Genomic DNA, 57,671 nt, shown 5'->3' with positions numbered 1-57,671 from the left:
CAATTTGCTGAAATTGACATTGCAACGCATCTGGATTATCAAGGGAAAGGGCTTGCCCGGTTAGTTGCAACTTACTTCATAGAACATTGCATACAACATGGAATTACGCCGTGCTGGGATTGTGATATGGATAATATTCCTTCGCAAAGGCTCGCTAGCAAGCTAGGTTTTGATCATCCAGTGGAATATGTTTTATATGTACGTAAGAAAGTAGAGGGGTAAAACATGAATGTCGAATTAACAAGATTCAAAGTAAAGCCAGGGAAAAGTTCCCGCGTTGATGAATGGATGAAGATGCTAAATAATCATATGAAAGACGTGCTTTTGACATTAAACGACGAGAAAATGTATGTAGAGACAATTTTCCGGGAAATAAGAGATGGAGAAGAATACTTATATTGGTACTCTGTGCAAGGGGAAGGCGGGACAGATGTCGAAGCTTCTCAGCATGAAATTGATAAAAAGCATTTGGAGTTTTGGTATGAATGTATTGATGAGGAAGTACCTGCCGCCCAAATGAAAACAGAAGTCGTTATGATTCAAGATGTTGTGAAAGAAGCGATGAAGTAATAGAATCATATTTTTTGGAAAAGCACATAAAAAAGATGTGCTTTTTATTATGAAAAAATTTTTTGAGGAAAGTTGTATACATTTCAAGCTCTCAAACGTTGATTATGTAGAAGGGAGAGCAGAATGAACTATGATACGTTTGAATCGTTAATATTAAAAAAGTTAAAAGCAGGAAAGGCAGAAGAATTACAAAAGTTAAATGGGGCACCATATATAAAAGCAGTTGTAAGAGGTGTAACAGTTGAGAAACAATAATCAACCACCTAATAATTAGAATAGTTAGAAAATTTATGTTATAATATGGGAAAAGGGGGCTGTTATGAAGCAAATACATGGAGCAATCTACATCTACATAACAATGTTTTTCATTGGAGCGTCTTATGGTTTAGGGCATTTATACTCGCACCCAATTTTAACTTTTTTGAGCGGCACATGTATGGCCATTGCGATTTGTGTACACCTTTTCTCCGTTTGGATTGTAAAGTTTCAATTGAATATTAGTGAAATGGAAGAAGGCACTTTTTGAGTTGCCTTCTTTCTTTAGTAGTACCTGTTTAGCTCTTTTAATAATATTTCAATTTGTTGCCCGGTTTCTTTTCCTATAGAAAGTGTTCGTAATCGGAAGAACAAGCTTCGTAAAAATGATTTTACATTTCCATATAACGTTTCGTAAGGCACGATAGATAATTCTTCTTTTTGAATTTTCATTTGTTCTACTAAAGAATGTAAGGAGCTAATGAGTTCTTTTTCATTTAAACCATTTTTCAGCATGGCAATGATAGGAGTGATTATTCGCTCATCTTCTTCGTATTTGTAATACATTGTATGTACATTTATCTTTTCTAACAAGATTTGTAGTATTTCAGGATAATGGAAGATTTCAAGTTTCGGGTTTATAACAAGTTCATCGAATGTATCTGAGACATGAGCGATGCTATGAGCCCAGCCTCGGTCATTAACATATCCGCGAAAATCATGTTCTTGGTTCATATATAAAATTAATTTGTCTTTCACATCTAATATGTCAGACGGTGATAAGAAGTTATGTTTTGTATCGGCGTTTATGATTAAAGCAATTAATAGTGTTGTAAATGATCGGGTGAACACAGCATCTTTATCTTCTGTAGTGATTTTATAAAATAAATATTGTTCGCTTATACTTTGTGATAATAAGTGCTGTAATTGAGTTTGTGTAATCTGGTCATGTATGATGAGGTGCCAAAAGGTTGTATAGATTAACTTGTCTCGTAAATAGCCGTCTGGGGTGCCGATATGTTGGAGCATTTTTGAAATTAAATTATCAATATCTATCGTGGAATCGATGACGTAATGATTCGCTTTTATTTCTTCTAATTGTTTTTGAAGTTGTTGCATGCAATCTCTCCTTTTTCATTTAGAAAATTCTGTATTTTCATATTATGATAGAAACAGAGAATATACAAGAAATACATACTTTGTATTAAGGATTTCAAAAAATATTAAAGATAAGATTAATTATTACAATTTCTAGAATGGGGCATGAGATGAAGAGAATTATATTGATGTTGTGTGTGTATGTTTTACTTCTTGTTTCTTTTACGATATTAACAGCATGTACACGTAATGAGCAAACTGAAAATGAGCCGCTGAACGTGCAACAACAAACAGAAACAAGTGCTATAGAAGGATACGTTATGGTGAAGAATCAGACTGTATATTTCATTAGGAATAAAACATTCGAAACGATAGAAGAATTGCAGGGTCATATAGATCAACGCCTACATATGAACATCCCAGCAGACATGGTTTTAAATTTTGACGATGAAAGTGCATATGAAAAGTTAAAATCAGGATATAAAATAAAAGTATGGTCTTCTCACATACTTGAAAGTTATCCAGGGAAAATGATTGTTAATAGGTTTGAAATTATAGAGAAAAATGATATTAAAAAAAGGTAGCAGAGTCGCTACCCTTTTTCTTATTTTACAAACTGTAATTCTTTCGGGAATTTCGTTAAAATTTCTGATCCGTCTTTTGTGATGTAGATATCATCTTCAATACGAACGCCGCCTACGTTTGGTACGTAAATACCTGGCTCGATTGTGAAGACCATACCTTCTCTTAATGGTGATTCGTTACCTGCTTTTACATCTGGATATTCGTGTACGCTAATACCAAGCCCGTGGCCTAAGCGGTGCGGGAAGAACTCTCCGTAACCTGCATCTGCGATAACAGAGCGAGCGGCATTGTCGATTTCGCCAAGTGTAACGCCTGGTTTACAAGCTTCAACTGCTTGTAATTGACCAGCTAGTACAGTGTTGTAAATGCGCGTTTGTTCCTCTGAAATATCGCCAAATGCGACTGTACGTGTAATGTCAGAGCAGTAACCGTCAATGATTACGCCTAAGTCAAATAGTACGAAGTCACCGCGTTTCATTTTGTTTGCTCCTGGAATACCGTGTGGCAATGCAGAATTTGCGCCAGCTAGTACCATTGTATCAAAGGACATTTTATGAATGCCTTTTTGCTTCATTTCATGCTCGATGATTGCTAGCACTTCTAATTCACTGCGATCTTCTTTAATTGCCTCTACACCAATTCCAACAGCGTAGTCTGCCATTTTAGCTGCTTCACGTAAAATAGAAAGTTCTTTTTCGTCTTTAATTAAACGAAGTTCGCGTACTTTCTCCTCTGCAGGTTTGAAAGAAGCCTTTGGGAATAATTTTGTTAATTCTTCATAGCGTTCTACATTTAAATGTTCTTTTTCAATTGCTACTGCAGTTGCATCAATGCCACGATCTTTCATTGCTTGTGCAATCATATCCCATGGCTTGTCTGTATCAGTAAATCCGATGATTTCGTGCGCCCAGCCAGCATTTCGAGCTTGTCCTTCTTCCATTTTAGGACAAATTAAAATTGGTTCTTTTTCTTGGAATACAAATAGACCGAGTAGTCTTTCGTGTGGTTCACAATGGAAGTTTGTCATATAGAAGACGTTTGGTGTGGAAGTTAAAAATGCAGCTTCCACGTTTTGTTCTTGTAGCCATTGCATTAAGTTTTCTAATCTAGTATTCATAGATTGGCACCTCCGAGATTTCAGTTACATGTATTACTTTACATCGGATGAAAGCGTTATGACAAGCAAATCGTTGTTTGAAAAGACAGGAAATTGTGAAATCATGTAGAATAAAAGGTGTGAATGTAAATAAGGGAGGAATATAAGAATGAAAGTATCGTATCACGGACATTCAGTTGTTAAAATCGAAACGAATGGAAAAGTTATTTTAATTGATCCATTTTTAACAGGTAATCCGAAAACAGATTTAAAGGCTGAAGAGGTAAAAGTAGATGCAATTATTTTATCGCACGGTCATGGTGATCATGTTGGTGATACAGTAGAGCTTGCGAAAAAAAATAACGCAGTTGTTGTGGCACCGTTTGAACTCGCGACATTTTTAGGATGGCAAGGTGTGAATACGCATCCAATGCATATCGGTGGTTCACATGTATTTGATTTTGGAAAAGTGAAATTTACACAAGCCTTTCATGGGTCTAGCTATATTGATGAAGAAAACAAGACTATTACATATACAGGAATGCCAGCTGGAATTTTATTTACGGCAGAAGAGAAAACGATTTATCATGCAGGGGATACAGCATTATTTTCTGATATGAAGTTAATTGGATCTCTTCATAACATTGATGTAGCATTTTTACCAATTGGTGATAATTTTACAATGGGGCCAGAGGATGCAGTTTTGGCCGCGGAATGGATTGGAGCCAAAATAGTTGTGCCGATGCACTACAATACGTTCCCAGTGATTGAACAAGATCCGCATCTTTTTGTACAAAAATTAACGAGTAGTACAGGAAAGGTATTAGAAGCTGGGGAAAGTATTACACTATAAAAAAAGAAACCCTTCATTTGAAAAGAAAAGTGAAGGGTTTTTTATGTGTGTAAAATCGGTTTGAAAGTATGTGCTTGTTTTGGTGTTTCTTTTGTTTCTAGTAATGTTTGTTCTGGTGCCTCATTTAATTCCATTGCAACCTTTTTTCCATCAACGAAAGCTAAAAATACAGCACCTACAACTTCTAATAATTTTTTCATTTTCATCCGCTCCTTTGTTTGATTTCTTGTCTTTATCATATATCTGAAATGAAAGACAAACTATCGAATAGGGTGACAACAGGATTACACTGTTGTAAGAATGTGACTGATGGAATGTAAGAGTTATTTTTGTTATAAAAAAAATAGTACAGGTGCATAAAAGTACAGTGTAACAGTTTCCGAAATATAGTATACTAAAAATACAACACATGAAGAATTTAGGGAAAAGAAAGTATGGTGAAACCATTTGGCTACCAAACATAATCAAATTTTAGAACATATTAATAGCCTGCCGATAGGGCATAAAATTTCTGTGCGTCAAATTGCCAAAGATTTGAGCGTAAGTGAAGGAACCGCTTATCGTGCGATTAAAGATGCAGAGAATAAAGGGTATGTTAGTACGATTGAACGTGTCGGAACAATCCGAATTGAACAAAAGAAAAAGGAAAATATTGAAAAGTTAACATATGCTGAAGTCGTCAATATCGTCGATGGCCAAGTGCTTGGCGGAAGAGAAGGGTTACATAAAACATTAAATAAATTCGTGATTGGTGCCATGAAATTAGAGGCGATGATGCGTTATACAGAAGCGGGGAACTTGTTGATTGTTGGTAACCGTACAAATGCGCATCAACTAGCGTTAGAAGCAGGTGCTGCCGTATTAATTACAGGTGGATTTGATACAGAAGAGCGTGTGAAAAAATTAGCAGATGAATTGAAGTTGCCGATTATTTCAAGTAGTTATGATACATTTACCGTGGCAACGCTCATTAACCGTGCAATTTATGATCAGCTTATAAAAAAAGAAATCGTGCTCGTTGAAGATATTTTAACGTCAATTGAAGAAACGTTATATTTAAAACCTACTGATAAAGTAGAGCAATGGCATGCGTATAATGAAGAAACGATGCATGGACGCTATCCAATTGTAGATGAAAATAAAAAAGTATTAGGGATTGTTACTTCAAAAGATATGATTGGTATTGCAAAAGATACACCAATTGAAAAAGTAATGACAAAGCAACCAATTACAGTAAATGGGAAAATGTCTGTTGCGGCGGCGGCCCGTATGATGGTATGGGAAGGGATTGAACTTCTCCCTGTTGTCGATGAAAACAATCGCTTGCAAGGAATTATTAGCCGTCAAGATGTACTTCAGGCAATGCAAATGATTCAACGTCAACCGCAAGTTGGAGAGACGATTGAAGATATCGTCACAAATCAATTTGTGACACCAAAAGAAGCAAAGCACGAACATAGTTATCAATTTTCTGTGACGCCACAAATGACGAGTTCATTTGGGACGTTATCGTACGGGGTATTTACAACCGTTGTTACAGAAGCAACCAATCGTGCCATTCGTGCGCAGAAAAAAAGCGATTCAATTGTTGAGAATTTAACAATCTACTTTGTAAAGCCAGTTCAAATTGACAATGTTGTTTCTGTACATCCAAAGGTGTTAGAAATCGGTCGTAAATTTGGAAAGGTGGATGTGGAAGTGCGTCACGGAGGAGAAGTTGTTGGGAAAGCACTGTTAATGGTGCAACTTATTGATCGATAAGAATGGAAAAGAGCTGAATGAAAAATCCTTTTTTAGATAGAGGGCGATTCATTCAGCTTTTTTTATGTATACAAATTGAAATAGAGATAAAAAAAACCACTCTTTTTAGGTTGGAAGAGAGGATCTAGCCATGCGTAGAAGCGGTCAGTACCTATTTTATCCCCATTGCGAGTGAGGACAGAAGGAGAAAATGAGAGGAGGTCTTCGTTAGTTTTCGAGGGCGTGAAGTAGGTGCTTAAAAATCAAGATATATAAATTGAAATAGAGACAAAAAACCCACTCTTTTTAGGTTGAAAGAGAGGATCCGCCGAAGTGTAGAAGCGGTCAGTACTTATTTCAGCCCTATGCCGAGTAAAACCAAAAGGGGAAAATGAGTGAGAGATCTTTTTCGATTGCATAGTCGTTACTAATATGTGGCAATATTAAGGAATAGATACAAATTCCCCTCATTTGGTAATTGGATTGTAGTATAATTGAATTATCAAATAATTTGGTGTGTAAAAGAGAAAGGGCGGTGCTTAATATGTCATCAGAGTTCCTCTTTTTTGGTGGTGTGGCATTGTTTTATTTTTTTCTGATGATACCAATTCAATATCTTTACATTGAAGGATTAAATGAACAAGAACAAAGAACAAGACGTTCTCAACAAGAACTGTATAAAAATATGTCTTTTGAGGAAGAGCAATTACATTTTCACGTGCAGGGAAACCCTTTTAATATCCCACCTGCGTTTGTTGCGTATATAATTTTGAAAATAAAGAATCACAAAAAAGCATCAGAATAAATGTCTGATGCTTTTGTGATTACATTGTTTTATAGGCTTCTGCTTCCTCTATTGCAAGAGGTGAGAAGTGTTTATATTGGCGGAATCCACTAAAAATGCTAGCACCGCCAAATAAGACAAATAGGATACCTACGATAATCCGTACGGTAGAAAGTTCTAAGAAAAATTGATTTGCACCAAATAATGCAACGAATACACCAAGCGCTAACTGAGACTTTCCAGCAAGCCAACCTTTTTCCATCGGACGAGTTGTACGGAAATATTTTGTTTTATAGAAGAGGTACAACATAAATGAGATAATAATACAAAAAACTAATACTGGCATGATATGATCCTCCGTTATTTTGTATGTAGGTAAATCTCAATAAAAACCCATCTTTTTAGGCGGAAGAGAGAATCCGCCGGAGCATAGAAGCGGTCAGTGCCTGTTTTTGCCCCATGCCGAGTGAAAACAAAGGTAGGGAATGAGTGGAAAATCCTTTTTGTTTTCATAGCCGAGACTGAGATGGTGGAAAAATAAACTGGATAAAACGGAAATAAAACCCCATCTTTTTAGGCGGAAGAGAGGATCCGCCGGAGCATAGAAGCGGTCAGTGCTTGCTTTGGCCCCATGCTAAGAGAAAATAAAGATGCATTATCGAAACTTTCACACTATTATTATAAAGCAATTCTTTCTATGTATAAATTGTTTTACGTTATAATGAAAAATAAAGTGAGACTTTTATAAAAAGGAGATTATACATATGCATGAACAAATTTTAGCAGCAATTAAAGAGTTTGATACGATTATTATTCATCGTCATGTGCGTCCAGACCCAGATGCATTAGGCTCTCAGTGTGGCCTTGGAACAATTCTTCAAGAATCGTTTCCAGAGAAAAAGATTTATATGGTTGGATATAGTGAACCTTCTTTATCGTATTTACGAGTAATGGATGAAATTGATGATGAGACTTACGAAAATGCACTTGTTATCGTTTGTGATACAGCGAATCAAGAACGCGTTTGTGATCAGCGTTATATGAAAGGGAAGAAGCTTATTAAAATTGATCATCATCCGAATGAAGATCCATACGGAGATATTACTTGGGTGGATACAACATCAAGTTCTACAAGTGAGCTTATTTATGAGTTTTATTCGTATGGGAAAGATAAAGGATTGAAGCTTACAAAAGAATCTGCGCGTCTGATTTTAGCTGGTATTGTTGGAGATACAGGGCGTTTCTTATTCCCAAATACATCGGCAAGAACGTTACGTTTTGCAGCAGAACTTGTTGAGATGGGAGTAGATTTCCCGGCGTTATATAACGAAATGTATAAAACGAAAGAGAAAATCGCGCGTTTAAATGGATTCATTTTACAAAACTTTACGATGGCAGAAGAAGGTGCAGCTTATATTAAGTTGACAAAAGAAGTACTAGAAGAGTTTGATGTACTTCCTTCAGAGGCATCTGGTGTTGTTGGAGCGCTTGGGAATATTGACGGATTAAAAGCTTGGGTTCTATTTTTAGAGGAAGGTGATGTCATCCGTGTTCGCCTTCGTTCAAAAGGGCCTGTTATTAATAAACTAGCAATGAAGTATAACGGCGGAGGTCATCCGATGGCTTCTGGTGCGAAAGCGTCGTCTTGGGAAGAAGCAGATCGTCTTTTCGCAGATTTATGTGAACTTTGTAAGTAAATGTAGTGCTACTTTTCTTTAATATGTTGACGAATATTGATTTAAATTAAGGTAGATCTGAACAAAAAAATCCTCTTATATATCAAAAGTACATGCCAGTAAATAGTTGTACATTACTTATGTAGGTATGTAATGATTCATCTGAAAGGGCTGCATTACGAAATAGTGGTGTGAATTAGGATGTGATGAATACAAAAGATGACTAAATTTAAAAATTTAGTCATCTTTTTGTATTTGGGACAGAGGAGCAGGAAGAATTCAAAAAATATCGAATGAGTATAGTTAGTAGTACGGTTTGCGTTAGGTGTGAATATTAGTTAAAGATACGTTAATTACATTCCTAGTTGGTAAAGAAAAAATCCATCAAATAATAGAAGGAGCAACCACTTATATGGAAAATACATTAAAGGTATCGTCAAAATCAAGTCCTAATTCAGTCGCGGGTGCAATTGCAGGGGTATTAAGAGCAAATGGAAATGTAGAAATTCAAGTGATTGGAGCTGGGGCTTTAAATCAAGCAATTAAAGCTATTGCGATTGCAAGAGGATTTGTAGCTCCTAGTGGTATTGACTTGGTTCTCATTCCAGCGTTTCAAGATATTTCTATCGATAATCAAGAAAGAACAGCTATCAAATTAATTGTAGGTCCTAGAAAAAATAGATTTTAGCAGCTTACCAAAATATGAAAAAATAGCCCTTCACCTGAGTAAAAGGAACCAGGTAAAGGGCTATTTTTCTTGTTTTATATTGATGCTGATTTCGAGCACGGTATCAAAAGAAATGGTATCAACTTTAAAGTGATATATTCGGTCATAGTGCGTGTATACCTTATTCTCAATTGCTTTTTTTAGCAGTTCTTTATTTTGTGCAATACTTTGTATGTTTTTTGTTAAGAGGTGTTGCAAGTCATTGTGAATGGAAGTTGTAATGTTTTCTAAAGTTAGTTTGTCTAAATCATATTTATTTCCATTTACAATTTTAATTTTAATTTCTTGAATTGTTAATAGTTGTTTGTTTTCTTTATTTAATTTTTCTTGATCTTCGAGGAGAACATGGAGTTTTTCTTTTTGCTGTTTAATAATTTGTTTTTGGGCAGCGATTGTACTTGCTTGCTCTTGCTGAAAAACGCCGTATATGTACAAAAAAATAAACCAGCTTAGAATACCGCCAACAGCAGCGCCTGCTAAAAATAAATACCATCTTTTTGCATTAGAGGCGTTAGGGACTCTCATACATGCTCCTGTGTAAGCCATTTAATAATAATAAGGCCGGTTTGCATGCCACCTGTTGCAAAAAATATGAGCAAAATTTGTTTTACAATATCTTTCATATCCCCTTCAAAAAAACTTCTTTCAAAGCTATAAAACGTATCAAAGGTTCCACCAATTGCTGCGACGAGCGCCCAAATTCGTAAGTTTTGTGCGAATTGATTAATTGAAGTAAGAGCAGGCTGTCCAATAAGAAAGGCACCAATTCCTCCAATTAAAGAGCCGCCAATTATAACTCCAAAGGCAATAAAGTAACTAATGATTAGAAGAGAGAAAAAAGTAATTTGTCTTACATCCATCGCCATTCCCCTTTCTCCTTCATATATATGGACAAAGTATAGGAAGTATGTTTTGATTTCCTCTTTCTTTATCACCTATAATGAAAGTAGTCAAATAGATAAAGAGAGGGTACAACAGTGAAGTTTGCGCATTTACAATGTCAAACCGTTTTTAGTTTGTTAAAAAGCGCTTGTAAAATTGATGAACTCGTCGTCCGGGCAAAAGAGCTTGGTTTTTCATCGCTTGCAATTACAGATGAAAATGTGATGTACGGGGTCATTCCGTTTTATAAAGCATGTAAGAAACATGGTATACAGCCCATTATCGGATTAACAGCGTCTATTTTTAGTGGAGAAGAAGAAGGGACCTATCCTCTTGTATTGCTAGCAGAAAATGAAATAGGTTATCAAAACTTATTGAAAATTTCTAGTGCCATTATGACGAAGTCGAAAGAGGGAATTCCGAAGAAGTGGCTTGCTCATTATGCGAAAGGGCTAGTTGCAATTTCACCAGGAAAAGATGGGGAAATTGAACAGTTATTATTACAAGGAAGAGATGAACTTGCTGAAGAGGTAGCTCGTGCATATCAAAATATGTTTGGAAGCTTTTATATGAGTTTGCAGCATCATGCGATTCAAGATGAGCTGTTCTTGCAAGAGAAACTGCCGCAATTTGCAAGTGAGATAGGTATTCCAATGGTTGCGACAAATGATGTCCGCTATGTGAATCAAAGCGATGCGCTTGTGCAGGAATGCTTGTTATCTGTCCAGGGCGGAACGAAGATGACGGATCCAGATAGACCAAGGCTCAAAACAGATCAGTACTATTTAAAGTCATCAGCTGAAATGGGAGCTTTATTTTCTCATGAAGAAGAAGCGCTTCAAAATACGGTTCGTATCGCTGAACGTTGCCACGTAGAAATTCCTTTCCAGGTCAATCAATTACCGAAGTTTCCTGTTCCATCTAATGAAACGTCAGATGCTTATTTGCGCCGTATTTGTGATGAAGGATTACAGAAGCGATATGCAGTGATTGAGACTGTACATAGGGAGCGTTTGAATCATGAACTTGCAGTTATTTCTCGCATGGGATTTAGTGATTATTTCCTTATTGTTTGGGATTTTATGAAATACGCACATGAACATGACATTTTAACAGGGCCAGGTCGTGGTTCAGCAGCGGGTTCGCTTGTTTCGTACGTGTTAGAAATTACAGATATTGATCCAATTGAGTATGATTTATTGTTTGAACGATTTTTAAATCCTGAACGTGTTACGCTTCCGGATATTGATATCGATTTTCCAGACATTAGACGTGATGAGATGATTCGTTATGTAAAAGATAAATATGGTCCGCTTCGTGTAGCTCAAATTGTTACGTTTGGAACGCTTGCGGCGAAAGCCGCGATTCGGGATATCGCCCGTGTAATGGGGCTTCCGCCAAGGGAAATTGACATATTTTCAAAACTGATTCCATCAAAGATTGGAATCACACTAAAAGAAGCCTATGAAGAATCTGTCCCGCTTCGTGAATTTGTACAAGGAAACCTTTTGCATGAACGTGTTTTTGAGATTGCAAAGCGCGTCGAAGGTATGCCGCGTCATACATCTATTCATGCGGCAGGAGTCATTATGAGCCAGGAGCCTTTAACGGGAAGTGTTGCGATTCAAGAAGGGCATAATGATGTATATGTAACGCAATATCCAGCAGAAGTATTAGAAGAACTTGGTTTATTGAAAATGGACTTCTTAGGTTTACGTAATTTAACATTGCTTGAAAATATTCTTGATTTTATTGTGACCAAAACAGGTAAACAAATTGATATACGAAATTTACCTCTTCAGGACGAAAAGACATTCCAGTTGCTTGGAAGAGGAGATACAACAGGTGTGTTCCAACTCGAATCTGGAGGTATGCGAAACGTATTACGTAGTTTAAAACCAAACGAGTTTGAAGATATTGTTGCTGTCAACGCCTTATATCGCCCAGGGCCAATGGAACAAATTCCAACCTTTATTGAATCGAAACATGGAAAGTGCCAAATTCAATATTTACATCCTGATTTGAAACCGATTTTAGAGAACACATATGGCGTAATTGTCTACCAGGAACAAATTATGCAGATTGCCTCGAGATTAGCTGGTTTTTCACTTGGAGAAGCTGACTTGCTCCGCCGTGCGGTAAGTAAGAAAAACCGTGAGATTTTAGATCAAGAACGAAAACATTTTGTACAAGGCTGTTTACGAAATGGATACGATGAAACAGCAGCGGAACAAATTTATGATTTAATTGTTAGGTTTGCGAACTATGGGTTTAACCGAAGCCATGCCGTAGCTTATAGTATGATTGGATATCAGCTTGCTTATTTAAAAGCAAATTATCCTTTAGAGTTTATGACGGCATTATTATCTAGTGCGATAGGAAATGAAGATAAGATTGTGCAGTATATACGCGAAACAAAGCGCAAAGGTTTTCGTGTTTTACCGCCATCTCTTCATAGAAGTAGTTACAATTTCCAAATAGAAGGGAATGCAATTCGCTACAGTTTGCTTTCGATTCGTAATATTGGGATGGCTACAGTAACTGCGGTGATTGAGGAAAGAGAAAGAAATCCATTTCAAGATTTATTTGAATTTTGTCTTCGTATGCCAGCAAAGTTTGTTACAGAGCGCAATTTAGAGGCGTTTATTTGGGCTGGCTGTTTCGATGATTTTCAAGTTTCGCGAACAACTTTGTTTAACAGTATGAAAGGTGCTTTAGAGTATGCAAGCCTTGCGCGCGAATTAGGGGAAGAAAGTGTCCCAAAATCCGTATATGTACAAGGAGAAGAGCTATCGTTTATTGAACAATTAAATAATGAGAAAGAAGCACTTGGCTTTTATTTATCCAGTTATCCAACGGCGCAGTATGCAAAGCTTGTAAAAGAGCTGGAAATTCCATCGATTGCGCAAGCGATGAGGCAAAAAAGAAAAGTACAGCGTGCCATTGTTTATATAACAGGTGTAAAAGTTATTCGGACAAAAAAAATGCAAAAAATGGCATTCATTACGTTTTGTGATCAAAATGATGAAATGGAAGCAGTCGTTTTTCCAGAGACGTACATTTATTTTTCAGAGAGATTGCAAGAAGGTGCCATTGTATTAGTGGAAGGGACGATTGAACAGCGAAATCATAAATTGCAATGGATTGTAAACGGCCTTTATTCATTAGAACAAATGGAAGTTTACAATGAAATGAAAGAAGCATCAATTTATGTGAAATTACCATCGCAATATGAAAAGAAGCTGTTAAATCAAGTTACAAAAATATTGTTTCACTATTCAGGTTTTGCGAAAGTACTAATTTATTATGAAAAGGAACATAAAATGGTACAATTATCTCGTAGTTTGTCAATCCATCCAAGTGAAGAGTGTCTAGGAGCACTTCGTGAAGTAGTCGGTCAGGAAAATGTCGTAGTGAAAATATAATGGACAATTTCCCTATAGTTCGATTATTATAGTAATAGTGTTCGTGGTCAGACCACTTGGAGAGAATGATAGCAGCAAGAATAATTTGAGGAGAGTGGATAGTTTGTCAACACTTCGTGAAGAAGCACTTCACATGCATAAAGTGCATCAAGGAAAATTAGAAACTGTATCAAAAGTAAAAGTAGAAAATGCAAAAGATTTAAGTCTTGCGTATTCTCCAGGGGTTGCAGAACCTTGTAAAGAAATCTATGACGATAAAAGTAAGGTATATGAATATACGATGAAGGGCAACATGGTAGCAGTTGTGACAGACGGAACAGCTGTACTTGGTCTGGGGAATATTGGACCAGAAGCATCTCTTCCAGTAATGGAAGGTAAAGCTGTATTATTCAAGAGCTTTGCTGGTGTAGATGCATTTCCAATTGCTTTAAATACAAATGATGTAGATAAAATTGTTGAAACTGTAAAATTAATGGAGCCAACATTTGGTGGTGTAAACTTAGAAGATATTGCAGCACCAAACTGCTTTATCATAGAAGAACGCTTGAAAAAAGAAACAAATATTCCTGTATTCCATGATGATCAACACGGAACAGCTATCGTAACAGTAGCAGGTCTTGTAAACGCGCTTAAGCTAGTTGGAAAGAAAATGACTGACATTAAAGTTGTAGCAAATGGCGCAGGTGCAGCAGGTATTGCAATTATTAAACTTTTATATCGCTATGGTGTACGCGACGTTATTATGTGTGACCGTAAAGGTGCGATTTATGAAGGTCGCCCGGTCGGTATGAATCCGGTGAAAGATGAAGTAGCAAAATATACGAATAAAAATCGTGTAGAAGGTTCATTAGCTGATGTTGTACAAGGTGCGGACGTATTCATTGGTGTATCTGCAGAAGGTGCATTAACGGAAGAAATGGTTCGTACAATGAATGACGGTGCAATTATTTTTGCAATGGCAAATCCGGTTCCAGAAATTATGCCGGAAATTGCAAAAGCAGCAGGCGCAGCTGTTGTGGGAACTGGTCGCTCTGACTTCCCGAACCAAGTAAATAATGTACTAGCATTCCCTGGTATTTTCCGTGGTGCACTTGATGTACATGCGACGCAAATTAATGAAGAGATGAAGATGGCAGCTGTAGAAGCGATCGCTGAGCTTGTAGCGGCAGATGAATTAAATACGGACTATATCATTCCAGCGCCGTTTGATGCGCGTGTAGCGCCTCAAGTAGCTGCTTACGTTGCGAAAGCTGCGATGGAGACAGGAGTAGCTCGCCGTCAAGTAGATCCAAACGAAGTTGCTGAGAAAACGAGACAATTAGCGCTGATTGGTAAAGAGTAAGCGAGGAATTTCTATTGACATCATCAAATACAAAAGTATATCTCGAAATTGTAAAGAAAATCCGTTCCATTATGGAAGAGGATGGTTTAGTAGCAGGTGACCGATTGCCATCTGAGCGTGAGTTAAGCGCACGTTTAAATGTCGGACGTTCATCTGTACGAGAAGCATTACGAGCTTTAGAACTCGTAGGATTAATCGAAACAAGACGTGGAGAAGGGACGTTTATTCGAAACTTTTATGATAATGGTCTTGTTCAATTGATCGCACCATTTTTATTACAAGATGAGAAAACAATTCGTGATTTGTTACAGACGAAACGACTGCTTGAAAAAGACGTTCTTCGAATCGTATGTGATTTACCGAAAGAAACGTTCTCTAATGTGTTAAGTATGTTGCAACAGATTTTTACAAAGGACAAAAATTCTATCCAAGAGTTTCATCAAACGTTTTTTAAAACACTTATTGAACAGGTGGACAATTATTTACTATATCGAATTTGGAGAATTGTAAATGATTACGTTGCGACTCTTTCTTCTGAAATTTCACTAGAGTCTATAGAAATGTATAGAAAACTTTATGAAGCGCTATATGCGAAAAAAGAAGAAGAGGCGTTAAAGATTTATGATGAATTAATGGAAAATATACAGTTTCATTCGTAATGTATAAAATTTGTCGAAATGACCATGACACGTTATGACAAACAATCTATCGTATAGCGGTTAAAGTTAAACGTAAAGAGAGAGGTTATTAGACAGGGTTCAAAAAGGAGGATAAAGAGAGCCGAGCAGTTCGAGGTACGGAAGTCAGGAGGATACGGAGTGTAGATGGAACTACATGAGTACCGGACTGGCGAAGTAACGAAGGAATGCGAAAGCTATCTTTACCGGACTTTTTGAACATCATCTATTAGACAGATTAAGAAAAGAAGGCTAACATCGAAACTTGGTGTTAGCCCCATTTTCTTCCTAAACTAACCTTAGCTCTCAACAAAGGGGGTCAAATTGTGCTAAGAGATTTATTCGTGAAAAAGAAAAAGTACGCTGCAATTCCTTCAGAACAAGTACGAAAAGATGTACCGGACGGTGTTATGACAAAATGTCCGAAATGTAAGAAAATCATGTATACAAAAGAGCTTCTTAAAAATTTAAAAGTATGTGTAAACTGTGGTTATCATCATTCTATGAATGCGTGGGAACGTCTTGATAGTGTATTGGACGAAGGGTCATTTCGTGAGTATGACAAAGAGATGGTTTCGTTAAATCCACTTGAGTTCCCGAATTATGAAGAAAAATTAGAGAGTGATCGCAAGAAAACAGAATTAAATGAAGCTGTTGTGACAGGTGAAGGAACAATTGATGACATGCTTGTTGTAATTGCAGTAATGGATTCTCGTTTTCGAATGGGCAGCATGGGCTCTGTTGTAGGAGAAAAAATTGCACGTGCAGTTGAAAAAGCATACGAATTACAAGTTCCATTTATTATCTTTACTGCATCGGGTGGTGCTCGTATGCAAGAAGGTATTTTAAGTTTAATGCAAATGGCAAAAACAAGCGTAGCTTTGAAAAAGCATAGCAATGCTGGAGGATTATTTATTTCTGTTATGACTCATCCGACAACAGGTGGTGTTTCAGCGAGTTTCGCTTCACTTGGTGACTATAATCTTGCAGAACCAGGTGCACTTATCGGCTTTGCTGGTAGACGTGTAATTGAACAAACGGTGCGTGAGAAGCTGCCAGAAGACTTTCAAACGGCAGAATTTTTATTAGAGCACGGTCAATTGGATGCGGTTGTGCATCGCGATGATATGAAAGATTCACTCCGTAAGATTTTAGAAGTTCATCAAGGAGGGGAAACGGCGATATGGCAGAGCTAGAATTTGAGAAACCAGTTGTTGAGCTAAGAAATAAGATTCGTGAACTGAAAGACTATACGAAAAACAGCCAGATGGACTTCAGTGAGGAGATTCGTATTTTGGAAGACAAGCTAGAAAATTTAGAGGAAGAAATATACGGGAATATGAAAGTGTGGGACCGCGTTCAAATTGCTCGTCATGCAGAGAGACCGACAACGCTCGATTATATTGAGCACTTATTTACTGATTTTTTTGAATGTCATGGAGATCGCCTATTTGGCGATGATGCAGCGATTGTCGGCGGTATTGCGAAGTATAAAGGGATGCCTATAACGGTAATTGGGCACCAGCGCGGGAAAGATACGAAAGAAAATATTCGTCGTAATTTTGGAATGCCTCATCCAGAAGGATATCGAAAAGCTCTTCGCTTAATGAAGCAAGCTGAAAAATTTAATCGCCCAATCATTTGTTTTATTGATACGAAAGGTGCGTATCCTGGTAAAGCAGCTGAAGAGCGTGGACAAAGCGAAGCCATTGCGCGTAACTTATTTGAAATGGCCGGACTGACTGTACCGGTTATTTGCATCGTTATTGGTGAAGGTGGTAGCGGTGGTGCGTTAGGTTTAGGGGTAGGCGATTACGTTTATATGCTAGAAAATTCCACTTATTCTGTTATTAGTCCAGAAGGTGCGGCGACAATTCTTTGGAAAGATGCTACGAAAGCGAAAGATGCTGCGGAAGCTTTAAAAATTACAGCAGCAGATTTGAAAGAATTAGGTGTAATTGACGAAATTATTCCAGAAGCGCGCGGTGGTGCACATCGCAATATTTTAAAGCAATCGGAAAATATGGATTTGATGCTTAAAAAAACATTCCAACAATTAAACGGTATTTCGAAAGAGGAATTAATCGAAAAACGTTATGAAAAATATATGAAAATTGGGCAAGTTTCGTTTTCAAACGCTTCCATTTGGATAAAATAAGAAAAGCGTGCGTTCCACTTCGCGAATGCACGTTTTTATTATGAAAAGACACATCTTCTCCATTGTATTTTTATATTTTTTCGTGTTATTTTATTATAAGGCAAATAATCTTTATGAGGTGAGTACAAATGAAACGTATTGGTGTATTAACAAGTGGTGGAGATTCACCTGGTATGAATGCTGCCATTCGTGCAGTTGTTCGTAAAGCAATCTTCCATGATATAGAAGTGTATGGTATTTACCATGGATACGCTGGATTAATTTCTGGTCACATTGAAAAATTAGAACTTGGTTCTGTTGGCGATATTATCCACCGTGGTGGTACGAAATTATATACAGCGAGATGTCCTGAGTTTAAAGACCCAGAAGTACGACTAAAAGGAATTGAGCAATTAAAGAAACTTGGTATTGAAGGACTTGTTGTTATTGGTGGAGACGGTTCTTATCAAGGTGCTAAAAAATTAACAGAGCAAGGATTCCCGTGTGTTGGTGTACCAGGTACAATTGATAATGATATTCCTGGAACAGATTTCACAATCGGTTTCGATACAGCGTTAAACACTGTTATTGATGCAATCGATAAAATTCGTGATACTGCTACATCTCATGAACGTACATATGTTATCGAAGTAATGGGACGACATGCTGGAGATATCGCATTATGGGCTGGTTTAGCTGATGGTGCAGAAACAATCTTAATTCCAGAAGAAGAGCATGATATGGAAGATGTAATTGCTCGTTTAAAACGCGGTAGTGAGCGTGGTAAAAAGCATAGTATCATCGTTGTAGCTGAAGGTGTTGGAAGTGCAATTGACATCGGTAAGCATATCGAAGAAGCAACAAACTTTGATACTCGCGTAACTGTATTAGGTCACGTGCAACGTGGTGGATCACCAAGTGCACAAGACCGTGTATTAGCAAGTCGTCTTGGCGCAAGAGCGGTTGAACTGCTGATTGCGGGTAAAGGTGGACGCTGCGTAGGTATCCAAAACAACCAACTTGTTGATCATGACATTATCGAAGCGTTAGCTCAACAGCATACGATTGATAAAGATATGTATCAATTATCTAAAGAATTATCCATCTAATCGGCTTAATGTCAAATATTTGGGAACGGTTTCATAATTTTCGGAGGTGCAATATGCGTAAAACTAAAATTGTATGTACTATAGGTCCTGCTAGTGAAAGTATTGAAAAATTAGAGCAATTAATCGAGGCTGGTATGAACGTTGCTCGTTTAAACTTCTCTCATGGTAGCCATGAAGAGCACGGAGCACGTATTAAAAACATTCGTGAAGCTTCAAAGAAAACTGGTAAAACAGTTGCAATCTTACTTGATACAAAAGGTCCAGAAATCCGTACACATGACTTCGTAGACGGACAAGCTGAGCTTGTAACAGGTGCAGAAGTTGTTATCTCTACTGAGCAAGTATTAGGAACTGCAGAGAAATTCTCTGTATCTTATGCTGGTCTTTATGAAGATGTAAACCCAGGTTCTCGCATTCTAATCGATGACGGTCTTATCGAACTAGAAGTAATCGAGAAAGCTGGCGGAAACATCCGTACGAAAGTACTAAACAGCGGAACTGTGAAAAATAAAAAAGGTGTTAACGTACCAAACGTAAGCATTAAGCTTCCTGGTATCACTGAAAAAGACGTAAAAGATATCGTTTTCGGTATCGAGCAAAAAGTTGATTTCATCGCAGCATCTTTCGTACGTAAAGCAGCTGATGTATTAGAAATCCGTGAATTATTAGAAGCGCATGGTGCACAATACATTCAAATCGTACCAAAAATTGAAAACCAAGAAGGTATCGATAACATCGATTCTATCTTAGAAGTTTCTGACGGTTTAATGGTAGCTCGTGGTGACATGGGTGTAGAAATTCCACCAGAGGAAGTACCATTAGTACAAAAACGTCTAATCAAAAAATGTAACGTATTAGGTAAACCAGTTATTACTGCAACACAAATGTTAGATTCTATGCAACGTAACCCACGTCCAACTCGTGCGGAAGCAAGTGACGTAGCGAACGCAATCTTCGATGGTACAGATGCAATCATGCTTTCTGGTGAAACTGCAGCGGGACAATACCCAGTAGAAGCAGTAACAATGATGGCAAACATTGCAACACGTGTTGAAAAATCACTACAATACGAAGATATGTTCAAAAAGCGTATTAAAGAGTTCACTCCAACAATTACAGATGCAATTAGTCAATCTGTTGCACACACAGCGCTTGCTCTTGGGGTAGCTGCAATCGTAGCTCCAACAGAAAGTGGATACACTGCGAAAATGATCTCTAAATACCGTCCGAAATCTCCAATCGTAGCTGTAACATCTGACGAGCAAGTGGGCCGTCGTCTTGCGCTTGTTTGGGGTGTACAAGCATTTATGGCTGAGAAACGTGCAGCATCTACTGATGAAATGTTAGATACTGCAATTCAAACAGGTATGGATGCAGGTCTAATTGGACTTGGAGATACTGTTGTAATCACTGCTGGTGTTCCAGTTGCTGAAACTGGTACAACAAACTTAATGCAAATCCATGTTGTTGGTGAAGAAATCGCTAAAGGACAAGGAATCGGTCGTAAAGCTGCAAAAGGTAAAGTAGTTGTAGCGAAAACAGCTGCAGAGGCTGTAGCGAACGTAACAGAAGGAGATATCCTAGTTACAACAAGCACTGATAAAGATATGATTCCTGCAATTGAAAAAGCTGCAGCTCTAGTTGTAGAAGAAGGTGGCTTAACAAGCCATGCAGCTGTTGTAGGTGTATCAATCGGTATTCCGGTTATCGTTGGTGTAAATGGTGTAACAGCAACTTTAAAAAATGGCCAAGAAGTAACAGTTGATGCGGCGCGCGGAATTGTTTATAATGGACATGCGGAAGTGCTATAAGAAGTAATGTGAAGAGAAGGATGGGAGTCCTTCTCTTTTTTTTACACCTAGAATACAAAAGAGTAGTGAAGGTAAGGGGCTTAGCGTTAATGGAGATACTGTTATTCGTGTTTAAGAGGCTCTCAGTGCGGTTTTAATCTGGAGTGGGTCTCTTAGGCTGTAAAAGAATGATGAAGCACTGATTTGTAAGCGTAAGGGCGCATGAAGTGGTAGGTAAAAGTGTTCTCTTCAGGGTTTTACGGACGGTTGATCCCCCGCCGAACTTCTTTAGCTGCTAGAGCTGGATATTACTTTCGTTGAATTTTGAGGTAGGGGTCTTACTGCTCGTTAATGCGGGATAAAGGAGATAGATTGTTTCTAGAGTGGTTTTCCTAAGATGGGAGTATTGTGAGTTATAAATAGTAAGGGGAAGGAGAGTAGGGAAATGAAGTGGATACTGTTTCTTTTTATTTTAATTCCAGCAATTGAAGTGACGGTGCTAATTGGTTCGAGTCACTTGATAGGTATGTGGCCGACATTTGCTATGATTGTATTTACGGGTGTACTTGGTACTTATTTAGCGAAACGACAAGGGCTTATGGTATGGAGAGAAATTAGCTCAAGGTTGAATAGAGGCGAGATGCCGGGTGATGCTGTATTAGATGGTATTTTTGTTTTTATGGGCGGTGTGCTTCTGTTGGTTCCGGGATATGTAACTGATGTGATAGGGTGTATTTTTATATTTCCGGCAACAAGGCAGTTATGTAAGCCTGTGATAATGAAATGGTTAGAATGGAAATTAAGAAAGAATACGACTGTTATCGTGCAAAAATAGCACTTAGAACATAAATTGTTCTAAGTGCTATTTTTTGTCTTTTGATTTTAAAAAAATATGGAGTTAGGAGCTTGTTAATCGTCAATATGGCCAAAAATGAATTTTTATTCATTTGAAGAAAAAGGAAGAAAAGGTAATAATAAAAATACGGAAAATAGAATGAAGATACAAAAAGGGGCTTAAAATCGTAATTTTATGCAAAAAACAAGGGAGTTATCCATTTATTGTAGATAATTCCCTTGTTTTTCTTTTGGAAGAAAATTCAAATGTGAAACTTGGCTGATAGTGAAACTATTATTTTAATGGTGGACCTTTAATGAATTTCCATAAATCATGAAATACACGAGCTTTGTGCAATGTGTTTAATAGTACTAATGTGACAGGACCGATAATTAATCCTAAAAAACCATATAGCTTAAATCCAACGAATAATGCAATAAGTGTTGGGAGTGGATCTAGTCCGATATTGGATGACAATACTTTTGGCTCCATGATTTGTCTTTGAACAATGACGACAATATATAAAATAAGTAGACCAATTGCGAATGCTGTATCCCCTGTGAAGAATACATATATGACCCAAGGGACAAAAACTGCTCCGGTTCCTAAATAAGGAAGCAAGTCTACGATTCCAGTAATGATTGCGATTGTAATTGCATAGGGTACACGCAAAATTAATAGTCCGATTAGTACAATGATGGTTGTCATAGATACGAGTGTGAGCTGCGCTTTTACAAATCCAAATAATGCTTTGCGTAAATCGACAAAAATAGTTTTTCCGTATCCGTGTACGCGATTTGGGAGTAATTGCTTCATTTTGTTAGCGAGTTTATGCCAATCAAAACTAATAAAGAAGGTTGCTAATAAGATAAAGACAAGAACTGTTAAAGTCGTTGGAAGTGCGCTGATGAAGTTTGTTAATCCGCTTATAATGGCGGTTAATAATTCTTTCATCTGCTTTGTCGCTTCTGTTCCTAGATTTTGAATGTTTTGTGTAATTGTATATTGTTGTGATTCACCTAGATGATTAAATTGAGAAATTAAATCATCATATAAAGGCATAATATGATTGAGTGCAAATTGTTGCGCATACTGTACAATTGTTGGGAACTTTTCTGTGACGATTTGCAGTAAGTAAGTTGTGGCAGAAATTGCTTCTGTCACAAGATAGGTAACCAGTCCGACGATGGCGCCGAATACGAGAATTAAGCTGACGAGTACTGCTAAGGCGCGAGGGAATTGTAGTTTTTGATTGAGAAAATTTACAACTGGATTAATTAAATACGCAAAAGCTAATGCGATAATGAAAGGATAAATCAGACCTGAAACATATAAAAGTGCGTAGAACCCAATTATCGTTGCTAAAATGACAAATATAAGTCGCAGCATGATATATAGTGAGTTTCGATTCAAAAGTGCCTACCTCCCATTCCAAATGGTATTTATGCTATAGTGGAATGATGGATTTGTTCTGTTATTTGCGGACATGTTGTCTTGATTCAAGGTGCGAAGTGATCTAGCTTTAATAGCTTGATGGTGATAGTTAATCAACAGTAAAAATATGTTTCATACTACTGGATGAGTGCTTCACGCAAGTTATGTTTTATTTTACCTGTTTCTTATAAGAAAAGAAAGAAGAGTGCTTTTCCTTTTTGGTAATTATAAGCATTTCATTACAGGCTTAAGTTGAACGACGATTTACCTCGCATTAACGGGCAGTAAGATTCCTACCTCAAAGTTCAGAAAGGGTCTTGTCTAGCTCTATCGGCTAGAATCACCAGGCGTTTTCGGGGGTCTAACGTCCAACGATTCTGAGTAAGTTGCTTCTGCTTTTTTTAAGAAGTTAGGTGGGGATTAAAGTTTTACTTTAGTTTGTAAACAGGTTCATTATTTTCAGAAAGGAAGTGTAATCATGATTAGTCAATCAACGTTATTTTTATTCATACTACTTATTATAGGTTTAATTGCTAAAAATCAATCGCTTACTGTGGCAGTTAGTGTGTTGTTTTTGCTAAAGTGGACGTTTTTAGGAGATAAAATGCTTCCATATTTACAAACAAAAGGAATTAATCTTGGTGTAACGGTTATTACGATTGCAGTTCTTGTTCCGATTGCTACGGGTGAAATCGGATTTAAGCAGTTAGGTGAAGCGACTAAATCTTATTATGCATGGATTGCTTTAGCTTCAGGAATAGCGGTCGCTCTTTTGGCAAAAGGGGGAGTACAGTTATTAGCGAGCGATCCTCATATTACAACTGCGCTTGTATTTGGAACGATTATAGCAGTTGCATTGTTTAATGGAGTTGCTGTAGGACCATTAATTGGAGCGGGAATTGCTTATGCTGTGATGAACATTATACAGATGTTTAAATGAGGAATTTTATAGTAATATAAATTTTTTGAATTCTTTCCATTCACAAAAGTCAGATAATTGTTTATAATAGACTTAGAAAACATCTAAAGGCTACATAGCAACGAAGACTTACACCAAATAAAATAAAAACAACATAAAGTAATTTTCTATTGATATTGTTTTATGTTGTTTTTATCCTAAACTCTTCGGAACTAGTTTTCCTCACCATCTGTTTGTTCTAGGCGTGAGGATTCGGGGAGAAAACTCACGCTCATGCTTTGATAAAGCGATAGAACAACAAGATGGGAACACCACAACAAATTTGCATGATCGTGCATTTTGCTTGCCTAAAGAGTGAACGGGCGTTCATAATCTAGAAGGGAAGCAAACAGATACAAGGGAGCAAGGTTGGGAGAATTTTCAGGAAAAGGAGAGAGTGTAATGACTGTTATTCGAGGATTAGAAGGGGTAGTGGCAACAACATCATCTGTGAGCTCTATTATTGATGATACATTAACGTATGTTGGTTATAACATTGATGATTTAGCAGAAAATGCTACGTTTGAAGAAGTGGTATATTTATTATGGCACCGCAAGCTTCCTAACGAAGAGGAATTAAATGAGTTAAAAGAAAGTCTATCTGAACATTCCAAAGTTCCAAGTGAAATTTTAACATATTTAAAACAAGTAGATTTAAAGATTGCACATCCGATGTCTGTTTTACGAACAGCAATTTCCATGTTATCATTATATGATGAGAGCGCTGAATTAATGGACGAAAAGTCCAATTATTTGAAAGCGGTTAAATTACAAGCGCAAGTAGGCACTCTTGTTGCAGCGTATGCAAGAATTCGTAAAGGGTTAGAAGTTGTTGAGCCACGAAAAGATTTATCATTAGCTGCAAACTTTGTCTATATGTTAAATGACCGCGAACCAAATGAAGTGGAAATTGAAGCTTTTGATAAAGCGCTTGTACTTCATGCGGATCATGAGTTAAACGCTTCTACATTTACAGCTCGCGTTTGTGTTGCGACACTTTCAGATGTGTATTCTGGTATTACAGCAGCAATTGGTGCGTTAAAAGGTCCTCTGCACGGTGGGGCAAATGAAAATGTAATGAAGATGTTAAAAGAAATTGGTGAAGAAGAAAATGTAGAATCCTATGTTCATAATGCACTTCAAAATAAAGTGAAGATTATGGGATTTGGTCATCGCGTATATGAGCACGGTGATCCTCGTGCAAAACATTTGCGTGAAATGTCTAAGAAATTATGCGTGCTTTTAGGGGAAGAGAAATGGTATAATATGTCTATCAAAATTGAAGACATTGTTACAAAAGAAAAAGGTCTTCCACCAAATGTCGATTTCTACTCTGCTTCTGTTTACCATTGTTTAGGAATTGATCATGATTTATTTACACCAATCTTTGCAATTAGCCGTATGTCAGGATGGTTAGCTCATATTCTAGAACAATATGAAAATAACCGTTTAATCCGTCCGCGTGCTGATTACAATGGGCCAACACATCAACGTTATGTACCATTGGCACAACGATAAGCTAAAAACACTATTTGGATAGTGTAAATACGCTTTCAAAATTCAGATTTTTTAGTGAAGATGTAATGATTGGAATATTTTAATTTGACTAACGGTTTGAACTGAGGGTTCTATTCCCTCAGTTTCACACATATGAAATTTCAAACATGGGGGTTATCACAGTGACGACAGGAGAAAAAATTACTGTAACGAATGGTGTTATGAATGTACCAAACAATCCTATTATTCCTTTTATTGAAGGCGATGGAATTGGGCCGGATATTTGGGCAGCAGCATCTCGTGTATTAGAAGCAGCTGTTGAAAAAGCTTATGATGGTGAGAAGAAAATTGTTTGGAAAGAAGTGCTTGCAGGGGAAAAAGCATTCAACCAAACTGGTGAATGGTTACCAGAAGAGACGTTAAATATGATTCGCGAATATTTAATCGCAATTAAAGGGCCGCTTACAACTCCTGTTGGTGGTGGTATTCGTTCTCTAAACGTAGCACTTCGTCAAGAATTAGATCTATACGTATGTTTACGTCCAGTGCGTTATTTTGAAGGTGTTCCTTCACCTGTAAAACGTCCGGAAGATACTGATATGGTAATTTTCCGTGAAAATACAGAAGATATTTATGCTGGTATTGAATATGCACAAGGATCTCCAGAAGCACAGAAAGTACTTGAATTCTTAAAAGAAACAATGGGTGTAAACAAAATTCGCTTCCCAGAAACATCAGGAATTGGTATTAAACCGATTTCAGAAGAAGGGACAAAGCGTCTTGTTCGTGCTGCAATTCAATATGCAATTAATGAAAAACGTTCTTCTGTTACATTAGTTCATAAAGGAAATATTATGAAATTTACAGAAGGAGCTTTCAAAAACTGGGGTTATGAAGTTGCAGAGCAAGAATTCGGCGATAAAGTATTTACTTGGGCTGAATATGACCGCATTGTTGAGAAAGATGGTAAAGATGCAGCAAATAAAGCGATGGCAGAGGCTGAAGCAGCTGGTAAAATCATTGTGAAAGATTCTATTGCTGATATCTTCTTACAACAAATTTTAACACGTCCACGTGAGTTCGATGTTGTTGCAACAATGAACTTAAATGGAGATTATATTTCTGATGCGCTTGCAGCACAAGTAGGTGGCATTGGTATTGCACCTGGTGCAAACATTAACTACGTTACGGGACATGCTATTTTTGAAGCGACACATGGTACAGCTCCAAAATATGCAGGTTTAGATAAAGTAAATCCATCTTCTGTTCTTCTTTCAGGAGTATTATTATTAGAACATTTAGGATGGAATGAAGCGGCGAAATTAGTAACTGCTTCAGTAGAAAAAACAATTGCTTCAAAAGTGGTAACATATGACTTCGCACGTCTTATGGATGGTGCAACTGAAGTGAAATGTTCTGAATTTGCTGATGCTCTTATTAACAATATGGACTTAGCGGTAATCAAAAACGCATAATCCAGAGTGGGGGAGAAAGTATGACAATCAAACGCAAAAAAGTTTCAGTCATCGGTGCAGGATTTACAGGAGCAACAACAGCGTTCTTATTAGCTCAAAAAGAGCTTGCAGATGTTGTATTAGTGGACATTCCACAACTGGAGAATCCAACAAAAGGAAAAGCGTTAGATATGTTAGAAGCAAGCCCTGTACAAGGTTTTGATGCTAACATTATCGGTACGTCTGATTACGCAGATACTGCTGATTCCGACGTTGTTGTTATTACAGCAGGGATTGCACGTAAACCAGGAATGAGCCGTGATGATTTAGTAGCAACCAACTCTAAAATTATGAAAAGTATTACGCAAGATATTGCAAAACATTCGCCAAACGCAATTATTGTTGTGTTAACAAATCCAGTTGACGCAATGACATATTCTGTATTTAAAGAAGCTGGATTCCCGAAAGAGCGTGTTATCGGTCAATCTGGTGTATTAGATACAGCTCGTTTCCGTACATTTATCGCACAAGAATTGAATCTTTCGGTAAAAGACATTACAGGATTCGTTCTTGGTGGTCATGGTGATGATATGGTACCTCTTGTACGATACTCTTATGCAGGTGGTATTCCATTAGAAACATTAATTCCGAAAGAGCGCTTAGAAGCAATCGTAGAACGTACGCGTAAAGGCGGCGGCGAAATTGTAGGCTTACTTGGAAATGGTAGTGCATACTATGCGCCAGCAGCTTCTTTAGTTGAAATGACTGAAGCGATTTTAAAAGATCAGCGTCGTGTATTGCCAGCTATCGCATACCTTGAAGGTGAGTATGGTTATAGTGACCTTTACTTAGGTGTACCAGTAATTCTAGGTGGTAACGGAATTGAAAAAATTATTGAATTAGAACTTCGTGAAGAGGAAAAAGAAGCGCTAGATCGTTCAGTAGAATCTGTGCGTAACGTTATGAAAGTTCTTGCTTAATAAAAATATAAGTAGAAAAAGATTCGGAATCCCGAATCTTTTTCTACTATTAAATGGATTATTTTATTAGAATAACTTGAAAACGCTGTCATTTTTATATCCTACTATGAAACGTAGATTGATAATATACATCGCCCTCATTACAGCAGTATTTCGGATAATATATTGATTTTGGTAGGATAATAAAAATAAAACTTGGAGGGGGTTTGTAACATGTTAAAGAAGAAAATTCAAATTGGTCGTCGAATGGATGAGATTACAGTAGGGGAAAAGTTATCTATCACTGAAAAAATTGAGGATAAAGATCTATTATTGTATTTAGGGTTAACAAATGATTCCAATCCATTATATATCCAGCATGATTACGCATCCCAAACTCCGTATGAAAAACCAATTGTACCAAGTATTATGCTAACAGGTATGGTTACAACAGCGGTAACGAAATACTTACCAGGTCCAGGCAGTCACGTTGTTAGGAAGGATCTTACTTTTGTGAAGCCTGTACACCATTATGAAACTTTGCAAATTCATTTTGAAGTTGTAGGTGTTTCAGAGAAAGATCATACGATTGATATGCGTGTGTTCGCTTATAATGAGGCCGAAGAAGTCGTTGTAAAAGGTGTATTAACAGTTGCGCCACCTTATAAATCAGCTTCTAGTTTAGAAAAAGCGTTAGATAATTTTTAAGAAAAACAGGCGGGGAATCGCCTGTTTTTTCTATGTTATCCTGCATTAGCGGGATAAAGTGAAACTTTAATCAGTAGGGATTTTCTTCATCCCCCACTGATTATCAGCCCACACCAATCGGGNNCCTCGTTTCTCTCTGAATCTTGAGGTGGGGGTCTTACTGCCCGCAAATAGCGGGATAACAGTTTCACGGTATGTATTAGGCGCGTGGCCAAAGAATAATAAAAACACCAATAAGGCAAATAGCTGCACCAGCAAAGTCAAAAATATCAGGTGTTTTCTTATCTACCATCCATCCCCAGAGTAAACTCATCACAATAAATACGCCGCCGTAAGCTGCATATACCCGACCGAAGCTAGAAAATACTTGGAATGTGGCAATTACACCATATAAACATAAAATAATGCCTCCGATTAGACCGAACCAGATGGAACCCCCTTCTCGTATCCACTTCCAGATGAGATATCCACCGCCAATTTCAGCTAGACCGGCAAGAATGAAAATAATAGCTGCTTTAAACATGAATAGATCATCGCTTTCTATTAGATATATTTTCTGTATAACTATATCATAATCAAGCTTAGTGGATGGACAATTCTATTGAGAGGGGCATTGTTTTCTAGTATGATGGGAATAGTGGGGAAATACTAGGATGAAGAAGGTTTCAAGTCTATAACTTGGAGGAAGAGAATGAGCAATCGAATTTTAGTTGTTGATGATGAGGAGTTTATTTTAACTTTAATTGAATTTAACTTACAGCAAGCAGGATTTGAAGTTATAACAGCGATGGATGGTGAAGTGGCACTTCAAAAGGCGGTAACGGAACGTCCAGATCTGATTATATTAGATTTAATGCTTCCTAAGATGGATGGTATGGAAGTGTGTAAAGAATTGCGTTTGCAAAGAGTTATGACACCGATTCTAATGCTCACGGCGAAAGATGACGAGTTTGATAAAGTGTTAGGACTTGAGCTTGGGGCTGATGATTATATGACAAAGCCATTTAGCCCAAGGGAAGTTGTTGCACGCGTAAAGGCGATTTTACGCCGTACGAAATTGCAAGATGAACAAGTTCCAGAAGTACAGGACGAAAATAGTATTCATATCGTTGATCTGAAAATTTTACCTGAGTTTTATGAGGCGTATTTCCAAGAGGAAAAGTTAGAGTTGACGCCAAAAGAATTTGAATTACTTGTATATTTAGCGAGAAATAAGGGACGTGTGTTAACACGTGATCAGTTATTAAGTGCAGTATGGAACTATGATTTTGCCGGTGATACAAGAATCGTCGATGTTCATATTAGCCATTTGCGAGATAAAATTGAAAAGAACACAAAAAAACCAACATATATTAAAACCATTCGTGGATTAGGGTATAAATTAGAGGAGCCAAAGGGGAATGAATAAATTTCGCTCAAGGCTTCTCTTTACATTTGTTTCTCTCATTGTACTTATTTTAGTTGGACTAGGAGTACTTTTAGAAACGCTGTTTGAGAATTATTATATTGATCATGCGAAAGAGAGAACGATAAAAGAAGCGCGATATGTTGCTTCATTAGTAGAGACAGAAGGTATTGATCATGTTTTAAAAGCGCCACATATATTTGAGCAACTAGAAGAACAAGTTCCTGTTTCGATTGTATTTACTGATGAAGAGAAGAAGGTTAAATATAGTAAAGATAAGCAAACTGTATTCAATCAGGCGACAATTGATGAGCTTTCTTCTGAAACAGAAAAACAAAAAAATAGAGTGATTACGAAAGACACCAATGATAAGAACGTATTTCACCATGCGATATTTGTTCAAGACGCAGATGGTAAGCAAGGATATATTCTTATAAAAAGCATGATAGCTCCTCTGAAAGACGTGCACCAAAAAACGTGGGGGTTATTAATTATAGGATTTGTTATTGCTTGTCTTGTCGTTGTCTTTCTTGGTGTGAAAATTACAGGCCAATATATTCGTCCGATAGAATCAGTTACAAAAGTAGCGATTGAATTAGCGAAGGGTAACTATAAGGCGCGTGCATATGAAAATCATTCAGATGAAACAGGAATGTTAAGTAAGGCCATCAATATTTTAGCGCGTAATTTACAAGAAATGACGTTAGAGCAAGAAATGCAACAAGACCGCTTACATACGCTGATTGAAAATATGGGGAGCGGTATGATTTTAATTGATAGCCGTGGCTATATAAGTCTTGTAAACCGTTCGTATAAAGAAATCTTTCATGTAACAGATGAAGAGTACTTAGATCGTTTATATTATGAAGCATTTCTCCATGCGGAAATCATTGAACTTGTGGAAGAAATTTTTATGACAGAAGTGAAAGTCCGGAAACAAATGTTGCTGTCACTTGGAATTGAAAGAAAGCACTTTGAAGTATATGGTGCGCCAATTATTGGGACGAATCATGAGTGGAAAGGGATTGTTCTTGTATTCCACGATATAACTGAACTAAAGAAATTAGAGCAAATGCGAAAAGACTTTTTAGCGAACGTTTCACATGAACTCAAAACGCCAATCACTTCTATTAAAGGATTTTCTGAAACATTGCTTGATGGTGCAATGGAAAATCAACAGTTTTGTGAACACTTCCTGCATATTATTTTAAAGGAAAGTGAACGCATGCAAGGATTAATCGAAGACTTATTGGACTTATCCAAGATTGAACAACAAGGTTTTAAATTAAACATGGGCACTGTTGATATGAAAGAATTGCTCGGAGAAATCAAGATGGTATTAGAGAATAAATCACAAGAGAAAGAGATTTCCTTGCAAGTGGATGTATTGAGACATGTATCTGTAATAGGAGATCCGAGCAGATTAAAGCAAATCTTTATCAATTTAGTTAATAATGCAATTGTATATACACCAGCTGGTGGAACGGTTTCTGTAGCGTTGTTAGAGGATGAACATAATGCTTATATAAAAGTATCTGATACAGGAATTGGGATTAGTACCGAAGAAATTCCGCGTATTTTTGAACGCTTTTATCGCGTAGATAAAGCGAGAAGTCGAAATACGGGCGGTACAGGCCTAGGGTTATCGATTGTAAAACATTTAGTAGAAGCGCATCACGGAACGATTACTGTGGATAGTACAGTAGGGGAAGGTACGACATTTACAGTTGCTTTACCAAAAGCGGATTTGGAGAAGTAATGATAATGCGAAGCTTTTATCCCGCACTAACGGGCAGTAATACTCCCTCCTAAAAAGAAAAGGTTTATGTCGGTTTTTTAATTTGGGTTGCCTTGGACGGAATATATTTACATTATATTAACAATAGCTTCATTAAATATTAATAAAGTCCTGTTAATATAATACATGAAAACCCCTTCATCCAAGGAGTAGTTTTGGACGAGAATAGTGCTCTATTCTCGTCACTTCCCTTTTTGTAAAGACGTAATATCTCTTGTGCCTTATGTTAAATTGTTGGAAAATTTGACATAAGGACATTGTGACAGCATCTTCATTTGTAATGCCTAAATATATGTCATAAGAAGAACCGTTATTTTTCTTCTCTCTCGTAGTCGTGTTAATATAGAGAGAAGGAAAAGGCGGTTTTTTCTATATAAAAACCGTTTTAAATTTGTATGGGGAGGTTTCTGATTTGGAAAAAAAGGTTGTATTAGTCGATGGGAATAATATCGCGTATCGTGCCTTCTTTGCACTGCCGCTTTTAAATAACGACAAAGGTATACATACGAATGCAATTTATGGTTTTACGATGATGTTAATGAGAATATTAGAAGAAGAAAAACCAACGCATATGCTTGTTGCGTTTGACGCGGGTAAAACAACATTTCGTCACAAAACATTCAGTGAATATAAAGGAGGTCGTCAAAAAACGCCACCTGAATTGTCCGAGCAATTCCCATTTATTCGTGAACTGTTAGATGCATTTCATGTACCACGCTATGAGTTAGAGAATTATGAAGCGGATGACATTATGGGGACACTTGCAAAAGAAGCGAGCGAACAAGGTGCTTATGTAAAAGTTATTTCTGGAGATAAAGATTTACTGCAACTTGTTTCTGATAACACACTTGTTTGTATTCCGCGTAAAGGGATTACAGAAGTAGATGAATATACGACAGAAGCTCTATTTGAAAAATATAGTTTATCGCCAAAACAAATTATTGATATGAAAGGTTTAATGGGAGACCAATCAGATAATATCCCGGGTGTACCAGGAGTTGGTGAGAAAACTGCGATTAAATTGTTAACGCAATTTGAAACAGTAGAAGCAGTATACGAAAACTTAGATCAGGTAAGTGGAAAGAAATTAAAAGAGAAGTTAGAAGCAAATAAAGAGCAGGCGCTCATGAGCAAAGAGCTTGCAACAATTATTACAGATGCACCGATTACGGTACATGTGGATGATATCGAATATAAAGGCTATGAAGCAAGTGATGTTATTCCGATGTTCGAGAATTTAGGGTTTACTTCTCTATTAAACAAGCTTGGTGCTACTCCAGAGGAAACAGTGCCAGCTGAATTAGATGAGATTTCATTTGATATTGTGGAAGAAGTAACTGATGAAATGCTTCAGCAAGATAGTGCGATTATTGTGGAAGTACAAGAAGATAACTATCATAAAGCAGATATTCAAGGTTTTGGTATTCAAAATGAAAATGGTTGCTATTTTATTCCGAGCGATGTTGCACTTGGATCTGAAGATTTTACGAAGTGGCTTGCAGATGAGGAAATGAGAAAGTATACGTTTGATGCAAAGCGTGCCATTGTTGCGCTTAAGTGGAAAGGTGTAGAAATCAAAGGGATTGATTTTGATTTACTCATTGCCGCTTATTTACTTGATCCAGCTGATACAGATAAAGATTTCCGTGCGGTAGCAAAAATGAAAGAAACGCATGCTGTTAAATCTGATGAGGAAGTATACGGAAAAGGTGCGAAACGTGCAGTTCCAGAACAAGGTGTAGTTGCGGAGCACGTAGCTCGAAAAGTACATGTGCTTTTTGATGTGCAAAAAACATTCGTAGAAGAACTAGAAAAAAACGAACAATATGAACTATTTACTGAACTTGAAATGCCATTGGCTCGCGTGTTAGCTGAGATGGAAGTAAAAGGTGTGAAAGTTGATACAGAACGCTTGCGCAATATGGGAGATGAACTTGCTGGAAGACTGAAAGAAATGGAACAAAAGATTTATGAACTTGCTGGGACAGAGTTTAACATTAACTCACCGAAGCAACTTGGTGTAGTTTTATTTGAGAATTTAAACTTACCTGTTATTAAAAAGACGAAAACAGGGTATTCTACATCAGCTGATGTACTGGACAAGTTAATGAATCACCATGAAATTATCCCTAATATTTTACATTATCGTCAATTAGGGAAGCTAAATTCGACATATATTGAAGGATTGTTAAAAGTCGTTCATGAAGATTCATCTAAAATTCATACGCGTTTTAATCAAGTGTTGACACAAACAGGACGATTAAGTTCTACAGATCCTAACTTACAAAATATCCCGATTCGTTTAGAAGAAGGAAGGAAAATTCGTCAGGCATTCATTCCGTCAACAGAAGGATGGGTTATGTATGCTGCCGATTATTCACAAATCGAGCTGCGTGTATTGGCTCACATTGCCAAAGATAAAGGACTCGTTGAAGCGTTCCAACATGATATGGACATTCATACAAAAACGGCAATGGATGTATTTGGCGTTGGGGAAGATGAAGTAACATCGAATATGAGACGTCAAGCAAAAGCAGTTAATTTTGGAATCGTGTACGGTATTAGTGATTATGGACTTTCACAAAACCTAGGAATTACACGAAAAGCAGCAGGGGAATTTATTGAAAAGTATTTTGCAAGTTTCCCTGGTGTAAAAGAATATATGGATGAGATTGTACAAGAAGCGAAACAAAAAGGATATGTTTCTACATTGTTAAATCGTCGTCGTTACATTCCGGAAATTACGAGTCGTAACTTTAATTTGCGCAGTTTTGCAGAACGTACTGCGATGAATACACCAATTCAAGGTAGCGCGGCAGATATTATTAAAAAAGCAATGATTATTATGGCAAATCGCTTAGAAGAAGAAGGATTGCAAGCGCGACTTCTCCTACAAGTACACGATGAATTGATTTTTGAAGTGCCAAAAGAAGAAGTAGAAAAATTAGAGAAGCTTGTGCCTGAAGTAATGGAACATGCGATTGAACTTGCTGTTCCGTTAAAAGTGGATTATTCTTCTGGTCCAACTTGGTATGACGCAAAATAAGGAAGTGATTGAATGCCTGAATTACCAGAGGTTGAAAATGTTAGAAGGACACTTGAAAACCTTGTAACAGGAAAGATAATTAAAGATGTAATTGTAACCTATCCGAAATTAGTAAAGCGACCAGATGATGCTGAACTCTTTAAAGAAATGTTACGTGGTGAAACGATTGAAAGAATTGAGCGAAGAGGGAAATTTTTACTTCTATATGTAACAAAGTATGTTATTGTTTCACATTTGCGTATGGAAGGGAAATATTTGCTTCATGAAGGTGATGAGGCAATTGATAAACATACGCATGTGCGTTTTCAATTCACAGACGGTACAGAATTACACTATAAAGATGTAAGGAAGTTTGGCACGATGCACCTCTTTAAAAAAGGTGAAGAATTTGAAGAAATGCCGCTTGCAGATTTAGGGCCAGAGCCATTTGATGCTGAACTGACACCGGCGTATTTACAAGACAAGCTTCAAAAAACAAATCGGAAAATAAAAGTTGTATTGTTAGATCAACGTCTTTTAGTTGGGCTTGGAAATATATATGTAGATGAAGTTTTATTCCGTTCTGGGATTCACCCGGAACGTGAAGCTTCGTCTTTAACAAAAGCTGAAATAGAAAAGATTCATGCGGCAACTGTGGAAACATTAGGAGAAGCAGTTAAGCGTGGGGGAAGTACAATTAGAACATATATCAATTCACAGGGACAAATCGGCTCGTTTCAGGAGCTGTTAAATGTTTACGGAAGAAAAGGTGAGCCGTGCGTAACTTGTGGGAATGTGATTGAAAAGACAGTTGTTGGTGGAAGAGGGACGCACTATTGTCCGATATGCCAGCTAAAAAGCTAAGAAAGAGTTTTTTTCTAATAACATCGGATAGGCATTTGTCATATACATACAGCAAAGCTATGTATAGGGAAGGAGCTTACCGATGTATCACTATTTTTCTCTTATTTTATTAGCTTTTACATTAAGTTTAGATAGCTGTAGTGTAGGGCTTACTTATGGATTGCGGAGCGTAAGGATTCCGTTAAAATCGATACTCATCATTGGGATGTGTTCAGCTGCTGTTATGCTTGTTTCGATGGGGCTTGGACATATGATTGCTAAAGTGTTTTCTCCGGTGGTTGCAACGCGCATTGGCGGAGTCGTTTTAGTAGCCATTGGAGCGTGGGTATTGTATCAGTTTTTTCGGAGTGATAAAAAAGACGAATCGCAGCAAGAAGAGAAAGTTTGGAAATTAGAAATTGCTTCGCTTGGATTAGTTATTCAAATTTTACGAAAACCGACTGTTGCCGACTTTGATAAGTCAGGCACGATTTCTGGTGGAGAAGCCTTACTTTTAGGTATCGCTCTCTCGGTAGATTCATTTGGAGCGGGGATTGGTGCATCCTTACTCGGATATACACCTGCTATGATGGCGGTTTTAGTAGCTGTTATGAGCTCTTTGTTTTTATTTATCGGAATGAGGCTAGGGGCGGTTTTGTCGAATATGCGATGGTTACAAAAATTTACGTTCCTACCTGGAATTTTACTCATTATTATAGGGATTTGGAAAATGTAAACGGGAGCGTGGAACATAAGTTTCACGCTTCTATTTTTGAGGAGGTAGCATAATGACAGTTGTTATTGGGTTAACAGGAGGTATTGCAAGCGGGAAAAGTACAGTTTCACAAATGTTTCGTGAGCTAAGCATTCCTGTAATTGATGCGGATATTATTGCGAGAGAAGTTGTAGAACAAGGTAAAGAAGCATATAAAGAAATTGTAGAGGTATTCGGTAAAGATGTGTTACAAGTAAATGGAGAACTGGATCGTCCGAAGCTTGGGAGTATTGTATTTCATAATGAAGAAAAACGATTGCAGTTAAACAAAATCGTCCATCCCGCTGTTCGGAAAGAAATGAATGCTCAGAAGGATATGTACATAAAAGAAGGCGTGCAAGCGATTGTGTTAGATATTCCACTTCTATTTGAAAGTAAGTTAACAGCACTTGTTGATCGAATTTTAGTTGTAGCTGTATCACCTCGTACGCAATTAGAACGCTTAATGAAGCGAAATGGTTTTACAGAAGAGGATGCGAAAGCACGTATTGATTCGCAAATGTCTTTAGCGGAAAAAGTAACATTAGCTAATAAAGTGATTCATAATGATGGCACAATCGCTGAAACAAAAGCACAATTGCAGCTCATTTTAAAAGAGTGGAACATTATTAACTAAAAAACTGTGAAATTAGTGAAAATGTTTAGTGACATATCTTCTTTTTGTGTTATACTATTATTGGGATTAGAGATAAATAGTATAACGCATTCAAGGGGGATAACATATTATGACTCGTGTGGCAATTAATGGATTTGGACGTATTGGGAGAATGGTATTTCGTCAAGCGATAAAAGAAAGCGCATTCGAAATTGTAGCGATTAACGCAAGCTATCCACCAGAAACATTAGCACATTTAATCAAGTATGATACAGTTCATGGCAAGTTTGACGGAACAGTGGAAGCATTTGAAGATCATTTACTAGTGGATGGGAAAATGATTCGCCTTCTAAACAACCGCGATCCAAAAGAATTGCCTTGGAAAGAACTAGGTGTTGAAATTGTAATTGAAGCAACTGGTAAATTTAATGCGAAGGAAAAAGCGATTCTTCATGTAGAAGCTGGGGCGAAGAAGGTTATTTTGACGGCGCCTGGTAAAAATGAAGACGTAACAATTGTAGTTGGTGTAAACGAAGAACAATTAGATATTACACAACATACTGTGATTTCAAATGCATCTTGTACAACAAACTGTTTAGCGCCTGTTGTTAAGGTGTTAGATGAGCAGTTTGGAATTGAAAACGGTTTAATGACAACTGTTCACGCTTATACAAATGACCAAAAAAATATTGATAACCCACATAAAGATTTACGAAGAGCACGTGCTTGTGGGCAGTCTATTATTCCTACAACAACAGGTGCTGCAAAAGCCCTAGCGAAAGTTCTTCCACATTTAAATGGAAAACTTCATGGAATGGCACTTCGTGTTCCAACGCCAAACGTGTCTCTTGTTGACTTAGTAGTAGATGTAAAACGTGATGTAACGGTTGAGGAAATTAATGAAGCGTTTAAAACTGTTGCAAACGGTCCGCTGAAAGGGATTATTGAGTTCAGTGAGGAACCTTTAGTATCGATTGACTTTAATACAAATACACACTCAGCTATCATTGATAGTTTATCTACAATGGTAATGGGCGAACGTAAAGTGAAAGTACTTGCTTGGTATGATAATGAGTGGGGTTACTCTCGCCGCGTTGTAGATCTTGTGAATTTAGTTGCTGCTGAATTAACAAAACAAGAAAATGTACAACACATTTAATGATACAAGGAAGGCAAGCGATTGCTTGTCTTCTTTTTTATGTTTTTTTTCTGAAAAGGAAAAAAATTATACAAGTATATTTTCACGGATGGTACATAGGAGAAACCATTGTGATTACTGGATTTGTGAATCAATTATTTTTCTTGGGGAAAAGTAAAGAAGGAAATATGACAAAAAATCGAAAAAACTGTTGTTGCAAAATGAAAATAAACAAAGTATACTAACACTCGTAAACTTAAGAGCTGAGGTACGTAGTTACTACTTAAAGGGTTAGGACCTCTCTGGACTAACTTTCCCCCGTGGTAGTAGAGCAAGCCAAATTGCAAATTAGTTTTCAATTCGAACAGTTAGATTAAATTTTTATGAGGGGGAACTGTAGAATGGATACTATGGACACGATGGGTCGTCACGTAATCGCTGAACTTTGGGATTGCGATTTCGACAAGCTTAATGATATGCCGTTTATTGAACAATTATTTGTGGATGCAGCACTAAGAGCTGGTGCTGAAGTACGTGAGGTTGCTTTTCATAAATTTGCGCCACAGGGTGTAAGTGGAGTTGTAATCATTTCGGAATCACATTTAACAATTCATAGCTTCCCGGAGCACGGCTATGCAAGTATTGATGTTTATACTTGTGGGGATCGTATTGATCCAAATGTTGCTGCAGAATATATTGCAGAAGGTTTAAATGCGAAAACGCGAGAGAGCATCGAGCTTCCTCGAGGCACGGGTAGCTTCGAAATTAAGCATAGAGAAACAAAAGCTCTTTAAAAAAGAACATAATTGATTTAAAATGTAAAGAGGTGTATAATGCACCTCTTTTTTAGTTTATATAAATTGAAGTAATGATAAGTAGTAAGCGCAGACAAATAGGTTATATAATATTGTATATATATTTTCGCATGTAGGTGAAATGAGAAGAATGAAGATTAAATTGCAAGGGAGTGAATGAGTTGCGTTGTCCAACCTGTTTTCATAATGGTACAAGAGTATTGGATTCACGTCCGGTAGATGAGGGACGCTCCATTCGAAGAAGAAGAGAGTGTGAAAGTTGTTTAAATCGATTTACGACATTTGAACGAGTAGAAGAACCACCTCTTATTGTTGTAAAAAAAGAGGGAACACGAGAAGAGTTTAATAAAGAAAAGATTTTACGTGGGTTAATTAAAGCATGTGAAAAACGACCTGTATCGTTAAAGCAATTAGAAGAAGTAACGCAAAATGTAGAGCGAGAACTTCGTAATTTGGGAATATCAGAAGTGAAAAGCGATATGATCGGTGAAATCGTAATGGAAGCACTTCGAGATATTGACGATGTAGCTTATGTGCGGTTTGCTTCTGTATACCGCCAATTTAAAGATTTAAATGTATTTATTGAAGAATTAAAAGATATACTGCAAAAAGAAAGAGAATAAAATAAATTTTGATTCGCGGTCGTTGTCTCTCTCTTTCATTTCTTTTGGAGATGGTAGAAGAATGGAACCCGCAAATTGCGTAAAAAGAGCTAGAAGCGTCAGCTATTAGCTCTTTTTTACTAATAAGTTATATACGTAGAATGAACAGAAGAAAGGAATTGCAGGGAATGGAAAAACAGTCATGGATGGAGCTATTGCCGATTGATCGTTATAAAGTAAGTGCAAAGGGATTGCTACATAATTACGATCGGAAGGTACTAACGATGTTATATCAACCATTAGTGGGTAGCAAGGCTTTTAGTTTATACATGACGCTGTGGGGAGAGCTAGAGCAGGATCGTGTATTTGGAAAAGAGAATACACATCACTCTCTTATGGTGACGATGCAAATGCAGCTTCCAGAAGTATATGAAGAACGGGTGAAATTAGAAGCAATTGGGCTTTTAAACGTATATATAAAAAAAGAAAAAGATATTCGAATGTTTATATACGAATTGCAGCCACCACTAACTCCAAAACAATTCTTTGATGATATTGTTTTGAGTATTTTCTTGTACAATAGATTGAGTAGGGCGAAATATAATCAAGTTAAACAATATTTCTTAGAAGAAGAGTTCGATTTTACTTCATATGAAAATGTGACACGTTCTTTTAATGATGTATTTGGTTCATTTAATCCAGGTCAATTTGAGCATGCGCAAGAGGAAATTCGTATTCCAAAGACAACAGTTATGCCTGGAAATGAACAAGGCACTGCTCCTAAGGTTTGGAATGATTTCTTTGACTTTTCTTTATTTGTAGAGGGGTTATCGACGCTTGTCCCAAGAAAGGCAATTACGGATCAAGTACGTGAATGTGTTATTACGCTAGCCTACGTGTATGATGTTGATGTATTATCGATGCAAAATATAGTGCTTGGTGCAATGACAGAATTACAAACAATTGATATGGAAAGGCTTCGTAAAGGAGCGCGTGATTGGTACCAATTTGAAAATGGTCAAGCACTTCCGGTGTTAAGTGAACGGGTGCAGCCTCACTCTGCGCGTACGATGAAAGAGAAAGAACCGACTACACAAGAAGAGATGCTTATCAAACAGCTGGAGGAAATTTCACCAAAACAATTGTTAAAAGAAATTTCAGGCGGAGCAGAACCAACAAAAGCAGATTTACAAATTGTAGAAGAAGTAATGTTGAGTCAAAAACTAGCGCCAGGTGTTGTCAATGTACTTATTTATTACGTTATGCTTCGTTCTGACATGAAACTGGCTAAATCATATGTTGAGAAAATTGCAGGGCATTGGGCGCGAAAAAAGGTTGGTACCGTATCAGAAGCGATGGCTTTAGCGAAAGAAGAGAATCGTCAATACCAAGAGTGGGCGGAGACGAAGAAGAAAGGTCGGACAACAAAGAAAACAGTTCGGACAGAGATGGTGCCAGATTGGCTCAAGGAAGAACAGAAAGAAAGTCCGAAAAAAGAACCGAAAAAACAATCACAAAAAGGTGCAATTTCAAAAGAAAATCCGAGCAAGCTAGAAGAAGAACGAAAGAGATTGGAAGAAGAGTTGAAAAAATATAAGCGTGATTAATAGAAGAGAATGAACGCTCTTTGAGGTGAGAGAATGGAGCCTATTCAAAATTCATTTGCAAAGTTGATGCAAAATGAAAATTTTAAAAATAGATATGAAGTATTAAAGGCGGAAGTGATGGCGCATCCGCGTGTGAAAGAGTTTATTGAAGAACATAAAGGTGAAGTAACGACTTCTATGATTGAACGAAGTCTTGTGAAATTGTATGAATATATTGGCCAAAGTGTTGGATGCGCAGATTGTCCGAACCTTGAATCATGTAAAAATATGATTCAAGGATATGAGCCGAAATTGATTATTCAAGGTAAGATGATCGATATTCAATATGATCGTTGCGTAAGAAAAGTGGCTTATGATGAGCGGAAAAAGTATGAAAAATTAGTGCAAAGTGTTTATATGCCAAGTGATATTTTGCAGGCTTCTATGGAAAAGTTAGATCCATCAGATTTAGAGCCTCGCATTGAAGCGATTCGTGCGGCAAATGAGTTTTTAAGTGCATACGAACCTGGGAAGAAAATACAAGGGCTATATTTCTATGGCAAATTTGGCGTAGGAAAAACGTATCTCTTAGGGGCAATTGCAAATGAATTAGCCTTGAAAAAAATAAGTTCAATGATTGTATACTTACCAGAATTCTTGCGAGAAATTAAAAGCTCATTGCAAAATAATACGATTGGTGAAAAGATTGATGCTGTAAAGCGTGTACAAGTATTAATGCTTGATGATATCGGAGCAGAAGCGATGTCCAGTTTCGTGCGTGATGATGTCCTTGGGGCTATACTGCAATTTCGCATGCTCGAAAATTTACCGACGTTCTTTACATCTAACTTTGATTTTAAACAGTTAGAACATCATTTAACGTATACGCAACGCGGAGAAGCGGAAGAAATGAAAGCGGCTCGTATTATGGAGCGTATTAAATATTTAGCAAAACCGGTTGAGATTGGCGGGAAGAATCGTCGTCATATTTAGAATAGGAAAGAAATAAGAGAAAGTTATTGTGAATATATTTTAAATTTGTACATAAAAAAGAGTCTGTTTTCATGTGAAACAGACTCTTTTTTATACTTGATTAAGTAATAACATTTCCATATATATCAATTTTTATTTTCAAGCACTTAAGTCGCAGTTATGAAAGCAAACGAAGAGCTCCACTTGCTCTCTCCCATCTAAAAAGAATGGTTTGATGTTCGTTTTTAAATTCAGGTTTATATAAACTGAAAATTCATACGAGCTTGTATCATTTTTTTCTCCCACCGTTAATATATATGAAATTAACAAGAAATATCGAGTGAAGACTTTAGGCGATAGGGGAGGTATCTCTGCTTAGGATGGGGCTTCACGGTTCGGACTCTTTATGGATGTGTGCCTCAATTCATTTTAAGTTGAGAGGTTAACGTTCCTTTAGAGAGGGATAAAAGGGGGGACAAGAGTGATTGAAATCTGCTTCGAAGAAAAAAATGATGCTATATACGTATATCAACAACTGATAAAGAGAACGGAAAAGCTATATAAAGAAACGAGTGTGTATTTACATGAGCAAAAAGTCACAATTCATATTCCGATATGTGAATCAGGTTATATGGAGGAAGTTTTAACACCCGTACTCCTTTATTTTATTGTTAATATAAAACAAACTGAATGGATTCGTACGATTTTAAAGGAAAAGTTTTTTTATGAAGAACAAGAAGAATGCCATCAAATTTTACATATGGCACAAGCTATTTTAAACGGAAAAAGAAAAGGCCTTACCGAAAGTTTAACGCGTAATCAAGTGGAGGAGCATGTTATGTCTTCTCTAAAAGGTTGGCTTTGTGATCCTCTTTCTTTTTCATTCTCATCCTATATTCGTTTTCGTTTACGCACATATAAAGAAATGGTGCACAAGCTTGCGGAAGAAGCAATTGATGAATATAAAATGGAGCAAGAGTATCAGATGTTTGTAGAAATGCTGCGGCAACAAGTAAGTAGCCGGAAATCACGTTTATCTTGTTTGCATCTTGTGTTTGATGAAAGTTTTATTTTTTATGATGAAAAAGGAATACGTTTAAAACAAGAGAAATTGGTTCAATATATAGATGAGGAATTACTAACTCAACAGGGTGTATATATTGATACAAAGGTAATAGCGCCACTGCTTTCTATTTCGCCGAAAATGATTTATTTGTATACAAAAGAACAAGATCACAATATGATTGTTACCCTTCAAAATGTATTCCAAGAGAGAGTGCAAATATGTGCACCTCATGAATTTGAACACAACGTGAAAAATTTAAAAAATAAAGGGAACGCCCTTGATTTTCTAAGTTTTTGAGCATATAATTACCTACATAAATGAAATATATTGAAATGTCGCGATGAGGACATGAGTAATTTACTACGATTTTCAGAGAGGGAAGCCTTAGGGTGTGAGCTTCCTAGTACGGGTTTATTACTTACCACCTCTAAACTTTAGCAGTGAACGTTTTGTCTAGTAATTGCTAACGGCCAACACCGTTATGTTGTACTTGAGCAATTAACAATTTTGTTAATTGGAACAAGGGTGGAACCACGAATTCAACACTCGTCCCTTTTTACGGGATGAGTGTTTTTTATTTTGAAAAAAAGAGGAGTGACCAGTGATGGCAGATGTAGTTAAAATTACTTTCCCTGATGGAGCTGTGAAGGAGTTTCCAAAAGGAGTAACAACTGAAGAAATCGCAGCTTCTATTAGCCCAGGCTTAAAGAAAAAAGCTGTGGCTGGAAAATTAAATGATGAGATGATTGATCTTTCTACACCAATTGAAGAAGATGGTGCAGTTTCAATCATTACATTAGATTCTGAAGAGGGCTTATACATTTTACGCCACTCAACAGCCCATCTTTTAGCACAAGCGTTAAAACGTTTATATAAAGATGTTAAACTTGGTATCGGTCCAGTAATTGAAAATGGCTTCTATTACGATATCGATATGGAAGAAGCAATTACAGTTGAAGACTTCAAAAAAATCGAAAAAGAAATGCAAAAAATTGTGAACGAGAACTTAGAAATCGTTCGTCACGAAGTACCACGTGCAGAAGCACTTCGTCGTTATGAAGAAATTGGCGATGAGTTAAAATTAGATTTAATTAACGATCTTCCAGAAGATGCGGTTATTTCAATTTACGAACAAGGCGAATTCTTTGACCTTTGTCGTGGTGTTCACCTTCCATCTACAGGAAAGATTAAAGTATTTAAATTATTAAGCGTTGCAGGTGCATACTGGCGCGGTGATAGCGACAATAAAATGTTGCAACGTATTTATGGTACAGCATTCGTGAAAAAAGCAGAATTAGATGAGCATTTACGTATGCTTGAAGAAGCGAAAGAGCGCGATCACCGTAAATTAGGTAAAGAGTTAAAACTATTTACTAATAGCCAAAAAGTAGGACAAGGTTTACCACTTTGGTTACCAAAAGGTGCAACAATCCGCCGCATTATTGAGCGTTACATCGTTGATAAAGAAGCAAGTTTAGGATATGATCACGTATACACTCCAGTACTAGGAAGCAGAGAACTTTATGAAACTTCTGGTCACTGGAATCACTACCGTGACGGCATGTTCCCATCAATGGAAATGGATAATGAAGAATTAGTTCTTCGCCCAATGAACTGTCCTCACCATATGATGGTGTATAAAAATGATATTCATAGCTACCGTGAACTACCAATCCGTATTGCAGAACTTGGAACAATGCACCGCTATGAAATGTCTGGAGCATTATCTGGATTGCAACGTGTACGCGGAATGACTTTAAATGATGCGCACATTTTCGTTCGCCCAGATCAAATTAAAGAAGAATTGAAACGCGTTGTAAACTTAACTTTAGAAGTGTACAAAGATTTCGGTTTAGAAAATTATTCATTCCGTCTATCTTATCGTGACCCAGCAGATACTAAAAAGTATTATGCTGATGATGAGATGTGGGAAAAAGCGCAATCAATGCTAAAAGAAGCAATGGATGAAATGGGTCTTGAGTACTATGAGGCTGAAGGTGAAGCAGCATTCTACGGTCCGAAACTTGACGTTCAAGTTCGTACTGCACTTGGAAAAGACGAAACACTTTCAACTGTACAATTAGACTTCTTACTTCCAGAACGCTTTGAATTAACTTATGTTGGTGAAGATGGTAAACAACATCGTCCAGTTGTTATTCACCGTGGTGTTGTATCAACTATGGAACGCTTTGTTGCCTTCTTAATTGAAGAATATAAAGGTGCATTCCCAACTTGGTTAGCTCCAGTTCAAGTACAGGTAATCCCAGTTTCTCCGCAAGTACATTTAGACTATGCGAAGAAAGTACAAGAAGAATTGCAACGCGCTGGTATCCGTGTTGAAGTAGATACTCGTGAAGAGAAAATCGGGTACAAAATCCGTGAAGCACAAATGCAAAAAATTCCGTACATGCTTGTAGTAGGTGACAATGAAGTGACTGAAAATGGCGTAAACGTACGTAAATACGGCGAGCAAAAATCAGAAACAATCGCATTAGATGCGTTTGTTGAAATGATTAAAGTTGAAGGAAAACGCTAAAAAAGAGTCGCGGCATGCCGCGACTTTCTTGTATTGTACTAGGAATAAAAACGATATAAGATCATTCTTTTTAGGTGGGAGAGAGCATCTAGCCATGCATAGAAGCGGTCAGGTGCCTTTCCTGCCCCGTGCCAAGTAAAACAAAGAGAGAAAAAGAGTGCAGGATACCTTTTGTTCTTTATAGCAGGGGATTATATGTTGAAAAATCAAAATGGATTTATACGGAAATAATAACCAAACAATACTTATCATAAAAAAGTATTGCATGTATTCGTGTTGTTTGTTACAATATTTCTTGTTGTTAGTAAAACGCGTCTTCTTGACAGACGTTATATCCTATGGTAAACTCATCAAGGATAATAGAATATGGTTTGTAGAAAAAGTAGAAGCACCCGCTTCTCACCTGATTGGCGCATATGCAGTTAGCAGGTAAATGTCTTTCTTACTTAAGAATGTACAAGTGTGGGTGTTCGTATGCCCACACTTTTTTGTTTGGGTTCTACGGTTACAAACATGTTCTAAGAAAACCTTGGAGGTGGCTTACTATTAGCAAGGATATGATGATTAACGAGCAAATTCGTGCACGTGAAGTACGCTTAGTTGGCGCAAATGGCGATCAACTTGGAATCAAGTCTCGTAATGACGCTTTAGACTTAGCTGCAAATCTTAATCTTGATTTAGTATTAGTTGCTCCAAATGCGAAACCGCCAGTATGCCGCATTATGGACTACGGTAAATTCCGCTTTGAGCAACAGAAGAAAGAAAAAGAACAGCGCAAAAATCAAAAAGTAATTAGCATGAAAGAAGTTCGTTTAAGTCCAACAATTGATGAACACGACTTTAACACAAAGCTTCGTAATGCTATCAAGTTTTTAGAGAAAGGCGACAAGGTTAAAGCGTCAATTCGCTTTAAAGGACGTGCCATTACTCATAAAGAAATCGGTCAACGTGTTTTAGATCGCTTCTCAGAAGCTTGTGCTGAAGTTAGTACAATCGAATCTAAGCCTAAAATGGAAGGACGTAGTATGTTCTTAGTTTTAGCACCGAAAAACGATAAGTAATAGATAGAGGAGGAAATACCTATGCCTAAACAAAAAACTCATCGCGGCGCTGCAAAGCGTTTCAAAAAGACTGGATCAGGTAAACTGAAACGTTCTCACGCTTACACAAGCCATTTATTCGCTAACAAATCTACAAAAGCTAAACGTAAACTACGTAAAGCTGGTGTAGTAAGCGCTGGTGACTTCAAACGCATTCGTCAAATGCTTGACAACTTAAAATAAGTTCGGTTGATATATAGAACAATTAGGAGGTAATATTATGCCAAGAGTAAAAGGTGGTACAGTTACTCGTCAACGTCGTAAAAAAGTAATAAAATTAGCAAAAGGTTACTACGGTTCTAAAAATACATTATTCAAGGTTGCTAACCAACAGGTTATGAAATCTCTAATGTATGCATTCCGTGACCGTCGTCAAAAGAAACGTGACTTCCGTAAATTATGGATTACACGTATCAACGCAGCAGCTCGTATGAATGGTCTTTCTTACAGCCGCTTAATGCACGGTTTAAAAAATGCTGGCATCGAAGTTAACCGCAAGATGCTTGCTGACTTAGCTGTTCATGACGAAAAAGCTTTCGCTGAATTAGCAACAGCTGCAAAAAACAACTTAAACTAATTATTCAAAAACCTTAGAAGATTTTCTTCTAAGGTTTTTTTATTTATTTTAATGATACAACTCTAGCAGGAAACAAGGAAAAGGATTAGAAATAGAAATGGGCATGGAAAAAGATACGAGGAGGAACCACATGGCAAAGCTAATTTATCATATTGCAGTTACGGCGGATAGCTTTATTGCGGACTTAGATGGTGATGCTACTGATTCGATTTTTTTATATGAAGGTGAACATGTATCAGATTTTATTGCCGATGTCGAGCAATATAATGCGGTATTAATGGGGAGAAAAACATATGAGTTTGGATTTCAATTTGGTGGGAAGCTAGGAGAACCAGGTTATTTTAAAGAATTAAAGCATTATATTTTTTCAAATACTATGCAATTTGAATCGAGTGATAAAGTAGAACTTGTTAGGGAAGGTGCAGTTGAGTTTATCAAAAACTTAAAAATGAAAGAAGCTGGTAATCTGTGGCTCTGCGGGGGTGGAGAACTGGCTGGTTCGTTAGTTCAGCAACAACTAATTGACCAAGTAGTATTAAAAATAAATCCAGTCATAATTGGGGAAGGAACACCTTTATTTGGTAGCGTGAAACCGCGTTTAAAATTGAAATTAGTTGATGCGAAACACTATGTAAATGGTGTCATTAAATCAACCTATACGATTATTTATTCTTAGGAACATTTACGTGGAAAAGAATAAAATTAACAGATGTGTTGTTATTGGTATGAAAAAAGAATCTTAATATAATTTGCCAAAAGCTAGAGGGAGAATTCTCTAGCTTTTTCGATATAATGTAGTGATAGAAAATTCGAAAAATTTAAAATAAATGGTAGATTTAGGGTGATTCTTGTACTAATATGTAAATGAAAACCTTTTCAAAAACCGAGTGAAGGAGGAATTCATTTGAAAGCAGCTGTTGTAAACCAATTTAAAGAGAAATTAGAGGTAAAGGATGTCCCAAGGCCAAAAGCAGGAATGAACGAGGTGCTTGTACATATCCAAGCATGTGGCGTTTGCCATACAGATTTACATGCGGCACATGGTGATTGGCCGGTAAAACCAAAGCTACCGCTAATTCCAGGGCATGAAGGTGTTGGAGTGGTAGAAGAAGTAGGAGAAGGTGTCACCCATCTTAAAATAGGTGACCGAGTCGGAATTCCTTGGTTATATTCAGCGTGTGGTCAATGTGAGTATTGTTTATCTGGTCGTGAAACGCTTTGCCTAGATCAGCATAATGCGGGATATTCAGTTGATGGAGGCTATGCAGAATATTGTATAGCAGCAGCTGATTATGTTGTAAAAGTACCGGAAAACTTAAGTTCAGTAGAAGCAGCTCCGTTATTTTGCGCAGGTGTTACAACATATAAAGCGTTAAAAGTATCAGAAGCAAAGCCTGGACAATGGGTAGCTGTTTTTGGGATTGGTGGTCTAGGGCATTTGGCGATGCAGTATGCCAAAGCAATGGGATTACATGTAGTAGCAGTTGATACAGTTGATGAAAAACTTGAACTCGCAAAAGAACTCGGTGCAGATTTAGTTGTTAATCCACTTAAGGAGAATGCTCCGCTTTGGATTCACGAAAAGGTAAACGGCGTACATGCATCTATTTGTACAGCCGTATCAAAACCAGCATTTGATCAAGCGTATCGTGCAGTACGTCGTGGCGGCACTTGTGTAGCGGTTGGTCTACCGCCAGAAATGATGGAGGTACCAATCTTTGATACAGTATTAAATGCAGTGAAAATAGTCGGCTCTATCGTTGGAACGCGTAAAGACTTACAGGAAGCGCTCCAATTTGGTGCGGAAGGAAAAGTAAAAGCGATTATAGAAACACGTCAGCTTGATGAAATTAATGAGATATTTAGTGAAATGGAAGAAGGGAAAATTAACGGACGTGTTGTACTTGATATGACAAAATAAGTATAAAAGCCATAACGATATAGAAGAATATGCAGTAAAAAAGTCGGAGGAGTCCCTCTGGCTTTTTTACTGTTGTTTAAAGGCATCTTTCCTAGTAGAAACGACACTGCTATAATGGAAAGATGATATGGGAGTTTCATCATATGTAAAGTCTATCTGAAACGTATGGATGATTTAGGGACAAGATATCTCATAAGGGGCCAGGAAGCTAATTAGATAATAACGGGTAGGATTTTTAAAGCTTACAATAAATATGTGCGAAACAACATTGTTCTTATGCGATGTTGGAGGAGGAATAGAATGGATTTACTACAACTATTTAAATTACAAAAAGAATTAGATGACCGTATTGTAAAAGAACATGATTTACAACCGAAAAAATTATTAAAAGAAAAGATGTTAGCACTGCTTGTAGAAATTGGAGAACTTGCAAATGAAACGCGTTGTTTTAAATATTGGAGCAAAAAGCCAGCAGCTGAACGTGAAGTGATACTTGAAGAATATGTAGATGGTTTACACTTTATTTTATCGATTGGAATTGATTTAGGAATTGATAAAAACTTCTTGTTTTATAAATGTGCACAAACGAATAAAACACAAGTTGAAATTTTCTTAGACACATATGCGAAAGTGATTCGTTTTACTGATCAGCCATCTATTACAAACTATATTGAATTATTTACAAGTTACCTTCGCCTTGGACAAGCTCTTGATTTTGGCCAAGAAGAAATTGAAAAAGCATATTTAGATAAAAACGAAGTGAATCATCAGCGTCAAACACAAGGGTATTGATTTAATTTTTGAATATTTCAACTCATTTTTGTATAATGAAGTGACTGAAGAAAAAGGAGGGTGTTGGCAATGACAAAATTAGATCCGACATTGACAATGCTAAAAGAATTAACAGATGCACGCGGGATTGCTGGGAATGAGCGAGAACCACGTGAAGTAATGAAAAAATATATCGAGCCATTTGCAGATGAACTTTCTACCGATAATTTAGGGAGTTTAGTTGCGAAAAAAGTAGGGGAAGAAAATGGCCCGAAAATTATGGTAGCTGGTCACTTAGATGAAGTTGGTTTCATGATTACGCAAATTGATGACAAAGGTTTCCTTCGTTTTCAAACAGTTGGTGGCTGGTGGTCACAAGTTATGCTTGCACAGCGTGTAACGATCGTAACACGTAAAGGTGATGTAACAGGTGTAATTGGTTCAAAACCACCGCACATTTTACCAGCAGAAGCTCGTAAAAAACCGGTTGAAATTAAGGACATGTTTATTGATATCGGTGCTTCTAGTAAAGAAGAAGCAATGGAATGGGGCGTACGACCAGGGGATCAAGTTGTACCGTACTTTGAATTCCAAGTGATGAAAAATGAAAAGATGCTTCTTGCAAAAGCATGGGATAATCGCATTGGCTGTGCAATTGCAATTGACGTGTTAAAACAATTAAAAGATGAAAAGCATCCAAACGTTGTATACGGCGTTGGGACTGTTCAAGAAGAAGTAGGTCTTCGTGGTGCGAAAACATCTGCACATTATATTAAACCAGATATCGCGTTTGCAGTAGATGTTGGTATTGCTGGTGATACGCCAGGAGTAACAGAAAAAGAAGCGCAAAGCAAAATGGGTGACGGTCCACAAATCATTTTATATGATGCATCTGTCATTGGACATACTGGACTTCGCAATTTCGTAGTTGACGTTGCGGATGAATTAGACATTCCTTATCAATATGATTCTGTAGCTGGTGGTGGTACTGACGCAGGTGCAATTCATATTTCTGTAAATGGTATCCCATCTATGGCGATTACGATTGCAACTCGTTATATTCACTCTCATGCGGCAATGTTACACCGTGATGACTATGAAAATGCAGTGAAGCTAATTGTAGAAGTAATTAAACGTCTTGATAAAGAGGCTGTACATAACATTACATTTAATTAATGAGAAAAAGCGAAGGGAGTTCCCTTCGCTTTTTCTATTTTTATTACGCTCTTATTATTGTTCTTGTATCATTTTCATCAGTAATAAATTGTATATTTTCAAATCCGAAGTCTTTTGCGTTCTTATAAAGCAATTCGAGTTTTTCTTTATCTTTGCAGTAAATGACGGTATAGCAGCTGTCTACTACGAAAAGAACAAGTTCACACTCACTTTTAACGAATTCTTCATAAGTTTTAATTTCTGAAACTTTGCCTTTCGGATATGCTTGTAAATCAGCGAAAATAATATAGTATATATTATTTTCCAGTAGTTTTTTAAGATTTGCACCTTCCATTAGCTCATTATCTGTTTCAAAAAGATCTTTATCTAGATCTAACTCATCATTAACCACTAAATAAGACTCTACGGGGCTAACTCTCCAATCGAAAGTGGAAATATCTATTGGTTTTAATACATCTCCAAGACAAGAGTCATAGTTATTAGTATTAGGTAGTTGAAAACTTAGTCCTCTTTTCATAAAGCGATACCCCCGTTGATTTTTTAAAAAGGTCTCTCTAACCCAGCGGCAGTATGCGCCCCTAAAATAATTAAACGTGTGAGCTGCATTGCCATGAAGTGCGGCGTATAAATCATGCCTCTTTTTAACCAAGACATAATCATCCCGATATGTGCGCCAGTTACATAGCTAATAAGAATATCCCGTGGAACCATAAGTTCTTCATCGTCTGGCTGTGAAATAGAAAGACTTAATGTTAAATGTGTTTGAATGGTTTTCATCATTTTATAAGAATAATTTCCAGCTGCTTTGTCTCCGAGCATTACGTTATAAAAGGTTGCATTCTCAGCGATGTGTTCAAATAAGGCTAGAAAAATTGGATTTGGGGAATCAAAGGTAAGTTGCAAATCTTCTTTTGTTTGCTTTTTTGGCTTAATCACTTCTGATAAAGATGCTAGCATTTCTTCTATACACTTATCTAATAAATCGTATTTATCATGATAATGGCTATAAAAGGTAGCGCGATTGACAGGAGCACGTTCAGCGATATGTTGCACTGTGACATTTTCAAATCCTTTTTCGCCTACTAAAGTGATAAAAGCATTCTGTATTAATTGTCTCGTTCGTTTTACACGCGGATCGTTTGTATTTTTTATAGACATTTTCGTTCTCCTTGATGAATTTTTACTATTTAAACAACAAATATATAGTTTAGTGTTGGATAACCAACATATATGCCTGAATTGTCGGTTGTAGATTCAAAATAATTATTTATAATTATAAACGATATTCCTTTAGAAAACAGCACCGCTAGCATGCAAGCAAGGGATTGGTTTGCAGAGCAAAGGTGTGCTTTTTTTATTTAATTGTTAATATGATTAACAATTAAATAGTATAAACAAAAAGGATGTAAATAGTTTAGAGAAAAATTATATGCGATATAAGGAGAGGAATGCAATGAATCAGTTTCGAAGAATGGTGATTATTAATATTATCACATTAATTGTATTAGTTGGCGGCGGTATTGGTGGTTATTACTACTATAATCAAGCTGAAAATTACTTAAAAACAGATAATGCGAAAATTGATGGGAAAGTAATCCCAATCGCATCACCAGTAGCAGGAAAATTAACAGAATGGAATGCAGAAATAGGCAAGAATTACAATGAAAATGATAAATTAGGTTCTGTCTCTGCACCAGGCCAAAATGGTGAGCAAACAATGGATGTAACAATCCCACAGAGTGCAACAGTTGTTCAATCAAATGCCACAAAGAACGCGTTTGTTGGAGCAGGTAGTCCAATTGCGTACGCATACGATATGAGTGATTTATGGGTAACGGCAAATATTGAGGAAACAGATATTGATGATGTGAAAAAAGGCCAAGAAGTTGATGTGTATGTAGATGCATACCCTAATACAACGTTAACAGGAAAAGTAGAACAAGTGGGATTAACAACTGCAAATACATTCTCTATGCTTCCATCAAGCAATGCGACAGCGAACTATACGAAAGTAACACAAGTTGTGCCGGTTAAAGTTTCTTTAGACCATAGTAAATCAGTAAATATTGTTCCTGGAATGAATGTGACAGTTCGGATTCATAAGTAAGGGGGGAAGATAAAATGTCCTCAGGTTTAATTGTAGGATATGCATTATTTTGTATCATCGTCTTCTTCCTTGTAAATCGTCTTTTAAGAAAGAAAAAAACGAACGCGGGAGAAGAACAAGTCCCAGCCATAAGTAAGATAGAAACAAAGCAAGAACCGTCTAATGTAGTTGAATTAGAAGCATCAAAACAAGAAACACAAAAGCAAGAAAGACAGAAACAACAAATGCCGATAGAGAATGTCAATATAAAGGCTGTTGTAACGGTATTAATTCTTGGTATGTTCGTGTCGATTTTAAACCAAACAATTATTAATGTGGCATTGCCTCCATTAATGAATGAGTTTAATGTATCAACTTCAACGGCCCAATGGTTAATTACAGGCTTTATGCTTGTGAACGGGATTTTAGTGCCAATTAGTGCGTTCTTAGTTTCTCGGTTTACGTATCGTAAATTATTTGTAGCAGCAATGCTATTTTTTACAGTAGGTTCTATTATTTGTGCGATATCTGGCAACTTCACAATGATGATGACAGGGCGGGTAATTCAAGCGGTTGGCGCTGGTATTTTAATGCCAGTAGGTATGAATATTTTTATGACGCTTTTCCCGCCGCATAAGCGCGGAGCCGCAATGGGATTGCTTGGAGTGGCGATGATTTTAGCGCCAGCGATCGGTCCAACTGTAACAGGATGGGTTATTGAAAATTATAGTTGGAACTTAATGTTCTACGGGATGTTTATCATCGGTTTAGTTATTACATTATTATCTTTAAAATTCTTTACACTTGCTCAGCCAGTCTCACAAACAAAGCTAGATGTGTTTGGGGTTATTAGTTCAAGTATTGGACTCGGTAGCTTACTTTATGGATTTAGTGAAGCTGGAAATAATAGCTGGAGTAGTGCGGAAGTTGTAATCTCACTTATTATTGGTGTGATTGGTTTAGCGGTATTCATTTGGAGAGAGATGACAACGAATAACAAAATGCTAGATTTACAAGTATTTAAATATCCAACGTTTACTTTTACGTTATTAATTAATGCGATTGTAACAATGGCATTATTCGGTGGTATGTTATTACTTCCTGTATACCTCCAAAACATTCGTGGCTTTACACCAATTGAATCAGGTCTTCTGCTTCTTCCAGGATCATTAATTATGGGGATTATGGGGCCGTTCGCAGGGAAGTTATTTGATAAGTATGGTATTCGTCCACTAGCAATCGTTGGATTAGCGATTACGACATATGCTACGTATGAATTTACGCAGCTGTCGATGGATACACCATATAGCGTCATTATGACAGATTATATTATCCGTTCATTTGGAATGTCATTCATTATGATGCCAATTATGACAGCTGGTATGAACGCGTTGCCGATGAAATTAATCTCTCATGGTACAGCAACGCAAAATACATCAAGGCAAGTAGCAGGTTCAATTGGTACAGCAATCTTAATTACAATTATGACCCAACAAACAACTGCTCACGTTGCAGATTACGGTAATATGCTAACAACAACAAATCCAATTTTAGTTGATAAAGTACATGGAATGGGACAAAGTTTAGCATCCGTAGCTGGATCAGCACAAGCAGGAGATGCGATGAGCTCTCAGCTACTGTTTGGACAAATTTCAAAGCTTTCTGCAATTAATGGCATTAATGATGCTTTCTTAATTGCAACTATATTAGCAGGGATTGCTTGGGTGTTATCATTTTTCTTACCATCAGGCAATAAGCCAAATAGAAAAGCAGAGAATTAATTTTCTCTGCTTTTTTGTTTTGATATTAAAATGAGAAACCTGCATTATCCTGGAATGGAGAATGAATCAGGCATAGACATCAGTTGATAGAAAATAGCCCCTAGTACCCCTACAGTAAAAATGATCATCCCCATATTGCGGATACGAATCATTTGGTTACGTATTCCACTTATACCTGCTAACAAACCAGTTAACGCGAAAAGAACCCAATACAGCACAGTTGGAATTGGAATAAGTCTTTCCATATCAATCCCCATTCCCCAGAAAACAAAAGGCATAGCGACAAATGAAAAACAAATCATCCCCATTGTAATAACAAACGGCTTTCGAGACATGAATCCTGCTATAACTAAATAGATGCCACCAAAGATTCCACACGATACAAGTATGGGCATAAAGAAAATCCACAGAGAGCCTAACATTTGCATATATTTATTCCTCCTGATTGATAAGTTATATTTTACAATACTAGGGTTATTTTGGATATTATTAAAGGTGAATTAGTTTTGCTCCAGTTAAAAGAGGTATCGCCACGTAGCGATACCTCTTTTTATGATAAAAATGCCAGTGTATTATTCATCATATGAAATAATATAGCTGGAATAATAGAATTCGTTCGCTTGCATAATATAGCCATCAATAGTCCCATAAGAAAAGTAGCAACCATTATGCCAAGTGAGTATGTATGAGCGATCCCGAAAAGTAAACTTGTCCCAATTGCTGCAATCCAAAATGGAAAGCGTTCTGAGAAGAAGCGAAGGATGATACCCCGGAAAATAATTTCTTCAAAAATAGGAATGAAAATTGCAGATCCAATAATTAGTAAAATTCGATATTGCTTTAGAACATCTAAGTTTAAAGCAGATGCTTGCTGTGTTGTTGCATCAGGAAATAGATGTGTCAGAATAAGTGAATTTAAGACGATATTTAAAGCATAGAAAAGAAGTAAGTATATGTAAGTACTCAATTTTTTAAGTGCTCTAAAATTGAAAGCGGATGACAATAAGTTTTTTGCTGGTTCATACTTAGAAATGAACAACAATAAAACAAGTAATTGCAATAAAGTACTTGCAGTATTTCCTATAGATTCATACAAGGCGATTTGTTTTTCATTCGTTAGGTCGCTTGTATAAATTGTTACAGGGAGTGCGATGAATAATGTTATAAGTCCTGTTCCAAAAAAGGCGAATAAGACAGAACCGATAAACTGTCCCCATGACATAGAATGTTTTGGACCGTATGTAAGTTGCGTAGTCGATTGCATATATCGAACCCTCTCTTTTTATCTATATATATAACTATACACAATAATTATAAAACTGTCATTTCTGAATATTACATATAAATAGGTGTTGATTTGATTATTAGTAATAAATATATGAATTTTGATAGAAATAGATGATGAGGAAACGAATGAATAAGTGTAGGGCGTATGAGAAAGGAAGTTGCATATGAAAATCACAGAAAAAAATGTTGTACAAGAGTTAAGAAAGCGAAATGAAAAAGCGTTATATTTTGTCATTGATCAGTATGGCGGGCTTATAAAAAGTATTGTTAGAAAGCACTTATCTTTCTTAGAGAATGTCCAGGAAGAGTGCATGGATGATATATTGCTAGCAATTTGGAATCATATTGAAAAGTTTGATGAAGAGAAAAATACGTTTAAAAACAGTTATTGGCGTTTTGAAAAATTAGACGATAGTGTTACAAAAATTATACTGACGCCTGTCATAACTTCTGGTGAAGAAGAAGAAAAGAAAACGAATTATTGAAAAGTGTTGACGGAAGAGGAGTTTGAAGTTGTTATAAAATAATAAAAGAGGTATCACTCTATAGTGATGCCTCTTTCTCATTGATAACTATGTTCTGTTTTTTTATTCGATTTCGTTTGCTCTATTTGTAATTCACGCTCTACCATTCGATCTAATTGCTGAATCGCTTTCAATGCCTTTTCGTAAGAGATTGTTCGATAGTGATGCGCTCCGCCTGGCTCTTCGTCTGCTTCGTCCGCCCACTTAATAATATTTTGAAGAGGTGTTCTTGCAAGTTGTTGTTCTACTAGAAAAGAATCGGTATGCAGGAGAATAGCAACAGAAATTTCCTTTGCTTGCTTCGGATGTTCTCCTAATCTGATTAATAATTTATGAGCTCTTTCCGCTCCTTTAATCGCATGTATATCATTCTTTTTATATAAGTCATAGTCCCATTCGCCGCCTGTATACCACGTATGATGTCCGATATCATGAAGGAAGCCAGCTTTTGTCGCAGCATCGACTGAGGCGTGATGCTTTTTAGCTAAGTGAAACGCATGGTAAGCGACAGCGATTGCATGGACCATTCCAGAACGGTTTACGTATTTTTGTGTAATATGATGTTTGAAAATTTGTTCAAGCGTAATACGGTGCATAAAACATTCACTCCTTTTATCCCGCTTTAACGGGCAGTAAGATTTCCACTTCAAAATTCGGCGAATACGAGGAAGTTAGGTGGGAGATCAACTGCCCGTAAAAGC

General features: G+C 37.0%; 57 protein-coding genes, 3 pseudogenes and 2 other annotated features (1 of these 62 running past the window's edge). Of the genes and pseudogenes, 47 read left to right on the top strand and 13 right to left on the bottom strand.

Annotation, left to right across the window (positions count from 1 at the left end; genetic code table 11):
* The 4 genes and pseudogenes from CN373_RS10370 to CN373_RS10360 form a co-directional block, all read left to right on the top strand.
* Window positions 1–222, top strand: partial view of a GNAT family N-acetyltransferase gene (locus CN373_RS10370; RefSeq protein ID WP_098359252.1) — the 3' end only. The gene continues 573 nt to the left of window position 1, outside the view; 222 of the gene's 795 nt are visible here — the last part of the coding sequence; its start codon lies beyond the left edge, outside the window; the stop codon is at window positions 220–222.
* A 3-nt stretch (window positions 223–225) separates the two neighbouring features.
* The gene (locus CN373_RS10365) at window positions 226–570 is read left to right on the top strand and encodes a DUF6176 family protein (RefSeq protein ID WP_098359251.1); all 345 of its coding nucleotides are present in this window, start codon (window positions 226–228) and stop codon (window positions 568–570) included.
* Window positions 571–741: 171 nt separating this feature from the next.
* A pseudogene (locus CN373_RS26170) lies at window positions 742–825 on the top strand (anti sigma factor C-terminal domain-containing protein); the annotation flags it as partial.
* A 64-nt stretch (window positions 826–889) separates the two neighbouring features.
* Window positions 890–1,096 (top strand): hypothetical protein, encoded by a 207-nt coding sequence (locus tag CN373_RS10360; RefSeq protein WP_098359250.1) that lies wholly within the window; start codon window positions 890–892, stop codon window positions 1,094–1,096.
* Window positions 1,097–1,110: 14 nt separating this feature from the next.
* Here the strand turns inward: CN373_RS10360 and CN373_RS10355 are convergent, their stop codons facing one another.
* On the bottom strand, window positions 1,111–1,944 hold the full coding sequence (locus CN373_RS10355) for a DUF2785 domain-containing protein (RefSeq protein ID WP_098359249.1): 834 nt from the start codon (window positions 1,942–1,944) through the stop codon (window positions 1,111–1,113).
* A gap of 149 nt (window positions 1,945–2,093) precedes the next feature.
* Between CN373_RS10355 and CN373_RS10350 the strand changes: the two genes are divergently transcribed.
* Window positions 2,094–2,507, top strand: coding sequence for a DUF3221 domain-containing protein (locus CN373_RS10350; protein ID WP_098359248.1), 414 nt, complete (start codon window positions 2,094–2,096; stop codon window positions 2,505–2,507).
* A 20-nt stretch (window positions 2,508–2,527) separates the two neighbouring features.
* Here the strand turns inward: CN373_RS10350 and pepQ are convergent, their stop codons facing one another.
* Window positions 2,528–3,625 carry a Xaa-Pro dipeptidase gene (gene pepQ / locus CN373_RS10345; RefSeq protein ID WP_098359247.1) on the bottom strand — a complete coding sequence of 366 codons (1,098 nt, stop codon included), beginning with the start codon at window positions 3,623–3,625 and terminating at the stop codon, window positions 2,528–2,530.
* A 148-nt stretch (window positions 3,626–3,773) separates the two neighbouring features.
* Here pepQ and CN373_RS10340 point away from each other — a divergent pair, with 148 nt between their 5' ends.
* Complete coding sequence (locus CN373_RS10340) at window positions 3,774–4,457, top strand: metal-dependent hydrolase (protein ID WP_098359246.1); 684 nt, start codon at window positions 3,774–3,776, stop codon at window positions 4,455–4,457.
* A gap of 41 nt (window positions 4,458–4,498) precedes the next feature.
* Here the strand turns inward: CN373_RS10340 and CN373_RS25545 are convergent, their stop codons facing one another.
* Window positions 4,499–4,657: a hypothetical protein gene (locus tag CN373_RS25545; RefSeq protein WP_000734565.1), complete on the bottom strand. Its 159-nt coding sequence runs from the start codon at window positions 4,655–4,657 to the stop codon at window positions 4,499–4,501.
* 247 nt (window positions 4,658–4,904) lie between these two features.
* Between CN373_RS25545 and CN373_RS10330 the strand changes: the two genes are divergently transcribed.
* Together CN373_RS10330 and CN373_RS10325 are read left to right on the top strand one after the other, a co-directional pair.
* Complete coding sequence (locus CN373_RS10330; RefSeq protein WP_000201569.1) at window positions 4,905–6,218, top strand: DRTGG domain-containing protein; 1,314 nt, start codon at window positions 4,905–4,907, stop codon at window positions 6,216–6,218.
* A 523-nt stretch (window positions 6,219–6,741) separates the two neighbouring features.
* Window positions 6,742–7,002, top strand: coding sequence for a DUF3949 domain-containing protein (locus tag CN373_RS10325; protein ID WP_000093535.1), 261 nt, complete (start codon window positions 6,742–6,744; stop codon window positions 7,000–7,002).
* A 19-nt stretch (window positions 7,003–7,021) separates the two neighbouring features.
* Here CN373_RS10325 and CN373_RS10320 read toward each other — a convergent pair whose 3' ends face one another.
* Complete coding sequence (locus CN373_RS10320; RefSeq protein WP_001144754.1) at window positions 7,022–7,327, bottom strand: YtpI family protein; 306 nt, start codon at window positions 7,325–7,327, stop codon at window positions 7,022–7,024.
* A 418-nt stretch (window positions 7,328–7,745) separates the two neighbouring features.
* Between CN373_RS10320 and CN373_RS10315 the strand changes: the two genes are divergently transcribed.
* Both CN373_RS10315 and CN373_RS10310 read left to right on the top strand, forming a co-directional pair.
* The gene (locus CN373_RS10315) at window positions 7,746–8,678 is read left to right on the top strand and encodes a DHH family phosphoesterase (RefSeq protein WP_000545122.1); all 933 of its coding nucleotides are present in this window, start codon (window positions 7,746–7,748) and stop codon (window positions 8,676–8,678) included.
* Window positions 8,679–9,069: 391 nt separating this feature from the next.
* Window positions 9,070–9,345 carry a stage V sporulation protein S gene (locus CN373_RS10310; protein WP_000432157.1) on the top strand — a complete coding sequence of 92 codons (276 nt, stop codon included), beginning with the start codon at window positions 9,070–9,072 and terminating at the stop codon, window positions 9,343–9,345.
* Window positions 9,346–9,405: 60 nt separating this feature from the next.
* On the opposite strand, the gene ytrI is transcribed toward CN373_RS10310, so the two are convergent.
* Window positions 9,406–9,909 (bottom strand): sporulation membrane protein YtrI, encoded by a 504-nt coding sequence (gene ytrI / locus CN373_RS10305; RefSeq protein WP_001265722.1) that lies wholly within the window; start codon window positions 9,907–9,909, stop codon window positions 9,406–9,408.
* Window positions 9,906–10,244 carry a YtrH family sporulation protein gene (locus CN373_RS10300; protein WP_033664804.1) on the bottom strand — a complete coding sequence of 113 codons (339 nt, stop codon included), beginning with the start codon at window positions 10,242–10,244 and terminating at the stop codon, window positions 9,906–9,908. The genes ytrI and CN373_RS10300 overlap by 4 nt, the downstream gene beginning before the upstream one ends.
* Window positions 10,245–10,361: 117 nt before the next feature.
* On the opposite strand from CN373_RS10300, the gene dnaE reads away from it, so the two are divergent.
* The 8 genes from dnaE to CN373_RS10260 all read left to right on the top strand — a co-directional run bounded on the left by dnaE (window position 10,362) and on the right by CN373_RS10260 (window position 21,581).
* Window positions 10,362–13,691, top strand: coding sequence for a DNA polymerase III subunit alpha (gene dnaE, locus CN373_RS10295; protein ID WP_098359245.1), 3,330 nt, complete (start codon window positions 10,362–10,364; stop codon window positions 13,689–13,691).
* 133 nt (window positions 13,692–13,824) lie between these two features.
* A complete protein-coding gene (locus CN373_RS10290) occupies window positions 13,825–15,033 on the top strand; it encodes an NAD(P)-dependent malic enzyme (RefSeq protein WP_165770752.1) in 1,209 nt (402 codons plus the stop codon).
* A gap of 14 nt (window positions 15,034–15,047) precedes the next feature.
* Window positions 15,048–15,692 (top strand): FadR/GntR family transcriptional regulator, encoded by a 645-nt coding sequence (locus CN373_RS10285; protein ID WP_000204428.1) that lies wholly within the window; start codon window positions 15,048–15,050, stop codon window positions 15,690–15,692.
* 344 nt (window positions 15,693–16,036) lie between these two features.
* Complete coding sequence (accD, locus tag CN373_RS10280; protein WP_000942868.1) at window positions 16,037–16,906, top strand: acetyl-CoA carboxylase, carboxyltransferase subunit beta; 870 nt, start codon at window positions 16,037–16,039, stop codon at window positions 16,904–16,906.
* The gene (gene accA, locus CN373_RS10275) at window positions 16,894–17,868 is read left to right on the top strand and encodes an acetyl-CoA carboxylase carboxyl transferase subunit alpha (protein WP_098359244.1); all 975 of its coding nucleotides are present in this window, start codon (window positions 16,894–16,896) and stop codon (window positions 17,866–17,868) included. The genes accD and accA overlap by 13 nt, the downstream gene beginning before the upstream one ends.
* A gap of 128 nt (window positions 17,869–17,996) precedes the next feature.
* Complete coding sequence (pfkA, locus tag CN373_RS10270) at window positions 17,997–18,956, top strand: 6-phosphofructokinase (RefSeq protein WP_098359243.1); 960 nt, start codon at window positions 17,997–17,999, stop codon at window positions 18,954–18,956.
* A 53-nt stretch (window positions 18,957–19,009) separates the two neighbouring features.
* Window positions 19,010–20,767 (top strand): pyruvate kinase, encoded by a 1,758-nt coding sequence (pyk, locus tag CN373_RS10265; RefSeq protein WP_098359242.1) that lies wholly within the window; start codon window positions 19,010–19,012, stop codon window positions 20,765–20,767.
* A 424-nt stretch (window positions 20,768–21,191) separates the two neighbouring features.
* A complete protein-coding gene (locus CN373_RS10260) occupies window positions 21,192–21,581 on the top strand; it encodes an FxsA family protein (RefSeq protein WP_000871166.1) in 390 nt (129 codons plus the stop codon).
* A gap of 294 nt (window positions 21,582–21,875) precedes the next feature.
* Here the strand turns inward: CN373_RS10260 and ytvI are convergent, their stop codons facing one another.
* Entirely contained in the window at window positions 21,876–22,994 is a 1,119-nt protein-coding gene (gene ytvI / locus CN373_RS10255; protein ID WP_098359241.1) for a sporulation integral membrane protein YtvI, read from the bottom strand.
* A 499-nt stretch (window positions 22,995–23,493) separates the two neighbouring features.
* On the opposite strand from ytvI, the gene CN373_RS10250 reads away from it, so the two are divergent.
* The 5 genes from CN373_RS10250 (at window position 23,494) to CN373_RS10225 (ending at window position 28,591) form a co-directional block, all read left to right on the top strand.
* Window positions 23,494–23,955 (top strand): DUF441 domain-containing protein, encoded by a 462-nt coding sequence (locus CN373_RS10250; RefSeq protein WP_000625510.1) that lies wholly within the window; start codon window positions 23,494–23,496, stop codon window positions 23,953–23,955.
* Between the two features lie 387 nt (window positions 23,956–24,342).
* Window positions 24,343–25,491 carry a citrate synthase gene (gene citZ / locus CN373_RS10240; protein WP_000503661.1) on the top strand — a complete coding sequence of 383 codons (1,149 nt, stop codon included), beginning with the start codon at window positions 24,343–24,345 and terminating at the stop codon, window positions 25,489–25,491.
* Window positions 25,492–25,652: 161 nt separating this feature from the next.
* Complete coding sequence (icd, locus tag CN373_RS10235; protein WP_000206906.1) at window positions 25,653–26,945, top strand: NADP-dependent isocitrate dehydrogenase; 1,293 nt, start codon at window positions 25,653–25,655, stop codon at window positions 26,943–26,945.
* A 20-nt stretch (window positions 26,946–26,965) separates the two neighbouring features.
* Window positions 26,966–27,904 (top strand): malate dehydrogenase, encoded by a 939-nt coding sequence (gene mdh / locus CN373_RS10230; RefSeq protein WP_098359240.1) that lies wholly within the window; start codon window positions 26,966–26,968, stop codon window positions 27,902–27,904.
* A gap of 213 nt (window positions 27,905–28,117) precedes the next feature.
* On the top strand, window positions 28,118–28,591 hold the full coding sequence (locus CN373_RS10225) for a MaoC family dehydratase (RefSeq protein WP_000914140.1): 474 nt from the start codon (window positions 28,118–28,120) through the stop codon (window positions 28,589–28,591).
* Window positions 28,592–28,790: 199 nt separating this feature from the next.
* Here CN373_RS10225 and CN373_RS10220 read toward each other — a convergent pair whose 3' ends face one another.
* Window positions 28,791–29,114, bottom strand: coding sequence for a YnfA family protein (locus CN373_RS10220; protein WP_000471434.1), 324 nt, complete (start codon window positions 29,112–29,114; stop codon window positions 28,791–28,793).
* Between the two features lie 168 nt (window positions 29,115–29,282).
* Here CN373_RS10220 and CN373_RS10215 point away from each other — a divergent pair, with 168 nt between their 5' ends.
* From CN373_RS10215 to CN373_RS10115, 20 genes are all read left to right on the top strand, one after another.
* Complete coding sequence (locus CN373_RS10215) at window positions 29,283–29,999, top strand: response regulator transcription factor (RefSeq protein WP_000071065.1); 717 nt, start codon at window positions 29,283–29,285, stop codon at window positions 29,997–29,999.
* Window positions 29,992–31,755, top strand: a complete 1,764-nt coding sequence (pnpS, locus tag CN373_RS10210) for a two-component system histidine kinase PnpS (RefSeq protein ID WP_001032145.1) — start codon at window positions 29,992–29,994, stop codon at window positions 31,753–31,755. The genes CN373_RS10215 and pnpS overlap by 8 nt, the downstream gene beginning before the upstream one ends.
* A gap of 451 nt (window positions 31,756–32,206) precedes the next feature.
* The gene (gene polA / locus CN373_RS10205) at window positions 32,207–34,840 is read left to right on the top strand and encodes a DNA polymerase I (RefSeq protein WP_098359239.1); all 2,634 of its coding nucleotides are present in this window, start codon (window positions 32,207–32,209) and stop codon (window positions 34,838–34,840) included.
* Window positions 34,841–34,852: 12 nt separating this feature from the next.
* On the top strand, window positions 34,853–35,683 hold the full coding sequence (mutM, locus tag CN373_RS10200) for a DNA-formamidopyrimidine glycosylase (protein ID WP_001114469.1): 831 nt from the start codon (window positions 34,853–34,855) through the stop codon (window positions 35,681–35,683).
* Between the two features lie 82 nt (window positions 35,684–35,765).
* A complete protein-coding gene (ytaF, locus tag CN373_RS10195) occupies window positions 35,766–36,398 on the top strand; it encodes a sporulation membrane protein YtaF (RefSeq protein WP_000274932.1) in 633 nt (210 codons plus the stop codon).
* Window positions 36,399–36,450: 52 nt separating this feature from the next.
* Complete coding sequence (gene coaE / locus CN373_RS10190; RefSeq protein ID WP_000219306.1) at window positions 36,451–37,053, top strand: dephospho-CoA kinase; 603 nt, start codon at window positions 36,451–36,453, stop codon at window positions 37,051–37,053.
* 109 nt (window positions 37,054–37,162) lie between these two features.
* The gene (locus CN373_RS10185) at window positions 37,163–38,191 is read left to right on the top strand and encodes a glyceraldehyde-3-phosphate dehydrogenase (RefSeq protein ID WP_000198960.1); all 1,029 of its coding nucleotides are present in this window, start codon (window positions 37,163–37,165) and stop codon (window positions 38,189–38,191) included.
* A gap of 389 nt (window positions 38,192–38,580) precedes the next feature.
* The gene (speD, locus tag CN373_RS10175) at window positions 38,581–38,964 is read left to right on the top strand and encodes an adenosylmethionine decarboxylase (protein ID WP_006096185.1); all 384 of its coding nucleotides are present in this window, start codon (window positions 38,581–38,583) and stop codon (window positions 38,962–38,964) included.
* Window positions 38,965–39,146: 182 nt separating this feature from the next.
* The gene (nrdR, locus tag CN373_RS10170; RefSeq protein ID WP_001203688.1) at window positions 39,147–39,608 is read left to right on the top strand and encodes a transcriptional regulator NrdR; all 462 of its coding nucleotides are present in this window, start codon (window positions 39,147–39,149) and stop codon (window positions 39,606–39,608) included.
* A 167-nt stretch (window positions 39,609–39,775) separates the two neighbouring features.
* Window positions 39,776–41,194, top strand: a complete 1,419-nt coding sequence (locus CN373_RS10165; RefSeq protein WP_098359238.1) for a replication initiation and membrane attachment family protein — start codon at window positions 39,776–39,778, stop codon at window positions 41,192–41,194.
* Window positions 41,195–41,227: 33 nt separating this feature from the next.
* Window positions 41,228–42,166 (top strand): primosomal protein DnaI, encoded by a 939-nt coding sequence (dnaI, locus tag CN373_RS10160; protein ID WP_000433372.1) that lies wholly within the window; start codon window positions 41,228–41,230, stop codon window positions 42,164–42,166.
* Between the two features lie 460 nt (window positions 42,167–42,626).
* A complete protein-coding gene (gene ytxC / locus CN373_RS10155; RefSeq protein WP_000569603.1) occupies window positions 42,627–43,508 on the top strand; it encodes a putative sporulation protein YtxC in 882 nt (293 codons plus the stop codon).
* Between the two features lie 31 nt (window positions 43,509–43,539).
* Window positions 43,540–43,768: a binding site (T-box leader), on the top strand.
* 47 nt (window positions 43,769–43,815) lie between these two features.
* The gene (gene thrS, locus CN373_RS10150; protein ID WP_000786072.1) at window positions 43,816–45,747 is read left to right on the top strand and encodes a threonine--tRNA ligase; all 1,932 of its coding nucleotides are present in this window, start codon (window positions 43,816–43,818) and stop codon (window positions 45,745–45,747) included.
* Window positions 45,748–46,121: 374 nt separating this feature from the next.
* Window positions 46,122–46,243: a sequence feature (ribosomal protein L20 leader region), on the top strand.
* A gap of 61 nt (window positions 46,244–46,304) precedes the next feature.
* Window positions 46,305–46,808, top strand: coding sequence for a translation initiation factor IF-3 (gene infC, locus CN373_RS10145; RefSeq protein ID WP_000973214.1), 504 nt, complete (start codon window positions 46,305–46,307; stop codon window positions 46,806–46,808).
* 21 nt (window positions 46,809–46,829) lie between these two features.
* On the top strand, window positions 46,830–47,030 hold the full coding sequence (rpmI, locus tag CN373_RS10140) for a 50S ribosomal protein L35 (RefSeq protein WP_001125945.1): 201 nt from the start codon (window positions 46,830–46,832) through the stop codon (window positions 47,028–47,030).
* Between the two features lie 37 nt (window positions 47,031–47,067).
* The gene (gene rplT, locus CN373_RS10135; RefSeq protein WP_001138361.1) at window positions 47,068–47,424 is read left to right on the top strand and encodes a 50S ribosomal protein L20; all 357 of its coding nucleotides are present in this window, start codon (window positions 47,068–47,070) and stop codon (window positions 47,422–47,424) included.
* A gap of 130 nt (window positions 47,425–47,554) precedes the next feature.
* Entirely contained in the window at window positions 47,555–48,100 is a 546-nt protein-coding gene (locus CN373_RS10130; protein ID WP_098359237.1) for a dihydrofolate reductase family protein, read from the top strand.
* Between the two features lie 228 nt (window positions 48,101–48,328).
* Window positions 48,329–49,345 (top strand): alcohol dehydrogenase AdhP, encoded by a 1,017-nt coding sequence (gene adhP / locus CN373_RS10125; protein ID WP_098359236.1) that lies wholly within the window; start codon window positions 48,329–48,331, stop codon window positions 49,343–49,345.
* Window positions 49,346–49,645: 300 nt separating this feature from the next.
* Window positions 49,646–50,137 (top strand): dUTP diphosphatase, encoded by a 492-nt coding sequence (locus tag CN373_RS10120; RefSeq protein ID WP_000365055.1) that lies wholly within the window; start codon window positions 49,646–49,648, stop codon window positions 50,135–50,137.
* Between the two features lie 69 nt (window positions 50,138–50,206).
* Window positions 50,207–51,292 (top strand): M42 family metallopeptidase, encoded by a 1,086-nt coding sequence (locus CN373_RS10115; RefSeq protein ID WP_000163583.1) that lies wholly within the window; start codon window positions 50,207–50,209, stop codon window positions 51,290–51,292.
* Between the two features lie 43 nt (window positions 51,293–51,335).
* Here the strand turns inward: CN373_RS10115 and CN373_RS10110 are convergent, their stop codons facing one another.
* Both CN373_RS10110 and CN373_RS10105 read right to left on the bottom strand, forming a co-directional pair.
* The gene (locus CN373_RS10110; protein WP_000820294.1) at window positions 51,336–51,809 is read right to left on the bottom strand and encodes a DUF2691 family protein; all 474 of its coding nucleotides are present in this window, start codon (window positions 51,807–51,809) and stop codon (window positions 51,336–51,338) included.
* Between the two features lie 23 nt (window positions 51,810–51,832).
* Window positions 51,833–52,450 carry a TetR/AcrR family transcriptional regulator gene (locus CN373_RS10105; protein ID WP_000023675.1) on the bottom strand — a complete coding sequence of 206 codons (618 nt, stop codon included), beginning with the start codon at window positions 52,448–52,450 and terminating at the stop codon, window positions 51,833–51,835.
* Window positions 52,451–52,745: 295 nt separating this feature from the next.
* On the opposite strand from CN373_RS10105, the gene CN373_RS10100 reads away from it, so the two are divergent.
* The gene (locus CN373_RS10100; protein WP_001071406.1) at window positions 52,746–53,399 is read left to right on the top strand and encodes an HlyD family secretion protein; all 654 of its coding nucleotides are present in this window, start codon (window positions 52,746–52,748) and stop codon (window positions 53,397–53,399) included.
* A gap of 14 nt (window positions 53,400–53,413) precedes the next feature.
* A complete protein-coding gene (locus CN373_RS10095; protein WP_098359235.1) occupies window positions 53,414–55,159 on the top strand; it encodes a DHA2 family efflux MFS transporter permease subunit in 1,746 nt (581 codons plus the stop codon).
* A gap of 44 nt (window positions 55,160–55,203) precedes the next feature.
* On the opposite strand, the gene CN373_RS10090 is transcribed toward CN373_RS10095, so the two are convergent.
* Window positions 55,204–55,587, bottom strand: a complete 384-nt coding sequence (locus tag CN373_RS10090) for a hypothetical protein (protein ID WP_001178142.1) — start codon at window positions 55,585–55,587, stop codon at window positions 55,204–55,206.
* A gap of 122 nt (window positions 55,588–55,709) precedes the next feature.
* Window positions 55,710–56,423 carry a CPBP family intramembrane glutamic endopeptidase gene (locus CN373_RS10085; RefSeq protein ID WP_001192123.1) on the bottom strand — a complete coding sequence of 238 codons (714 nt, stop codon included), beginning with the start codon at window positions 56,421–56,423 and terminating at the stop codon, window positions 55,710–55,712.
* 187 nt (window positions 56,424–56,610) lie between these two features.
* Here CN373_RS10085 and CN373_RS26165 point away from each other — a divergent pair.
* Both CN373_RS26165 and CN373_RS26135 read left to right on the top strand, forming a co-directional pair.
* A pseudogene (locus CN373_RS26165) lies at window positions 56,611–56,829 on the top strand (sigma factor); the annotation flags it as partial.
* Window positions 56,824–56,931: pseudogene (locus CN373_RS26135) on the top strand (DUF4179 domain-containing protein); the annotation flags it as partial. The pseudogenes CN373_RS26165 and CN373_RS26135, both read left to right, overlap by 6 nt.
* A 77-nt stretch (window positions 56,932–57,008) precedes the next feature.
* Here the strand turns inward: CN373_RS26135 and CN373_RS10075 are convergent.
* Window positions 57,009–57,566 (bottom strand): HD domain-containing protein, encoded by a 558-nt coding sequence (locus CN373_RS10075; protein WP_000554797.1) that lies wholly within the window; start codon window positions 57,564–57,566, stop codon window positions 57,009–57,011.
* Window positions 57,567–57,671: the final 105 nt, after the last annotated feature.

Origin of the sequence: Bacillus cereus, assembly GCF_002561295.1 — a bacterium.
GTDB classification, from domain to species: Bacteria; Bacillota; Bacilli; order Bacillales; family Bacillaceae_G; genus Bacillus_A; species Bacillus_A cereus_S.
Note: the sequence above shows the minus strand (reverse complement) of the source record. Positions and strands in the feature narration are given on the sequence as shown.

Coding starts and splice junctions, on each gene's coding strand:
- CN373_RS10215 (WP_000071065.1), top strand. CDS start 29,283: ATGAGCAATCGAATTTTAGTTGTTGATGATGAGGAGTTTATTTTAACT.
- pyk (WP_098359242.1), top strand. CDS start 19,010: ATGCGTAAAACTAAAATTGTATGTACTATAGGTCCTGCTAGTGAAAGT.
- CN373_RS10090 (WP_001178142.1), bottom strand. CDS start 55,587: ATGCAAATGTTAGGCTCTCTGTGGATTTTCTTTATGCCCATACTTGTA.
- rplT (WP_001138361.1), top strand. CDS start 47,068: ATGCCAAGAGTAAAAGGTGGTACAGTTACTCGTCAACGTCGTAAAAAA.
- CN373_RS10360 (WP_098359250.1), top strand. CDS start 890: ATGAAGCAAATACATGGAGCAATCTACATCTACATAACAATGTTTTTC.
- mdh (WP_098359240.1), top strand. CDS start 26,966: ATGACAATCAAACGCAAAAAAGTTTCAGTCATCGGTGCAGGATTTACA.
- CN373_RS10250 (WP_000625510.1), top strand. CDS start 23,494: ATGATTAGTCAATCAACGTTATTTTTATTCATACTACTTATTATAGGT.
- speD (WP_006096185.1), top strand. CDS start 38,581: ATGGACACGATGGGTCGTCACGTAATCGCTGAACTTTGGGATTGCGAT.
- pnpS (WP_001032145.1), top strand. CDS start 29,992: ATGAATAAATTTCGCTCAAGGCTTCTCTTTACATTTGTTTCTCTCATT.
- CN373_RS10225 (WP_000914140.1), top strand. CDS start 28,118: ATGTTAAAGAAGAAAATTCAAATTGGTCGTCGAATGGATGAGATTACA.
- CN373_RS10320 (WP_001144754.1), bottom strand. CDS start 7,327: ATGCCAGTATTAGTTTTTTGTATTATTATCTCATTTATGTTGTACCTC.
- CN373_RS10325 (WP_000093535.1), top strand. CDS start 6,742: ATGTCATCAGAGTTCCTCTTTTTTGGTGGTGTGGCATTGTTTTATTTT.
- CN373_RS10220 (WP_000471434.1), bottom strand. CDS start 29,114: ATGTTTAAAGCAGCTATTATTTTCATTCTTGCCGGTCTAGCTGAAATT.
- CN373_RS10075 (WP_000554797.1), bottom strand. CDS start 57,566: ATGCACCGTATTACGCTTGAACAAATTTTCAAACATCATATTACACAA.
- infC (WP_000973214.1), top strand. CDS start 46,305: ATGATGATTAACGAGCAAATTCGTGCACGTGAAGTACGCTTAGTTGGC.
- mutM (WP_001114469.1), top strand. CDS start 34,853: ATGCCTGAATTACCAGAGGTTGAAAATGTTAGAAGGACACTTGAAAAC.
- CN373_RS10350 (WP_098359248.1), top strand. CDS start 2,094: ATGAAGAGAATTATATTGATGTTGTGTGTGTATGTTTTACTTCTTGTT.
- rpmI (WP_001125945.1), top strand. CDS start 46,830: ATGCCTAAACAAAAAACTCATCGCGGCGCTGCAAAGCGTTTCAAAAAG.
- CN373_RS10290 (WP_165770752.1), top strand. CDS start 13,825: ATGCATAAAGTGCATCAAGGAAAATTAGAAACTGTATCAAAAGTAAAA.
- ytaF (WP_000274932.1), top strand. CDS start 35,766: ATGTATCACTATTTTTCTCTTATTTTATTAGCTTTTACATTAAGTTTA.
- CN373_RS10100 (WP_001071406.1), top strand. CDS start 52,746: ATGAATCAGTTTCGAAGAATGGTGATTATTAATATTATCACATTAATT.
- CN373_RS10110 (WP_000820294.1), bottom strand. CDS start 51,809: ATGAAAAGAGGACTAAGTTTTCAACTACCTAATACTAATAACTATGAC.
- CN373_RS10300 (WP_033664804.1), bottom strand. CDS start 10,244: ATGGATGTAAGACAAATTACTTTTTTCTCTCTTCTAATCATTAGTTAC.
- CN373_RS10315 (WP_000545122.1), top strand. CDS start 7,746: ATGCATGAACAAATTTTAGCAGCAATTAAAGAGTTTGATACGATTATT.
- CN373_RS10340 (WP_098359246.1), top strand. CDS start 3,774: ATGAAAGTATCGTATCACGGACATTCAGTTGTTAAAATCGAAACGAAT.
- ytrI (WP_001265722.1), bottom strand. CDS start 9,909: ATGAGAGTCCCTAACGCCTCTAATGCAAAAAGATGGTATTTATTTTTA.
- CN373_RS10260 (WP_000871166.1), top strand. CDS start 21,192: ATGAAGTGGATACTGTTTCTTTTTATTTTAATTCCAGCAATTGAAGTG.
- CN373_RS10355 (WP_098359249.1), bottom strand. CDS start 1,944: ATGCAACAACTTCAAAAACAATTAGAAGAAATAAAAGCGAATCATTAC.
- dnaI (WP_000433372.1), top strand. CDS start 41,228: ATGGAGCCTATTCAAAATTCATTTGCAAAGTTGATGCAAAATGAAAAT.
- CN373_RS10165 (WP_098359238.1), top strand. CDS start 39,776: ATGGAAAAACAGTCATGGATGGAGCTATTGCCGATTGATCGTTATAAA.
- pepQ (WP_098359247.1), bottom strand. CDS start 3,625: ATGAATACTAGATTAGAAAACTTAATGCAATGGCTACAAGAACAAAAC.
- CN373_RS10115 (WP_000163583.1), top strand. CDS start 50,207: ATGACAAAATTAGATCCGACATTGACAATGCTAAAAGAATTAACAGAT.
- CN373_RS10130 (WP_098359237.1), top strand. CDS start 47,555: ATGGCAAAGCTAATTTATCATATTGCAGTTACGGCGGATAGCTTTATT.
- thrS (WP_000786072.1), top strand. CDS start 43,816: ATGGCAGATGTAGTTAAAATTACTTTCCCTGATGGAGCTGTGAAGGAG.
- CN373_RS10365 (WP_098359251.1), top strand. CDS start 226: ATGAATGTCGAATTAACAAGATTCAAAGTAAAGCCAGGGAAAAGTTCC.
- CN373_RS10085 (WP_001192123.1), bottom strand. CDS start 56,423: ATGCAATCGACTACGCAACTTACATACGGTCCAAAACATTCTATGTCA.
- CN373_RS10120 (WP_000365055.1), top strand. CDS start 49,646: ATGGATTTACTACAACTATTTAAATTACAAAAAGAATTAGATGACCGT.
- CN373_RS10095 (WP_098359235.1), top strand. CDS start 53,414: ATGTCCTCAGGTTTAATTGTAGGATATGCATTATTTTGTATCATCGTC.
- CN373_RS10310 (WP_000432157.1), top strand. CDS start 9,070: ATGGAAAATACATTAAAGGTATCGTCAAAATCAAGTCCTAATTCAGTC.
- coaE (WP_000219306.1), top strand. CDS start 36,451: ATGACAGTTGTTATTGGGTTAACAGGAGGTATTGCAAGCGGGAAAAGT.
- CN373_RS10185 (WP_000198960.1), top strand. CDS start 37,163: ATGACTCGTGTGGCAATTAATGGATTTGGACGTATTGGGAGAATGGTA.
- accA (WP_098359244.1), top strand. CDS start 16,894: ATGGCAGAGCTAGAATTTGAGAAACCAGTTGTTGAGCTAAGAAATAAG.
- CN373_RS10105 (WP_000023675.1), bottom strand. CDS start 52,450: ATGTCTATAAAAAATACAAACGATCCGCGTGTAAAACGAACGAGACAA.
- pfkA (WP_098359243.1), top strand. CDS start 17,997: ATGAAACGTATTGGTGTATTAACAAGTGGTGGAGATTCACCTGGTATG.
- CN373_RS25545 (WP_000734565.1), bottom strand. CDS start 4,657: ATGAAAAAATTATTAGAAGTTGTAGGTGCTGTATTTTTAGCTTTCGTT.